This window comes from Arthrobacter sp. Soil763 (assembly GCF_001428365.1).
GTDB lineage: Bacteria > Actinomycetota > Actinomycetes > Actinomycetales > Micrococcaceae > Arthrobacter.
Window position 1 is genome coordinate 453,690 of record NZ_LMSH01000001.1, and the last position, 54,091, is coordinate 507,780.

Here is a 54,091-nt window from a genome sequence, read left to right on the forward strand (position 1 = left end):
GCCCACGGACAGGTAGTTCGCGGCCCGCCACCACCGGTCCACCAGGTCGAGCTCGGACGCGCCCGCAGGCTCCGCGGCACTCCGCGGTTCGGTGGCCGTGCCTGCCGTCCGGTCCGTACCCTGTTCCAACCCATCAGCCATGAAGGTGCTCCGCCCGGTCTGTGCCGCCGTCGGCAGCGTCAACCTCCATCGCAACATCTGCCGGGGTCCCGGGACAAGCCCGCCGCGCCTACAGGCGCCCCGGAGGCGGCCGGCGTCGGCGCGGTTTCTCGCCCGGAGCCCGCACTTGCCCTGCGTTTACAAGGCGGTAGTGTGGCATCCAGTATGTTCACGCTGACCATCAACCAAACCGACAGCCGGCGCGACGGCGACCGTGTGCCGCAGCTCCTCAAGGACCTGCGGCACATTCCTGCGCGCCTGGACTTCGACCGCTCGGTCGAAGACGAGGTCCAAGGCATCGTGGACTGCCCGCGCCAGGCGGTGGACGCGGCCCTGATCGCGCTGCGGAGCGGGGCCTGGTACGTCGGGATCGGCGTCGGCCCGGTGAACGAGCCGCTGCCCAACCAGATCAAGGACGCTTCCGGCCACGGCCTGGTGTATGCCCGGCGTGCCGTGGACCGGCTGCGCAACAGCAAGGAGCGGATCCCGGTGGCGGTGGAGGGCCCGTTCTCTGACCTGGCCGCGGAGGCGGAGGCCGTCCTGCGGCTGCTGGGTCACATCGTGCACGACCGAAGCGCGGCCGAGTGGCGTGTGCTGGACCTGCTCACCCCCGGGGTCCGCGGGCAGCAGAAAGCCGTGGCCGCGGAACTCGGCATCACCACCCAGGCGGTCAGCAAGGCCGTCGCCCGGGCCCAATGGAACGAGGAGCACGCGGCGCGGCCGGCCGCGGCAAGGCTGCTGGCCCTGATCCTCGAGGTCCGCTAGCGCAGGATGCTGCGCAGCACGTGCGCGGCGCCGTCGTCGAACACCGAGTGGGTGACCTCGTCGGCGGCGGCGATCACCTCGGCCGGCGCCTGTCCCATGGCGACGCCGCGGCGGGCCCAGGTGAGCATCTCGATGTCGTTGCGGCCGTCGCCGACCGCCACCGTGCGGTGCGCCTCGATGCTGAGCCGCCCGCGCAGCTGTTCGAGGGCGCTGGCCTTGGTGACGCCAGCGGCGGCGATGTCCAGCCAGGCTGTCCAGCCCACCGAATAGGTCACGCCGGCGAGGCCGACGTGCCGGATGGCGGCGTTGAACTCCTCCGGGGTGTTGTCCGAGCTGAAGACGACTACGCGCACGGCGGTGGCCTCCAGCATGGTCTGGAAGTCGACGCCGATCGCCTCGACGCCGAAGCTGGCATCCTGGAAGCGTTCGGTGGACAGGAAGTTGCCGTCCTCGTCCTCCAGCGCGTACTTCGCCGCGGGCAGGCGCTTGCGCAGGGCCCGCAGCGCGGGGCCGGGATCGAAGGTGGCCTTGTGCAGCACCTGGTAGCCGTCGGCGAGGCCGGAATCAATGCGCAGGGTCACGCCGCCGTTGGAGCACACGGCGTAGCCGTTTTCGATGCCGATGTGCTCGATGATGGGCAGCGTCGCGTTGAGCGAGCGGCCGGTCGCAATCATCACCTCGTGCCCGGCGGCCACGACCGCCTGGGCGGCCTCCCGCACGGGAACGGACATGTGCCCGTCGTGGTCGACGAGGGTACCGTCGACGTCCAGGGCGATCATCATTTTTTCGTTTGCACTTCGCTGGTCATCGTTGCCAGCGACTGAGGCTTCAGTCAATGTAGTCATCCCACAAGTAGAGCAGACACCGCCGACAGCTGCTAGGACGCGCGCCACAGCGCGGTATGAAGCTCCGGTGAACAGCTGCCGGCGGCGGGTGGTTAGAGAACGGGCAGGACGGTCATCCCGCCGAGGTACTTCTGCAGCGCCGCCGGGACGTTGACCGAACCGTCGGCGTTCTGGTGGTGCTCCAGGAGAGCCACGATCCAGCGGGTCGTGGCCAGGGTGCCGTTGAGCGTCGCAACTGCGCGGGTGCCCTTCGGTGCGCCGTCCTCGGCCACCACGCGTTCGCGGATGTTGAGCCGGCGGGCCTGGAAGGTGGTGCAGTTGGACGTGGAGGTCAGCTCACGGTAGGCGCCCTGGGTGGGAACCCAGGCCTCGCAGTCGAACTTCCGCGCCGCCGAGGTGCCAAGGTCCCCAGCAGCGGTGTCGATGACCCGGTAGGGAAGCTCGCACTTGGCCAGCATCTCCTCTTCCCAGGCCAGCAGGCGGGCGTGCTCGGCGGCAGCTTCCTCGACCGTGGTGTAGATGAACATCTCGACCTTGTTGAACTGGTGCACGCGGATGATCCCGCGGGTGTCCTTGCCGTGCGAGCCGGCCTCGCGGCGGTAGCAGGAGCTCTGGCCGGCGTAGCGGACCGGTCCGGCGCTCAGGTCCAGGATTTCGTCGGCGTGATAGCCGGCAAGTGCCACCTCGGAGGTGCCCACAAGGTACAGGTCATCTTCGGCCAGGCGGTAGATCTCGGCGTCGTGCTTGACGTCGAAACCGGTGCCCTGCATGGTTTCCGGGCGGACCAGCGTCGGCGTGATCATCGGGATGAAGCCGGCGTCGATGGCCTGGTCCATGGCCATCTGCAGCAGCGCCATCTCCAGCCGGGCGCCCACGCCGCGCAGGAAGTAGAAGCGCGAGCCGGAGACCTTGGCGCCGCGTTCCATGTCGATCGCGCCGATCAGCTCGCCGATCTCCAGGTGGTCCCTGGGCTCGAAGTCGGGGAACTCGCGGGGCGCCCCCACCGTCTTAAGCACGACGTAGTCGTCCTCGCCGCCCGCCGGCACGCCTTCTTCGACCAGGTTGGGGATGCCGCGCAGCAGTTCCTCCTGGGCCGCCTGGGCGACGTCGGCCTCGGCGGAGGCCTCCTTCACGGACGCGGCAAGGACCTTGACCTCGGCGAGCAGGGCCTGCTTTTCCTCGCCCTTGGCCTGCGCGACCTTCTTGCCGAAAGCGTTCTGCTCCGCGCGCAGGTTTTCGTAGCGGATCAGGGCCGCACGCCGGGACGCGTCCGCGGCGATGATCGCGTCCACCACGGATTCGTCGGCGCCGCGGGCGCGCTGGCTGGCACGGAACTTGTCCGGATTTTCGCTGAGGTCTTTTACGTCGATCACCTGATAAGGGTATCGAATCCGGGGGCCGCCCTCCGGCAGTCCTGCCGCGTCCCGCCTGCGGGATAGTGTTGGACCAACATGAGCGACTGGCTGCTGTACCTCGTCATCGCTGGAGTCCTGGTTTTTGCCCTCTCCAGCTGGTGGGGTGTGCGCCGGTTGAAGGCCCGCCACATGCGCAGCGCCGTCTGGGAAGAGACGCACAACCCCGGGCTGGCCAAGCAGCGGGTCGCGGTGGTGCTGAACCCGATCAAGTCACGGTCCGCCGAGGCGCGCGCGCTGGTCGAGAGCGCCTGCCTCGCGGCCGGCTGGGAGGCGCCGCGCTTTTTCGAGACGACGGCTGAGGACCCCGGTTTTTCCCAGGCCCGCGCGGCGGTGGAGTACGGCGCCGACGTCGTCCTGGTGGGCGGCGGCGACGGTACGGTGCGGGTGGTGGCCGACGTCCTGGCGCACACGGACACGGCCATGGGACTGCTTCCATTGGGCACGGGGAACCTGCTGGCCCGCAACGTCCACCTCGACATCGGGGACCTGCACGGCTGCGTGGAAATCGCACTGTTCGGTCACCAGCGCTTCATCGACACCGCCCGCATGACGGTGGAGAACACCCGCACCGGCCAGAGCGCGGAGCACGCCTTCCTGGTGATCGCCGGCATCGGCATGGACGCCGAGGTGGTCAGCGACACCAATGACGGGCTCAAGAAAGCCGTGGGCTGGCTGGCCTACACCGAAGCCGGCGTCCGGCACCTGCCCGGCCGGCGCAAACGGGTCTCCATCGCGCTGGACGACCAGCCGGAACAGACCCGGAAGATCCGCAGCGTCTTGTTCGCCAACTGCGGCCTGATCCCCGGCGGCATCGATTTTATCCCGCAGGCCATGATCGACGACGGCATGCTGGATGTGGTGGTGATGAGCCCGCGCAGCGCGATCGGCTGGCTGGCGATGTACTGGAAGATTGTGCTCAAACACAAGCGGAACCTGCCCGTGATGACGTATTACCGTTCCCGCAAGATCGTGATCAAGTGCGCCGAACCCATGCCGACCCAGATCGACGGTGACCCGTCGGGCGAAGCGACGACGGTCACCGTCCGGGTGGCCCCGCGGTCCCTCCTGGTCAGGGTGAAGGAAGACTCCGCACGCGTTGACGCTGCGCGGGCCGGCGGGGCCACCGGCGCCTAGCTGGCTTCCTTCTTGGCTTCTTCTGCCTTCTTGGCGTCCGCCGCGGCCTTGGCGGCGCGGGCTTCCGATTGCTCGCGGATCATCGCCTGCTCCTCCTCGAAGCGCAGGCGGTCCGCACGGTCGGCGTCGTCGCCGTCCCAGTCCTGGTTCTCAGCGGTCGGCTTGGGATTCACAATCATTCCCTGGCCGTCATTCTCCGTGCTGTCTGACATCGACCTGCTCCCTCCGGTAGAGGACTACCCCAATATGGATCAGGCAAGCATACGCCTGAATCCACGGGGCGGAAGTGCAGGATGTGGCGTGTGCCTACGCTGTGGGCGAAGCCTCGGGCTTGTAGTCCTGGACCACGGATGCCCCCGAGAGTATGTCCTGGACCCAGGCATGCGCGGCGCGGAATGCCTGGTCGGAGGTATGCGGGGCCACGGAGGTCCGCTGACCGTCGGCCCGGCCGTAGGAGCCGAGGAACCGGGTAGCGGGGCTGATCCGGTGCAGTCCGGCGAGGGCGTCGGCAACCCGGGCGTCCCCGACGTGCCCGTCGGCGTCGATGCTGAAGAAGTAGTGGCCCAGGTACTGCCCGGTGGGCCGGGATTCGATCCGGCTCAGGTTCACGCCGCGGGTGGCGAACTGGTCCAGGATTTCCATCAGTGCGCCGGGGCGGTCCTCCGGCAGCGGCACCACGACCGTGGTCTTGTCCGCGCCGGTCGGTTCCGGCAGTTCACCGGGTCGCCCGACGAGAACGAAGCGGGTCACGGCTCCCGGGTTGTCGCCGATGTTTTCAGCCAGCACGGCCAGGCCGTCCTGCTCGGTGGCGACGATCGGTGCGCAGATGGCGGCGTCGTAGTGCGGTTCCGGCTCCAGCAGGCCGAGTGCCGCAGCCGCGGTCGAGGAACCCGGGATATATTCCGCATTCGGAATATGCTGGTCCACCCAGAGGCGGCACTGCGCCCAGGCGTGGCCGTGGGTCGAGATCCGGCGGATGTCCTCAATCCGGACCCCGGGCCGGGCGACCAGCACGAAGCTGATGGGCACCAGGGCCTCGCGCAGGATCCGCAGCTCCGGACCGGTAGCGATCGCGTCGAGGGTCGCCGTCACCCCGCCCTCCACCGAATTCTCGATCGGGACCATGGCGGCATCGGCCGAGCCGTCGCGGACCTTCTCCAGGGCCGTGTTGACGTTCGAAGCGGGGACGCGCGTGGCGTCCCGGGCGCCGGGCACCTGCATCAGGGCGGCCTCGGTGAAGGTGCCTTCGGGGCCGAGGAAGGTGTAGGTGACAGGTGAGGCGGGCATCGGGTGTTCCTTCGGTTACAGAATGACGGGCTTGAGCCCGTTGTCGGACACGAGCGGCAGGCCGTTCTCGAGCCACTGGTCCATGCCGCCGGCGACATTGAGGGCGGAATAGCCGTTGCCGACCAGCCACTGCGCGGCGCGGAAGGACCGTCCGCCGGTGCGGCAGATGATGTAGAGGTCCTCGTCCGGGTCCAGTTCCCCCAGCCGGGCCGGGAGCTGGTCGAGGGGGATGTGCACGGCGTGCTCGGCGTGCCCGGCGGCCCACTCGTAGTCCTCGCGCACGTCCAGGAGGCGTGCCCCCTCGGGAATGTCGGAAACGGTCACGGTCTCGATGTCACTCATGGTCGTCCTCTCCGCAGAAACCAGCTCTGCCACCAGCGTATCCCCAGCCCCGCGAAGCGCAGCCCCGACGGGCGGCAGGTTACGCTTCTGCTGACCGCAAAGGAGACCCATGCCCGCTGCACGGCCAGCCCACCGAGCATGCCCGTTCCCCCGGGCCGGAGGATGGGCATAATGCTGACCTGCCCACTCCCCGCGCCGACCACTGGGCATGTCCGTCGCGGGAGGCTGCCCGGCGCGGCGCGGGACAGCGGGGGTTGCTGACCCGTGGCTGAAATCCACGACCTGTCCGCCGTCGCCCTGCGGGATGCCCTGCGCAGCGGCGAGCTCTCCGCCCGGCAGGCCGCCGAGCACTTCCTGGACCGCATCACCGGGCAGAATCCGCACCTTGGCGCGTTCATCACCATCACGGCCGACAAGGCCCTCAGCGACGCCGACGCCGCGGACAGCCGCTTCGCCAGCCGCCCGCGCTCCGGCCGGTGCGAGTCCCTGCCGCCGCTGCACGGCATGCCGGTCGCGTTCAAGGACCTGACCGACGTCGCCGGGGTCATCACGACGCACGGGAGCGCCGCTATCGAACACCGCCCGGCAGCGGCCGACGGTACGCTGGCCGCCACCCTCAAGGCTGCCGGCGTCGTCTCCCTGGGCAAGACGCAGGTTCCCGAGTTCGGGCTGACGGCCTACAGCGAGAACCGGATTGCGCCTCCGTCGCGGAATCCCTGGGCACTGAGCCGGAGTTCCGGCGGCTCCTCGGGCGGAAGCGCCGCCGCTGTGGCCGCAGGGCTGCTGCCCTTCGCTCCTGGCTCCGACGGCGGGGGCTTCATCCGTATTCCGGCCGCCGCCTGCGGGCTGGTGGGACTGAAGCCGGGCCGCGGACTCATCCCGTCCGGGGAAAGCACCGGCGATCCGGCCAGGCTGGTTGTCGCCGGGCCGCTGGCCCGCTCGGCGGCGGACGCGGCGCTGATGCTCGACGCGCTGGTCCCGCCCGGAACAGCCGCCGGACCACCCACTGGAACAGCCGCCGGGACGGCCACGCCGCGGCCGGAGAGCTACCTCCGGCTGGCCGCGCAGGAGCCGCCGCGGCTGCGGATCGGAATCAGCCTGGACAGCCCCTGGCAGGCAGTTTTTCCGTTCACGCCGGAGCCCGAGGCCCTCGACGCTCTCCGCGCCGGCGTCGCCCTGTTGGAGGCCGCCGGGCATGAGACCGGTGAGGCGCGGATCCGTTACGACAACCGCTACGCGGCCGCCTTCACCACCGCCTGGACCGCCGGCGTCGGCAGTGCCCGCATCCTGCCGCACCGCGAGGCGCTCCTGACCCCGCTGACCCGGACCTTCCGGCAGCGGGCGCGGCAGCGCGGACCGGCCAGGCTGGCGGAGGCCCTCGCCTTCCTCCGGCAGTTCGAACGGGACACGGTTGCCCAGTTCAGCGCGTGGGACCTGATCCTCACCCCGTCGCTGGCCCAGACCCCGCGCCCGGTGGGCTGGTTCACCGGCGGCGCGCACGGCGACGGCTACTGGCCCGCCGCTGAACGGACTACCGACGCCGACGAGGACTACCGCAAACAATGCGAGTTCGCCCCGTGGTCCTCGCCGGTCAACGTCTGCGGACTGCCGGCCATCAGCATCCCGGTCCACTGGACCGGAGGGGCGCCCGGGACCGGCCTGCCGATGGGGATCCAGCTTGTCGGGCCGTTGGGGTCGGAGGCGCTGCTGCTGCAGGTGGCCGGGCAACTTGGCTTCTAACAGCCGGTCAGCAGCGCCCGGCTTCCCGGCCGGCCCGCCAGCAGCCGGCGTAAATTTCCGCGGCCGGGCGCGCCTGCGGTTTACTAATGCCACATGCGGTCAACGACACGAGAGGGATCAATGAAGATCACCGGCGCAGTGCTTGAGGAAATCGGCAGGCCACGGCCGTTCGCGGAATCCAAACCGATCAGCATCACGGAACTGGAGCTCTCCGGCCCCGGGCCCACCGAGCTACTGGTCCGTCTCGAGGCCGCAGGCATCTGCCACTCGGACCTGAGCGTGGTCGATGGCAACCGGGTGCGGCCGGTGCCCATGCTGCTCGGCCACGAAGCCGCCGGACGCGTCGTCGAGGTCGGGTCGGAGGTCACGGACCTTGAGCCCGGACAGCGGGTGGTCATGTCCTTCCTGCCGCGTTGCGAGCAGTGCGCCAACTGCGCCGCCGACGGCCGGCTGCCCTGCACCGCCGGCTCCAAAAGCAACGGCGAGGGCACCCTGCTGCACGGCTCCATGCATCTGAGCCGCGGCGGCGAACAGGTCTACCACCACCTCGGCGTCTCCGGCTTCGCGAGCCACGCCGTCGTGGACCGAGCCTCGGCAGTCGCGGTCGACGACGACATCCCGCCGGAGGTCGCCGCCGTTCTGGGCTGCGCGGTCCTGACCGGCGGGGGCGCGGTGCTGAACGCCGCCCGGCCCCGGCCCGAAGACAGCATCATGATCGTCGGGCTCGGCGGCGTCGGCATGGCCGCGCTGATCACCGCCGTCGCGCAGGGGATCTCGCGGATCGTGGCGGTGGACACCCTCGCGGAGAAGCTGGACCACGCCCGCCGGCTCGGCGCGCACGAGGCGTACACCCCGCAGGAAGTGGCCGAGGAGGGCGTCAAGGCCCGGTTCGTGGTGGAGTGCGCCGGCAGCGCCCGGGCCTTTGAGACCGCCTTCGCCGCGACCGACGTCGGCGGCACCACCGTCACGGCCGGCCTGCCCTCACCGGACGCCCGCGCGCAGCTCTCCCCGCTGACCATCACCGCGGAGGCACGCACAATCATCGGCAGCTACCTCGGCTCGGCGGTGCCGTCCCGGGACATCCCCAAGTATGCCCAGCTCTGGCGGGAGGGCAAGCTGCCGGTGGAAGAGCTCATCTCCTCCCGGATCGCCCTGACGGACATCAACCAGGCCATGGACCAACTCGCGGACGGCAAGGCGGTCCGGCAGGTCATCATGTTCGACGGCGACTAGCTCCACGCGCCCGTTGCTCTCTCACTTATGGCTGTTAAACCGGGGGTATGGCAGCCATAAGTGATAGAGCAACTGGGGAGGAAGCGGGGCGCGAAACACCTCCGGATTGACTTGCCCCGGGGCGCCGCGGATGTGACAATCGCGCGCCCCGGTGTCAGCATTAAGTAAATGAGCACAACTCATTTAGCCGATCCCCCCGCTACAACGCCGGGCGATACCTCGTTCTTTGGCCACCCAAAGATGCTGGCCAGCCTCTTCTCCGTAGAGATGTGGGAGCGCTTCTCCTTCTACGGGATGCAGGGCATCCTCCTCTACTACATGTACTTCACGGCCGCTGAAGGCGGCCTTGAAATCGACAAGGCCCTTGCCGCCAGCCTGGTCGGCGCGTACGGCGGCGGCGTCTACCTGTCGACCATCCTCGGCGCCTGGCTCGCGGACCGGCTCTTCGGCTCGGAGCGGGTGCTCTTCGGCTCCGCCATCATGATCATGGCCGGTCACATCGCACTGGCCCTGGTCCCGGGAATCCCCGGCCTGATCGCGGGTCTGGTCCTGGTCGGCGTCGGCTCCGGCGGCCTGAAAGCCAACGCCACTGCCCTGGTCGGCACCCTGTACCGCGAAAAGGACGAACGCCGCGACGCCGGCTTCTCCATCTTCTACATGGGCATCAACGCCGGCGCCCTGATCGGGCCGCTGGTCACCGGCTGGTTGCAGGAGAGCCAGGGCTTCCACTGGGGCTTCGGCGCGGCCGCCGTCGGCATGGCCGTGGGACTGGTCATCTACGCCCTGGGACGCAACAAGCTCCCCGCGGACGCCCAGCGGGTACCCAACCCGCTGCCCGCCGCTGCCCGGACCCGCTACGGCCTGATCTTCGCCGCCATCGCCGCGGCCGTCGCCGTGCTGCTCGCCACCGGCGCCGTCAACGCCGAGAACCTCGCCATGTCCATGGCCTACGCCGCCATCGGCGCGTCCGTGCTGTACTTCGTCCTGATCTTCAGCAGCAAGAAGGTCACCGCCACGGAGCGGAGCCGGGTCACGGCGTTCATCCCGCTGTACATCGCCTCCGCCGCCTTCTGGGCGCTCTTCCAGCAGCAGTTCACCTTCATCGCCGTGTACTCGGAGGAGAAGCTGGACCGGAACCTGTTCGGCTGGGAGATGCCGGCCGCCTGGGTGCAGTCGATCAACCCGGTCTTCATCATCATCTTCGCCGGCATCATGGCCGCCCTCTGGACCCGGCTGGGCCGCCGGCAGCCGGGCTCGGCGCTGAAGTTCTCGATCGGACTGTTCGTGATGGGGCTGGCGTTCCTGGCCTTCATCCCGCTGGCCGGCGAGGGGAAGACTCCGTTGCTGGCACTGGTGGGCATCCTGCTGCTGTTCACGCTCGCGGAACTGTTCCTCTCCCCCATCGGCCTGTCCGTGACCACCAAGCTCGCGCCCAAGGCGTTCCACACCCAGATGGTTGCGTTGTTCTTCCTCTCGGTGTCGCTGGGCACCACGCTGGCCGGCATTCTCTCGGGCCTCTACCACCCCGACGACGAACTGCCGTACTTCATCGGCGTCGGCGGTACCGCCATGCTGCTGGCCGTCGGGCTGGCCGCGGCCTCGCCCGCCATCAAGAAGCTCATGGGCGGCGTACGCTGAGCTGAATGAGCACCCGATATCGCCCGCCGGTTGAGGCGCGCGTCTACGTCCCCGCCCCCGGCGAGGCGTCCGACGTCGAACTTCTGCCGGCGGGCGATGTCACTGAAGGTGTGGTGCGGGTTGGCGGGACCGTCCGCCGCCCGCACCAGCCGCAAAGCCTTGCCGTCGCGGAGTACCTCGACTGGCTCGAGGACGCTCGCTTTGACGGCTCACCGCGGTACCTCGGACGGGACGCGCAGGGCCGGGACGTGCTGACCTTCATGGCCGGCGGATGCGCCGGGCCGGTGCCCGAGCCCTGGGTGCAGTCCGAGGACCTGCTGGCCTCCGTGGCCCGGCTGGTCCGCCGGTTGCACGCCGCCTCGGCGGGCTACGTGCCGCGCGAGCATCCGTTCCCGGAGCGGGCTCCCCTGCCGCAGGCGGGGGCGCTGCCTGGCCCCGGGAAGCTGGTCTGCCATCTGGACGTCACGCCGCAGAACGTCGTCGTGCGGGACGGCGCCGCCGTCGGGCTGATCGATTTCGACCTCGCGGGCCCTGCCACGGCGCTCCGGGATTCCTACAACGCCGCCATGCACTGGGCGCCGCTGCGCGACCCGGCCGATGCGTGGCCCGGGTGGGAGGGCGTGGACCCCTGCCGGCGGTTGCGGATCTTCGCCGACGCCTACGGCTGGGACGACGAGGAACGACGCCGGATTCCGGGCTTCGGCATCGAGGCCGCGGGCGTGAGCTACGAACGGATGCGGCACAACGCCGAGGTCCTTGGTGGAGGCTGGGCGCGGATGTGGGCCGACGGCGTCGGCGGACTCATCCTGCGCCGGCGCGATTGGCTCGAAGCCAATGCGGGGCGGCTGGTCCGGGCTCTTACCGGCTGATGAACTCCGCGTTGGCGAACGCGACCCCGAGCACGACGATGACCAGCACGGTGATCGCCAACGCCGCGTAGCCCAGGACCAGCCCGGCAATGGCCAGGCCTCTCCCGCCCGGTTCCCGGGTCAGCGCGAGGTGCCCCAGGACCACGGCGGCCAACTGGGGGAGCAGGAAGAAACCGAAGCCCATGAAGGCAGCAATGCCGCAGCACAGGCTCGCGATGCTCAGCCCCTTCGGCGCCGCCGGCACTCCGTAGTAGTTCGGCTGGCCGTAGGCGTCGGCGTACGGCCCGGGGACCTGCGGCCCGGCATGGGGTCCGGCAGGCTGTCCGTAGCCGTACCCGCCGGGGGCCTGGCCGAACGGCTGCTGCCCGAGGTGCGGTGCGGAGGGCGGCAGCGGCGGCACGTGACCGTCAGCCCTGTAGCTCGGTCCGTAGCCTGATCCGTGGGTGGACCCGTACGGCGGATTCCACGACGGCTGGCTCCTGCGGCGCGCGTCGTCGTCCCCGGTCCCGGGCTGTTCGGTCATGGCTTATCCCCTCTGGCGTATGTTCCTCCAGATTACCGCCGCACCCCGGCCCGGACGGGTCGCGTCACGTCACAGCCGCCGGATTCGACCTAAAACATGTTGCCGGGCAGTGCCGTCTGGCATGCTGGAGCCATGGCTAGCCGCGCGGGCACAGTTGCCCAACCCCAAGACCTTGTTGACCTCACTGCGCTCCTGGACGCGTACTACGACGTCGCCCCGGACCTGGACGACCCGGGCCAGCGGGTGGCGTTCGGCACGTCCGGGCACCGGGGATCGAGCCTCAAGGCCTCGTTCAACGAACCCCACATCCTGGCGATCACGCAGGCCATCGTGGAGTACCGCGCGGGCCAGGGAATCACCGGTCCGCTGTACTTGGCCAAAGACACCCACGCCTTGAGCGAGCCGGCCCAGAATTCGGCGCTGGAGGTCCTCGCCGCAAACGGCGTGAACGTCCTGATTGACGCCCGCCACGGCTACACGCCCACTCCGGCCCTGAGCCACGCCATCCTGACCCACAACAACAACTCCCCTTCGGGCGCACCCCAGGCGGACGGCATCGTGGTGACCCCCAGCCACAACCCGCCAGGGGATGGCGGCTTCAAGTACAACCCGCCGCACGGCGGCCCGGCAGACACCGACGCCACCGGCTGGATCGCCAACCGGGCCAACGAACTGCTCGAAAACGGGCTGCGCGGGGTCAAGCGGATCCCGATCGCCGAGGCGATGGCGGCCGGCACCACCGGGAAGTTCGACTTCCTCTCCAGCTATGTCGACGACCTGCCCTCGGTCCTGGATCTGAACGCGATCCGCGAAGCCGGCGTCCGCATCGGCGCGGACCCGATGGGCGGCGCCTCGGTGGACTACTGGGGTGAAATCGCCGAACGCCACCACCTCAACCTCACGGTCGTGAACCCCACCGTGGACCCGCAGTGGGCGTTCATGACGCTGGACTGGGACGAGAAGATCAGGATGGATTGCTCCTCGCCGTCGGCGATGGCGTCCCTGATCAGCCGGATGAGCGCCGGCGCGGACGGCTCCGCACCGTTCGATGTCGCCACCGGCAACGACGCCGACGCCGACCGGCACGGGATCGTCACCCCTGTTGTTGATGGACACGGCGGGCTGATGAACCCGAACCACTACCTCGCCGTCGCCATCGACTACCTGTACCGGCACCGCAGCGGGTGGAACCCGCAGTCCGTGATCGGCAAGACTCTGGTCTCGTCCTCAATGATCGACCGCGTGGCCGAGAGCCTGGGCCGGAAACTGGTCGAGGTTCCGGTCGGCTTCAAGTGGTTCGTCCCCGGCCTGCTCTCCGGCGAGGGTGCCTTCGGCGGCGAGGAGTCCGCGGGTGCCTCGTTCAACAAGAAAGACGGCAGTGTCTGGACGACCGACAAGGACGGCATCCTGCTGGCACTGCTGGCCTCCGAGATCACCGCCGTGACGGGCAAGTCCCCCTCGCAGCTGTACAAGGGCCTGACCGACAAGTTCGGCGACCCCGCCTACGCGCGCATCGACGCCGCCGCGACGCGGGAGCAGAAGGCGGCCCTCGGAAAGCTCTCGCCGTCGGACGTCACCGCGACCGAACTGGCCGGCGAAGCGATCACCGCCAAGCTCACCGAGGCGCCGGGGAACGGTGCGGCGATCGGCGGACTCAAGGTTGTCACCGAGAACGCCTGGTTCGCGGCCCGTCCGTCCGGCACCGAGGACGTCTACAAGATCTACGCCGAATCCTTCAAGGGCGCAGAGCACCTCAAGCAGGTCCAGGCCGAGGCGAAGGCCCTGGTGGACGGCGTCATTTCCTAGCAGCGCAGGCCGGGCCCGGTGCGGGCCCGGCCGGCAACGCTGGCAGGATCGGGCCCGGCCCCGCCGGCCCGCGGCTCAGGCGGTCTGCTCTTCCTTGATACTGCCGGCAAACACGGCCCGGTCCCGGCCCTCCGTCTTCGCCCGGTAAAGGGCAGCGTCCGCCTCGGCAATAAGGGCTGTGAGGTCAGCGCGGCCGGGACCGGTCGAGGCGATGCCGTAGCTGACGGTGGGCAGCCGGGCTTCCACTGTCGGCTGGGCCGCCTGCAGCCGGCGGCTGATGGTTGCGGCCATCTCTCCGGCCCGTTCGGGACTGACGCCGGGAAGGAGCAGGATGAATTCCTCGCCGCCGTAGCGTCCGACCAGGTCGGTGGAGCGGACGGAGGTCGTGCAGGCGGCGGCGAACGCCTGGAGCGCCTCATCTCCGGCCGCGTGTCCGTACTGGTCGTTGACGGCCTTGAAGTGGTCCAGATCCGCCAGGACCAGCGCGGCGTTGGTCCGGGAACCGCCCAGCCGCCGTAATTCGTTGGCGGCCAGGTCCACGAAGGCCGTGCGGTTGAGGAGCCCGGTGAGTCCGTCCACCGTGGCGCGTGCCCGCAGGTCCCGGGTCAGCTGTTCGTAGCTGAGCTCGGCCATGGTGAAGGACGCGAGCACCAGGATCATCGCGGTGAGCAGCGTCGTCACCACGGAACCGAAGTAGGCCTCGAACACCGGGCCGTCGGGGCCGTCAAGGAGGAAGGCGACCAGGCGGCCGACGTAAAACAAGGTGAGCATGCCTGAGCCGTAGGCCAGGGGCCGGTGCACCCGTGAGTAGTCGACGTCGAGCACGAAGAGTTCCCGGGATGAGAGGCCGAGCATGAGGGCCATCATCCCCAGCAGGACCGGCCCGCCGGACCAGTTGTTGGTTGCCGGGTGGTCCAGCATCGAGACAACGCCCGTGACTACCGGGCCGGCCAGCAGGTATTGCAGCCTGGGGCTTGGCCGGCGCAGCGAGCGCGCCCCGGCCCACATGGCACCGGCACCGCCGACCAGCAGGATGTTGCCCAGTGGATTGGCCCAGACCTGGTGCTCGGTGCCGTCCAGCAGGTAGGACGCGGAGCCGGTCAGGAAAAGCAGCAGGGCCGAGCACCACCAGCCGCTGAACGGCGAACGGGTCCGGCGGTAGGTGATGAAGTAGAAGAGGCCCAGCAGCGTAAGCGTCACCACGGCGAGGGCAACTCGCAGGGTGGAAGTGTCAAGCATCATTCCGTGGTTCCCCCCGCACGCACCTCATGACCCCCAGGTTTCGGCGGTGTCCGCCTCAGTTTGACCCCAGTATGGCACCTCGGCGGTTAAATGAAGAGGTTCATTCACAATGTGGCGTCCCAGAGCCTGAGCACCCGGCGCGTCGCGTGCCCGCCGTCGGGCGCCATGTCCACCAAGGCGATGCGGTCCAGTGCCAGCTGCTCGCCCGCACGAAGCGCTTTGCCGGGCCGGTGGGAGACGTGGGGACGGTAGCCGGTTCCGGTGTAGCCGGGGGTGGAAATCCGGCCCGGCAGGGACCGTGCCGCTTCGACCAGCGCCTCGTGAAGGGCCTGCAGCGCCGGGCTGGGTTCGACCAGGCTGACCGGGATGGTGCCGCGCCGGCCAAAGCCCGCCTCGGCCCCGATCGTCACGGCGCTGCCCAGCGCCGCGCCGATCGGAGCGTCCATCAGACCGGCCACCCGGGCGGCCAGCGGGTCCCCGTCGCCGGGCGGCTGCTCGACGGCGTCGCCGGGCGGGCCGCCGTCGCCGAGTGGCTGGTCGACGACGTCGAACTTCACCAACGTAATGTGCAGCGGCCAGTCCTCGCGCGGGAATTCCATACCCGCGGTGACTGGCTCAAGGAAAGCGACCACGATCAGGTTCCGCATGGGCCCAGTCTGCCACTGGCCTCCGACACGGGGCCGCGTACCCGGCAGCTAGACGGTGCGGACCACGTCTTCGTACGCGAACTTCGGCTTCGGGTCGCCCCAGGCGTTCTCGGCGGGCTGGCCGATGTTGACCACCATGAAGCTCTTCTGGTCGCCGGCCGGGAAGAAGTCCGCGTCGATCTTCGCGAAGTCGGCACCTGTCATGGGGCCGGCGGCGAGTCCCAGCGACCGGACGGCGAGGATGAAGTAGCCGGCCTGCAGGTGGGCGTTGTTGTTGCCGGTGACGGCGGCGAGGTCCGGAGCGGCGTCGTACATGGCCTTCGGCGCGTTGTAGCCGGGCAGGAACGCGTCCCACTGCTCGTGCCAGGCGGTATCGGTGCTGAGGATGGCGACCAGCGGAGCGGAAGCTGTCTTGGCACGGTTCCCGGCGGACAGCGCGTCCACGAGCGTGGCGCGGGCCTCGTCAGAGCGGACGTAGGTGACGCGCAACGGCTGCGAGTTGAAAGCGGTGGGGCCGAACTTGGTCAGCTCGTAGATGGCGCGGGCCTGCTCCTCGGTGACTTCGCCGGTGAAGGCGTTGGCCGTGCGCGCCTGCGCAAAGATGGCGTCCACCGCGGCGGAGTCGATTACTGCTTCTTCATGGGCGATCGTCATTCGCGTCCCTTTCGCTGGGCTCGCCCCCTGCCGGGGCGCTGCTGCTGTCACCGGATTTAACCGGCGGACGGCGCGGCAGCTTCCCCCGCCCGGGGTGACGTCGGCCACGTTGCCCTGGGAACCTGGGAACCCTGGGAACGGGGCGGCCGCCTGCGGCTACAGGACTTTCGCCAGGAAAGCCTTGGTCCGGTCCCGCTGCGGATTGGCCAGCACTTCCGCGGGCGTGCCCGATTCGACAATGACACCGGCGTCGAAGAAGTGGACGGTGTTCGCCACTTCGCGTGCGAAGCCCATCTCATGGGTCACGACGACCATGGTCATGCCCGCCCGGGCCAGCGCCTTCATGGCCTCCAGGACCTCGTCGACCAGCTCGGGATCCAGCGCGGACGTGGGCTCGTCGAAGAGCATGATTTCCGGGTCCATGGCGAGCGCGCGGGCGATGGCGACGCGCTGCTGCTGCCCGCCGGACAGCTGATGCGGGCGCTTGTGGGCGTGTTCGGCCAGACCCACCTTCGCCAGTTCCTCCAGGGCCCGGGCACGCGCGGCGGACTTGGAGAGCCCCTTCACCTCGGTCAGGGCGCAGGCAACGTTCTCCTCGGCGTTGAGATGGCCGAAGAGGTTGAACCGCTGGAACACCATTCCGATCCGGGATCGGAACGCGGCGAACTGGCGGGTGTTCCATTCGTAGTAGCGGCCGTCGCGGTATTCGTAGCCGACGTGCTGCCCTTCCACCAGGAGGGTTCCGTCGTCGTACGTTTCCAGCGCGTTGAGGCACCGCAGGAAGGTGGACTTGCCGGATCCGGAGGGCCCGACAATGCAGCTGACCTCGCCGGCGGCGACGGTGAAGTCCACGCCGGCGAGGACCTGGTGCGAGCCGAAGGACTTCGTGACCCCGTGCGAGGCAACGTGGAGTTGGCGGGTTTCGGTGGTCATGAGAGGTCCTTTCCAGCTGCGGCGACGTCGTCTGCGGGGCGGCGGGGGTGTGCCGCGGCGCTGGGTGTTCCGGTGACTTTCCTGAGCAGGAAGCCGGGTTTGCGCACCAGCCGCACCGCATCGGCCCCGAATCGGGCTTCCAGTTTGGTCTGGAAGTACGTGGCGACCGCGGTCATCAGCATGTACCAGAGGGAGGCGACGATCAGCAGCTCCATGATCAGGTTGTTCTGCTTGTAAATCTGGCTGGCGTTCGTCATCAGGTCGTTGCCGGCCACAACGTAGACCAGGGAGGTGGTCTTCAGCATGGAGATGAACTCGTTGCCGGTGGGCGGGATGATGATGCGCAGGGCCTGCGGCAGCACGATTTTCCGCATCCGCTTGCCGGGAGTCATGCCGAGTGCGTAGGCGGCCTCGGTCTGTCCGGCGTCCACCGCCTGGATTCCGGCGCGCACCGTTTCGGCGAAGTAGGCGGCCAGGTTCAGCCCCAGGCCCAGCAGCGCGGCGTTGAAGCCGGTCATGACGTCGTTGGTGTTCCACATGTACCCGATGTTGGTGAAGGGGATCTGGATCACCAGCGAAGGAAAGAGGAATGCCAGGTTGTACCAGAAGATCAGTTGCACCAGGACCGGAGTGCCGCGGAAGAACCAGATGTACAGGGTGGACAGCCAGTTCAGGACCGGGTTGTGGGCCAGTTTCATGATGGCGAGGATGATGCCGAGGACCAGGCCCAGCAACGTGGCGAGCACGGAAATCATCAGCGTGACCCAGAGTCCGTCGAGGATCTTGGGGAAGAAGAGATACTCCGCCACCTTGTTCCAGCGGATGTTGGGATTGGTGGCCAGACTCATTCCCAGCCAGGCGAAGGCTAGGATCGCCAGCGCCCCGACGACCCACCGTCCGCGGTGGCGCAGCGGGACCACGGGGATTGCTGTTCCGTCGGGCCCGCTCAGTTGCGTCGGCTTGTTATGTCGTCGGGGCGCTTGGTTCATCGGGGGTCCTTATTTGCCGTCGTTGATGGTGGCCGTGTCGATGGCCATCTTCTCCACGTTCCATGCTTTCAGGATTTTGGCGTAGCTGCCGTCAGTCATCAGTTCCTGGAGGGCTTTCTGCATGGCGCTGATCAGTTCCTTATTGTCCTGCTTCATCGCAATGCCCCAGGGGCTCTCGTCGCCCTCGATGGCCACGGCTTCAAGCGTGCCTTCGGACGTCTGGGCGCGGTAGGCCGCCACGGGGTAGTCATTAATGCCTGCGTCGGCGCGGTTGTTGCGGACCTGCAGGATGGCGTCCTGATCGCCGGCGAACTTGAGGATCTTCAGCCCTTCCTTGCCGGCGGCCTTGCAGTCCTTGTCGAATCCCTCGGCGAGGGCCAGGGAGGATCCGTTGTCGACGACGGCGACCGTCTTGCCGCACGCGGTCATGGGATCGCCCAGTCCCGCCGGGTTGCCCTTCTTGACCACCCAGCCGTTGCCTGCCTTGACGTAGTCGACAAAGGTCACCGTCTGGCGCCGCTGTTCGTTGTCCGTCATCGAGGACATGATCATGTCGTAACGGCCGGTGGTGACGCCCGGGATCTGGGAGTTGAAGTCCTCGTTGTTGATGCTGATCGTCACTCCGAGCTTGTTGGCAATGGCCCGTCCGAGGGAGGGGTCCACGCCGATGAGGGTCTTGCCGTCTTTGGCGAAGAGCTCCATGGGCGGGTAACCCTCGGAGGTGGTCATCTTCAGGCCCTCGCTCCGCACGGATTCGGGCAGGGCAGCGGTCAGGTCGGCGTTGGCTTTGATGCCGTCAATGACCGACTTGGCCTGGTCCTCCTCCGGAGCCGGCGTGGCGGTAAAGGATGAATCCTTGGCTGCGCCGCTGCTGTTGTTGGCCGAGGAGAGCGACTGTCCGCCGCACGCCGTGGTCGCGAGCAGGGTCAGCGCCGCGGCAGAGGCCAGCGCACCGGAGCGGAAGGTACGGAGTTTTGAGGTGTTCATGCGTTCTCCCATTGTGTTTGGTGATGCGGTGATCGTTCGGAAGGTCAGTCGTCGCTGCGGTAGCGGATGGTGCCGCCGACCGCGGTGGCACGGACGGGTAGCCCGCGGAGTTCCTCCGGCCGGCAGGTGAAGGGGTCGGCGCCCAGGGCCGTGAAGTCGGCGAGCATGCCGGGCCGCAGCCGGCCCTTGATGCTTTCCTCGCCGGAAGCGTGCGCGGCCCCGGTGGTGAAGCCGGCAATGGCCTCGGCCACGCTGATCCGCTCCGCAGGCTGCCAGCCGCCGCCCGGTTCGTTGTCCCGGTTCTGCCGGGTGACCGCGGCGTGGATCCCATGCATCGGGTTCGGCAGTTCGACCGGGGCGTCGGAACCAAAGGCGGGGAGGGCGCCGGCGTCGAGCAGCGAACGCCACGCGTAGGACGCCAGGTCCCGGCCCGTGAGCAGGGTCGACGCCAGCGGGATGTCCGAGGTGCAGTGGGTGGGTTGCATGGAGGGCACGACGCCGAGCCGGGCCACTCGTTGCACGTCTTCCGGGCGGAGGTGCTGCGTGTGCTCGATGCGGTGCCGCAGCCGGGGCGTGACGGCGGCGCGGCCCAGGGCGGGCGCGGCATCGAGTGGATTCCGGACCAGGTCCTGATAGGCATCCAGCACGAGTTGATTGGCGCGGTCACCGATCGCGTGGGTGGCAACCGCGATGCCCGCTCCGGCGGCCCGGCGGACGAGGGCCAGGAGCTCAAGGTAAGGAATGACCTCTATTCCGTGATTCTTCGGCTCGCCGGGGAAGGGCTGGTTCATGTGGCAACTGTGGGACCCCAGGGCCCCGTCGGAGAACAGCTTGACGGGTCCGGTTCGCAACCAGGCATCGCCGTCACCGGTGGCCCGTCCTTCGTCGATAGCCATGTCCAGTGCTACGCGCGGGATCGCCTTGTGGACCCGGATCTGGAGATTGCCTTCCGAGCGCAGCGCGCGGTAGGCCTCCAGGCAGTCCTCGCCGTCGAAATCGTGGACGCCGGTCAACCCCACAGCCAGCAGCCGGCGCTGCGCTTCCGCCAACTGGGCGGTGAGGTCACCTGCCTCCGGGCTGTTCATGATCGCGCCGAGGACGTCGTTGGCGGCTTCGCGCAGAATGCCGGTGGGATAGCCGGCCGCGTCGCGGACTATTTCGCCGCCAACCGGGTCAGGCGTCCGCTCGTCGATGCCAACCGCTGCCAGCGCTGCGGAGTTTGCCCAGACGGTGTGGCCGTCGATGCTTGGCAGCGCGGCAGGCCGTCCTCCGGTCGCGGAATCCAGTGCCTGCCGGTCCGGCTGGACGGGAACGTCCCAGGCGTTGAAGTCCCAGCGGCCGCCGAAGACCCACGCGGTCGCCGGCAGGGTGGCGGCATAGTCGCGGATCCTGTCCAGCGCCTCCGCCAGGCTGGCCGTGCCGCGCAGGTCCAAGGCGGCGATCTCACGGGCGTAGTTGGCGGTGTGGATATGGGCGTCCGTCAGGCCGGGGATCACCGTCGCCCCGCCAAGGTCAACCGTGGCCGTGATTCCGGTGGCGTGCGCCCGCAGCTCGTCGACGGCCCCGACGGCGAGGATCCGCTCTCCCCTGGTCAGCAGCGCCGTCGCCCGCGGACGGTCAGCCCACTGGGTGTGGAACGAAGCGTTGACGTAGAGAACTTGCTCAAGCATTTCTAATCCTTTGCCCTTCGGAAGACACCGGGATTCCCGTCTGCCACCGTGGCCGCGGTGGAAAATGCCCGTGGGACTTACCCTAGAGGAAAGAATCCCGAAGGTGATCTCCGACACCTTGATGTTTCTACGCACTCACTGCAAGGATTTCTAATGCTCAACCTGACTCACCTCCACACACTCGTGGAAGTACTTCGGCTAGGTTCCTTCACCGCGGCGGGCAACAGGCTGGGCTACACGGCGTCGGCGGTGTCCCAGCAAATGTCCGCCCTGGAGAAGGACACGGGCATGCGCTTGTTTGTCCGAGGTGCCCGAAGTGCGCAGCCGACGCAGGCGGCGCACGCCATGGGCCAGCACGCGCTCAAGCTGTTGCGCGACGCCGAGGGATTGCTGGCGGCAGGGGCCGCCGCCAGTGAAGGCGCGGTACGGGAACTCCGCATCGGGGCCTTCCCCTCGGCTGCCACCTTCATCCTTGCGCCCGTCCTGGAGTCTGAAGCGTGGCAGGAACTCGGCGCACGCCTAAAGATCTCCATCGGCGAGCCGAGTGCCGTGGTGCCGGGGCTGCGTGCCGGCGGTGAACTGGATGCGGCGCTGGTGTATCAGGTCGGCGAGACCGGTTTGGTCTTGCCCCAGGGCGTCTCCCGGCACTGGCTTGGCGAGGACCCGTTCCGCGTGGTCGTCCCGGCGTCCGCCGGATACCGGGAAAACCAAGCGATGGATGTCGAGTCCCTGGGCAGGCTGCCGTGGATCGTCCACCTGCGCGGCTCCAGCGACGCCAACGTGGCAGACGCCGTGTTGGCCAACGCCGGACTGCACCCCCGGATCGCGGCCTCCAGCGACGATTTCAATGCCACGCTCCGGCTCGTCGCAGCGGGTCACGGGGCCGCCCTGGTCCCGCAGTTGGCCCTGACCGCCCGGCCAGCCGGCATCACGGTGGTGCAGGTCTCTGAGCTGCAACTTTCCCGCAAGCTTCTGCTGTTGTCGGCTGAGGACGGGCCCGCCAACCTCACTGAGCGCCTGATTCTGGCCTGCAAGGCCCTGCTGCCCGCGGTTTAGGGGCGCCTGTAGCGCTCTTTTTCATGACCGGATGTTTTCGTGGCGCCGGGCCCTGTTGCCACCAGCCGAGGAGGAGTAGCTTGCTCAGATGGAGGATACCTATCAGGTCATTGTGGTCGGTGCCGGCTTCGCCGGCCTGTCGGCAGCCAGGGAACTCGGCCGAAAGGGCGTGCGGGTCCTGCTGATCGACTCGAACAACTACCACCAGTTCCAGCCGCTCCTTTACCAGGTCGCCACCTCGCAGATCGGCGTCTCGGCCGTCACCCGACCGATCCGTTCCGTCTTCCGGCGGCTCAAAAGCGTGCGGGTCATGACCGCGAAGGTGGCCGCCGTCGACGTCGCGAACCACACCGTCACCACCGCCGACGGCGACACGCTCCGGGCCCAGATTCTGGTGCTCGCCGTGGGCGCCGTGCCGAACTTTTTCAACACGCCAGGCGCGGAGGAACACGCCCTGCCCCTGTATTCGATCACCGACGCGACCATGCTCGGCACCAGCCTGACGCGTCTGCTCGACGAGGCCGACCGGGAGCCCGACGTGCCGGTGGAGGTCGTGGTCGTCGGCGGGGGCCCGACGGGCGTGGAAACCGCCGGGGCGATGGCAGAAAACATCAAGTTCGTGGTGACCAAATACTTCTCGCCCGAGCTCGCCGCGCGGTGCCGGGTGCACCTGGTGGACATGGTCCCGAGTGTGCTGAACATGTTTTCGTCGAAGTCCCAGGAGTACACCAGGCGGCGGCTGCTGGCGATCGGCGTGCAGCTCCACATGGGCGTCGGCGTCACCGATGTACGGGCCGACGGCGTGACCCTGGCGGACGGCACCGACATCCCCAGCCGCATGGTCGTCTGGGCCGGCGGCCTCAAGGGCGGGGACCTGCTGGCCGGTTCCGGCCTCACCCAGGGCAAAGGCGGGCGTATCGATGTGCGCCCCGACCTGACGGATCCGGGTGCGGACGGGGTTTACGTTCTCGGCGACGCCGCCAACATCACGGACGCGACGGGCGCCAAGCTGCCGCAGCTCGGTTCCGTCGCCCAGCAGGCCGGAAAGTGGGCCGCACGCAACATCTACGCGGACCTCACCGGCGGTACCCGGCAGCCCTTCAAGTACGTGGACAAGGGGTACATGGCGATGATCGGCCGGGGGGCCGCCGTCGCGGAAATCGGACGCAGGCGCCTCCAACTCCAGGGGCCGCTGGCGTTCATCTCGTGGCTCGCGGTCCACCTGGCGCTCCTGTCCGGAACCCAGCAGAAGGTCCGCGCCTTGTTTTCGTGGCTCAACGGTTACGTCCTCCACAGCCCGGCCCAGGTGGTGGTAGGCGGGACCGAGCGGCGCGCCATCGGTCAGTAGCTGCTTTGACCTGCACCTTGGGAAGACCCAAGCGCGGCTGTAAAATTTGACCTTGAGCCGGAACTCAGTCCGGCGTGGAGGCAGGGAGGCACGATGACCGACAAGCTGTATCTCACCCCGGACGAAAACTTTCCGGAAGACCTCACCGGCATGGCAGACCAGGAACTTCAGGTCCTCGACAGCCAGATCCAGCGCCAGCTCGACTACGAGGTGGCCTCCGACGGCGAATCGAACCGCGAAACCGAGTTCCGGCACTACGAAATCGACGGGGAGTTCCAGACCCGGGACGATCGCTAGCGGCAGCGCTGGACCGGTGCGCTGAAGAAACACCGCCCGGCGCCGTAGGCTCAGGCGATGACGATCCCCGGGAAGCTCTCCGACATCGGCTCCGCGTATGACACCGTTGCCGAGTCCTATGCGTCGGCCCTGCCGGACACCAGCTTCGAGGCGGCCGAGGACATGGCCATGATCGAGGAGTTCACAGCCCGGGTCCGGTCCACCCCGGGCCGGCGGGTCATCGACGCCGGCTGCGGCACCGGACGCATGAGCGCCCACCTCACCGCAGCCGGTCTGGACGTCACCGGCGTCGACCTCTCCCCCGGGATGGTCCGCGCCGCCCGGCGCATGCATCCCCGGCTGAGCTTCACGGTGGGCGAGCTGGCCAGCCTCCCGGCCTCCGACGGCAGCGCGGACGGCATCCTGGCCTGGTATTCCATCATCCACTCCTCCCCCGCAGAGCTGCCCGGCATCTCCCGGGAGTTCCGGCGCGCCCTCCATCCGGGCGGCCTGGCACTGATTGCCTTCCAGGCCGGCAGCGGCTCCCGCACCATGCAACGTCCCTACGGTCACGACGTCGAGCTCCGGGCAGAGCTGCATGCTCCCGAGGACGTGGCCCGCGGCTTCACGGACCTCGGATTCTCGCTGGAGGCGCAGCTGGTGCGTGCCGCACGGGACGGTGAGCGGTACCCGCAGGCGGCGCTGCTGCTGCGCAAACCCCCGGCCGACGGACCAAACGGGCGCTGACCACCGCCAACTCGTGACACGCTAGGAGGATGGACCTGGAGGTGTCACCCGCACTGACGATTCCCGCCGTCGAACTCCGCTGGAGGTTCTCCCGCTCATCGGGGCCCGGCGGCCAACATGTCAACACCTCAGACAGCCGCGCCGAACTCTCCTGGGACGTGGCCAATTCCGCCGTGCTCTCGGAAAGCCAGCGGCTCACGCTCCTCAGCCGGCTCGAACGGCAGCTGGTGGCCGGGGTCGTCACTGTCCGCGCCGCGGAGCGGCGGTCCCAGCTGCGCAACCGGGAGATCGCCCTGGCCAAACTGGCCCATCTGGTCGCGGCCGGGCTGGCCCCCGAGGCCGCCAGCCGGCGCGCCACCCGTCCTTCGCGGGGGTCAGTCCGGCGCCGGCTTGCCGCCAAGCAACAGCGTGCCGTGACGAAGCAGCAGCGGCGGCGGCCGACCGCCGACTAGGCCGATCGGCCGGTCCGCCAGCGGGCCGCGGCCCCCCGGGGCGGTAAAGTGGCACCCGGAAGATTCCTTCCCGGTCCCGCCACACATCTTTGAAAGGCTCACTGCAATGAGCATGCTCGGCACCAAATGGAAGATCCACGGAAACGGCAAATCCATCCGCCCCGGCGAGGTCGTCCGGCCGGATGAGCGCCTCGCGTGGCCGCTGACCATCGGCGTCGGCATGCAGCACGTCGTCGCCATGTTCGGCGCCACCTTCCTGGTACCGATCATCACCGGCATGCCGCCGGCCACCACGCTGTTCTTCTCCGGCATCGGCACCCTGCTGTTCCTGGTCATCACGCGGGGCCGGGTTCCCAGCTACCTCGGCTCCTCCTTCGCCTTCATCGCCCCGATCATGGCCTCGCAGCAGCAGTTCGGGATTCCCGGAGCGCTCGGCGGCGTCGTGCTGGCCGGTGCCGCCCTGGCCGTCATCGGCGCCATCGTGCAGAAGTTCGGCGCCGGCTGGATCAACCGGCTGATGCCGCCGATCGTCACCGGTGCCATCGTCGGCCTGATCGGCCTGAACCTCGCCCCTGCGGCGAAGAACAACTTCGACGCCGCCCCCATCACGGCCTTGGTCACCCTTGCGGTGATCATCGTCGTCAGCGTCTTCTTCCGCGGCATCCTGGGCCGCCTGAGCATCCTGGTCGGCGTCGTGGTCGGGTACCTCGTCGCCATGCTCCGCGGCGAGGTGAACTTCGCCAAGATGGATGCCGCCGCCTGGGTGGGACTTCCGCACTTCCAGACCCCCGAATTCCACCTCGGCGTCGTCGGCCTCTTCGTTCCGGTGGTGCTCGTGCTGGTGGCCGAGAACATCGGCCACGTGAAGTCCGTGTCCGCGATGACGGGCCAGAACCTCGACGGCGTGTCCGGCCGGGCGCTGATGGCCGACGGCGCCGCGACCGTCCTCGCCGGCCTCGGCGGCGGTTCGGGCACCACCACCTACGCCGAAAACATCGGCGTCATGGCGGCCACGAAGGTCTACTCCACCGCCGCCTACTGGGTGGCCGGCAGCTTCGCGGTGCTGCTGAGCTTCTCCCCCAAGTTCGGTGAACTGATCGCCACCGTCCCCGCCGGCGTGCTCGGCGGCGCCGCGACCATGCTCTACGGCATGATCGGCGTGCTGGGTGTCAAAATCTGGGTCCAGAACAAGGTCAACTTCTCCAACCCGATCAACCTCACGACCGCCGCCGTGGCCCTGATCGTCGGCATTGCCGACTACACCTGGACCATCGGGGACCTGAAGTTCACCGGCATTGCGCTGGGATCCGCCGCCGCCCTGGTGATCTACCACGGCATGAAAGCCATCGCGCGGGTCCGCGGCACCGTGGCCGAGCCGGAAACCGAGGACGCGGCTCCGGCCGCAGCCGTTCAGGCCGCCGTCAACGCCGCCGCGAAGCGCGCCCCCAAGAAACGCCGCTGACCGTCCGCCGCGGCGCCGCAGGGGTTCACCCGGCAAGCGCCGGCTGGTCCCGGGCACAACAAGGGCCGGCGTCCTGCCACCGATTCGGTGGCAGGACGCCGGCCCTCGTGCGTGGCGCCTATCCGGCGTCGAAGGATTCCTTGTCCTCGCTGTCACGGTCCTTGGGCGACCGCTCCTCCGGCAGGTCCGTTCCGCTGCCGTCCGGGATGCCGGCGGCGTCCTGGCCCGATTCCGAGGAGAACGGCCGGCCCGGTTCCGGCTCTTCGGTGTTGGCCGCGTCCATTTCGGCCTCCGACGACGGCACGGCGCCCCCGCCCTCGGCTGCCGCTTCGTTGCCCGGCTCGAAACCGGTCTCGCTGCTCTCGTTTTCCGCGTTCATCTGCTCCTCCGTTCCTCCGAAGCGTCCCGCTCCGGGTTCTCCTGCACTGTCCTGGTCTTCGGCGCCGAACTGGCTAAGGTCGGGCGCGCCCGCGGGGTAGGTCTCGCCGTCGGGGCTGTCCTGGTTGAGTCCGGCCGCGTCGAACGCCTCCTCATCGCGGGGCTGGGCGAACGTCTTGGCGTCCCCGCCCGGAAGTTCCTGTTCGGCGGTGGGGGTTCCGTAACCGCCCGCTTCCTCCTCCACGGGAGTGCCCTGCTGGTTTTCCTGAGTCATGTCGTTCCTCCTGCTTTCTGGCATGGGGCCGGTCGAATCTGGATGGTGCGGTCTGAGGGCTGCAGCGGGATCAAAGTCCCTTGCCGCCGGTCACCGGCAGCACGGCGCCGGAGATGTAGGAGCCGTGGTCCGACGCCAGCAGCACATAGGCCGGCGCCAGTTCTGCGGGCTGGCCGGCGCGCTGGAGCGGGGTGTCCTGGCCGAAGCTGGGCAGCTTGTCCGGCCATTCGGTCGCCGGGATCAACGGCGTCCAGATCGGGCCGGGCGCCACGGCGTTGACCCGGATGCCCTGGGGGCCAAGTTCCTGGGCCAGCGCCTTGGTGAAGGCGACCTGCGCCGCCTTGGTCATGGCGTAATCGATCAACTCCGGCGACGGGTTGAACGCCTGGATGGACGCCGTCGTGATGATGGACGCCCCCGGTTTCAGGTGCGGGACCGCGGCGCGCGCCGTCCAGATCAAGGAGTAGAGGTTCGTCTTGAAGACGCGATCGAACTCCTCGGTGGGCAGGGATTCGAAGCTGTCCCGGTTCTTCTGGTACGCGGCATTCAAGACCAGGACATCGAGCCGGCCGAACTCCATGAGCGCGTCAGCGACGATCTGGGCCGCAAACTCCTCGGTGCGCCCGTCACCCGGCAGCAGCAGTGCCCTGCGACCTGCCTTGCGGATCCACTCGGCAGTATCGCGGGCGTCGTCCTCTTCCTCCGGCAGGTAGGAGATCGCGACGTCGGCCCCCTCCCGGGCGAAAGCGATGGCGACCGCCTTGCCGATGCCGGAGTCTCCGCCGGTAATCAGGGCCGCCTTGCCCTCGAGCGCGCCGCTGCCCTGGTAGCTTTCCTCGCCGTGGTCGGGCTGCGGCTCCATCGGCGCCGTCAGCCCTGGTTGCTGCTGGACCTGTTCGGGAAACGGTCCGGCGTGGTACGTGCCGCGCGGGTCCCGCGGCTGGTCCTGCTGCTTAGAATCGCTCATGAGTCCACCTACCCCGCATGTGTCGGTTCGTCTGTTTCTCCACCGTACCCGAAAATCGTCAGTAAGCTTAGTACCAAGTTTTGGATAGTGAGGAGCACCGATGTCTGATGCTGTAACCCGCCGCGACGGCCGGGACGAAACCTACGACGAGAAAATGGACCGCAACTGGGCGGAGCTGCTGCAGGAGCTCCGGGTACTCCAGACGGGCGTCCAGATCCTGGCGGGCTTCCTCCTCACCCTGCCCTTCCAGTCCCGGTTCGAGACGCTGGACGACTTCCAGATCGCGCTGTACCTCGGAAACGTCGTGCTTGCAGCCCTCACCACCGCCCTCATCCTGCTTCCGGTCAGTGCGCACCGCAGGCTCTTCCGGAAAGGCCTGAAGGACACCCTGGTCGCCAGCGCCGACCGGATCGCGAAAGTCGCGCTGGCCGGCGTCGCCCTCTTGAGCGTCGGGACCTCCGCCCTGGTCTTCGACGTCACCGCCGGGCGTTCGGCCGGGGTTACCGTCGGGGCGGCCCTGCTCGCCGTACTGTTGGTTCTGCTCGTGCTGATTCCGAACCGGCTGCGCCACAAAGCCGCCCGGGACTGAGCCGTGAGCGACCGTCAGACCGAGCACCCGCAGTCAGGAGCAAAGATGCGCACATGGGCCAAGGAACACGGGCTGTTGCTGGCGAACATCGGTCTCTTCGTCGTCTTTTTCGGCGGCATGGTCGTCAGCGGCGCCGCGGACTACAGCGAGGACCAGCTCGCCCACGGCCAGTCGGCCGTCGGCATCCTGGAATACCTCGGAACCGGAGCGTTCCTGGAGGCGACCTTTGAGAACTGGGAGTCGGAGTTCCTCCAGATGGGCATGTACGTCATCCTGACGGTGTTCCTGTTCCAGAAGGGCTCCTCAGAGTCCAAGCCGATGGGCAAGAAAGCCCCGCAGGACGAGGACCCGAGGACCGCCACGATCAAGGACTCGACGCCGTGGCCGGTGCGCCGCGGCGGCTGGGTGCTCAAGCTCTATGAACACTCCCTGTCGATCCTGTTCCTGCTGCTGTTCCTGTCCTCCGTCGCACTGCACGCCGTCGGCGGCAGCGAGGAGTACAGCGAGGAGCAGCAGGCGCACGGGCAGCCGCCGGTGACCGTCCTGGGCTACCTCGCCACGAGCCGTTTCTGGTTCGAATCATTCCAGAACTGGCAGAGCGAATTCCTGGCCGTGGCCGTGCTGGTCGGAGCCTCGGTCTACCTGCGCGAGAAGGGCTCGCCGGAGTCCAAGCCGGTGGCCGAACCGCACTACGAAACCGGCGCCTAGGCCCGGGCCGGGTCAGGCTCCCTCGAGCACCTGGCTGGTGGCCCAGGCAAGGTACTTGGCGGCCTTTGCGACCGCCTCGGCCGGGCTCGGCGCGACGTCGAGCAGCTGGGCGGCCGCGACCACGCCGTGCCGTGCAAGGTCTTCCGGGGTGACCAGGATCCGGCCGGCGACCATGATGACCGGGATGCCCAGGGCGCGCGCCGCGTCGGCGAGGGCCACCGGCGCCTTGCCGGTCAGCGACTGCGAGTCCAGCGAGCCCTCGCCGGTGATCACCAGATCGGCGCCGACGAGTTTTTCGCGCAGTCCCGTCAGGCCGGCGACGAGGTCGAAGCCGCGCTCCAGCGCCGCGCCGCTGAACGCCAGGAACGACGCCGGGAACCCGCCGGCCGCCCCTGCCCCGGGCACGTTGACGTCCCGGCCGGTCGCCTGCCGCAGCACCGAGGCCCAGTTGCGCAGCCCGGCGTCGAGGACCTCCGCCGCCTCCGCGTCCGCGCCCTTCTGCGGCCCGAAGACGTGGGCGGCGCCGTCGGGTCCGTAGAGCGGGTTCTGCACGTCGACGGCGATCCGGAACTTCACGGCCCCCAGCCGCGGATCCAGGCCGCTCACGTCCACGGCAGCCACCTCGGCGAGCGAACCGCCGCCCAGGGGCACGACGTTGCCGGCGGCGTCGAGGGGCTTGAGGCCGAGCGCGCGCAGGGCGCCGCTGCCGCCGTCGGTCATCGCCGAGCCACCCACGCCCAGCACGATCTCGGTTGCCCCGGCGTCCAGCGCGGCGGCAATCAGCTGCCCGCAGCCGTAGCTGTGGGCGCGCAGGGCATTCGCGGGGGTCGGCTCCATATGCGCCAGCCCGGATGCCTGCGCCATCTCGATCACGGCGGTCGCGCCGCCGGAGCTGTCCTTGCGGAACGCCCAGGCCGCGCCCACCGGGGCAAGCACCGGCCCGACGACGGCGTTCAGCCGCTCCTCGTAGCCTGCCGCGACGGCGGCCTCCAGCGTGCCCTCGCCGCCGTCGGCGACGGGGAACTGGACGGCCTCGGCGTCAGGGTAGACGCGCAGGGCGCCCTCGGCGATGGCGGCGGCGGCCTCCGCCGCGGTCAGGGAGCCCTTGAACTTGTCCGGGGCGATCAGGATTCGCATGGAACCATCCTGCCAGCCGGCACGGACTTTTCCCGCCCCGGTTCCCGCTCCCCTCTCCCGGCCAGCAGCCCCGGCGCGGGTACCCGCCGCGACAAGGCCGGGGCGCGGGAGTAACGTAGGCCCTTTCGGGCCGCCCGGGCACGCTGCGGACGGCCGCCGCTGTTTTGGCCCGCCCTGCGGGTCCATCGTGCAGGAGGTAAAGGGTGAGCACTATCGGACACGGCAGCCTGCCGGGCATCACGGGACTCGTCCTGGTCCGGCACGGCGAAAGCGAAGGCAACATCGCCGCCACCCTCGCCCGCGAGGCGGGGGCGCACGTCATCAATGTCCCGGCGCGGGACGCCGACGTCGGCCTGTCGGAGACCGGCCGCGAACAGGCCCTGGCCCTGGGCCGGTTGCTGGCCGGTGTGCCGGAAGCCGGCCGGAGCGCCGTCTGGTCCTCCCCCTACGCCCGGGCCCGCCAGACCGCCGAACTCGCGGTGCAGACGGGCGGATGGCGCGGACAGATCCGGTTGGATGAGCGGCTCCGGGACCGTGAACTCGGGATCCTGGACATGCTGACGTCCGCCGGGGTGGAAGCACGGCTGCCGGAGGAGGCCAGGCGCAGAAGCTGGCTGGGGAAGTTCTACTACCGGCCGCCGGGCGGCGAGTCGTGGGCCGATGTCGTACTGCGGCTGCGGTCCCTGCTCGCCGACCTGGACCGGGAGCACCCGGGCGAGGAGGTCCTGGTGGTCTGCCACGATGCCCTGATCGTGCTGTTCCGGTACATCCTGCAGGGCCTAACGGAGGCGGAGCTGCTGGATATCGCCGCCACAACCAGCGTCCTGAACGCCTCCGTGAGCCGCTTCGTGCGGCCCGGCGGCGCGGGGCCCTGGGAGCTGGAGAGTTTCAACCTGGCCGACCATTTGGCGGAGCAGGGAGTCGCCGTCACCGAACATTCAGGGGATGCCAATGTCCACCCGCGCTAAGCACACGGCTCCCGTCCCGGTGACGCCCACCCTGCTGCGCGACTGGCCCCTGCCCGGCGGAGGATCCGGCAAGGACGACCGGGGCTCGGTGCTGGTGGTGGGCGGCGCCCGCAAAACGCCGGGAGCGGCCCTGCTGGCCGGCGTCGCCGCCCTGCGCGCCGGCGCGGGACGGCTCACCCTGGCGGTGGCGGAGTCGACGGCGGTGCAGGTCGCGGTGGCGTTCCCGGAATCCGGCGTGGTGGGGCTGCCGGAGACGTCCCGGGGCTCGGTCAAGGGCTCTGCGGCTGCGCTGCTGGCGGACGAGGCGGACGGCATGGATGCCATCCTGGTCGGCCCCGGGCTGGACGATGCGGAGGAAACCCTGGCGCTGCTGCGCGGGCTGCTGCTGCCGGGGCGGTCGAACCCGAAGGCCGGCCCTGCGATCATCCTCGACGCGTACGCCCTGGGCTGCCTCCCGGAACTGGCCGGCGAGCTGGAACCCTGGGCGGACCGGCTGGTCCTGACGCCGAACGTCGCCGAGGGCGGGATTCTGCTGGGCCGCGACCTCGAGGACCTGGCACGGGACGTGCCGAAGATCGCCGACAAGTACCGGGCCGTGGTGAGCTGCCAGGGCGTAGTCGCGGAGCCCGGCGGAAGGGCCTGGCAGATCACCACCGGACACAGCGGGCTGGGCACCTCAGGGAGCGGCGATGTCCTGGCCGGTGCGATCGCCGGACTGCGGGCGCGCGGCACCACGGATACGCAGGCAGCCTGCTGGGGCTCGCACCTGCACGCCGCCGCCGGGGACCGGCTCGCCAGCAGACTGGGCGGCCTCGGCTACCTCGCCCGTGAACTGTGCGACGAGCTGCCGGCCCTGATGGTCGAACTGTCCAACTAAGAGGTCCGGCCGCAGGCCACGGCTCTGGACTAATCCTAAGCATGCTGATAATTCTGGAGTGGCAGGGCCGGTCGGTCCGGCCGCAGCAGTTGCAGGAGTGAGGAGTAAGCGATGGGCATCTCAGACAGCATCAAGAAGGGCGCTGAGGACGCGCTGGAGGACCTCGCCGGAATGGCTGACAAGTCCGACGACGGGCACACGCCCGATCCCGGCAATCCCAACGACGAAATCCAGGTTCATTCCTCGATCAGCGAGGGCTCGAACGCCTTGGAGGCCGAGAAGGACGAACAGCGCACCGGGCAAAGTGCCGGATCGGCCGCGGCCGATCCGACAGACACCCCGCCGGGCGGCCCCGCGGACCCCACCCAGCCTCCGGGCGGCCCGCTCGGCAACCCGGCCGAGGACCCGGACAACGCACCCCCCCTGGGCGATCCCGGCCCCGGCCCGGACGGCTCCCCCGACCCGTCTCCGGGCAGCGTGCCGGGACCCGGCGGCCTGCCGGCGACCGAGCCGGGCCGTTTCCGGGCCGACCCGTCTGAGGGCGACGGCGACCCGACCGTGAGCATGGGCCGCGGCTAGGACCAGCGCAGCGCCCCTGGGCCGGGGGCCTTCCCAGGTCCTTGGCATGCCTAGGCAGGCCACTGGCCGCGCTCCTGCAGGACGGCTTTGAGCAGATCGGCCCGGTCGGTCACGATCCCGTCGACGCCGAGGTCCAGCAGCCGGTGCATCTCGGCAGCCTCGTTGATCGTCCAGACGTGGACGTGCAGGCCGTGGCGGTGGGCGCGGCGGACGAACCCGGCCGTCACGACCGGGACGGCGCCGTAGCGGACGGGGACCTGCAGGGCGTGGATGTCGCGGAGCGCCCGGCCGGTCACGCGGCGCAGCAGTGCCGCCGGCAGCAGCGGTCCCAGCAGGACGAACAGTGCGTTGGAGGCCATGCCCGCCGAACTCGCGGCCGGCCGGCTCAGGCGCCGCAGCACCGCTCGCCGCCGCCGGTCGGAGAAGCTGGCGACCAGGACGCGGTCGTGCAGGCCGTGCTCCTCGATTGCCGCGGCCAGGGTCTCAACCGAATTCCAGTCCTTGACGTCCAGGTTGAGCCGGATGTCCGGGAACTCCGCAACCAGCTCGGCCAGCAGCGGAATCGGCTCGGTGCCGGCGATCCGGGCCCGCGCCACCGTCTCGGCCGGCAGCTCCGCGATGCGGCCGCTGCCGTCCGTGACCCGGTCCAGCGTCTCGTCATGGAAGACCAGCAGGACGCCGTCGGCAGTCGTGTGTACGTCGGCTTCCAGGTAGCGGTAGCCCAGGTCGACGGCGGCGCGGAACGCCGCCATGGAGTTCTCGGCGCCCTCCGTCGAGAAGCCGCGGTGGGCCATCGCCACCGGCACGCCCGGGGTTGCGCCGTGCGCCAAGAAGGGGTGCGGGACCGTCACCCCTGAAGCGTACCGGCTCAGGGGTGCTGCGGCAGGATCTCCACCCCGTCGCTGCAGTGCAGCAGGGTCCGGCCGCCGCCGTCGAGGTCCACCCACACCGTGGTGCGGTCCGTCGTGAGATCGTCCACGAGGCCGCCGGTTTCGTAGCCGGGTGCGAGCCGGACCCGTACCCGGTCGCCCTGGCGCAGGCTCATCCAGTGCGCGTCCGGGTCCACCCGCCGCACCGGCTGGTCGTCAATGTGTCGGTTGCCGTACCTGGCCATGAGTGCCCCACCATCAGTCAGAAGATCCGTTCGGTTTTGCCAGCGTAGGCGGCGAAAGTGAACGCAAGTTGGCCGTCGGCTGGGAATCCCGTGATCGCGCCGTGTCCCGGGCGCGCGGAGGACGGACCCTTACGGAAGCCGGACGCCGAGTTCGGCGAGCTTGGCCTCCAGGACCTGGGCCACGCCGTCGTCGTCGAAGTGCGGTGCCTGCCGGCCGGCGGCGCGGATGGCCTCCGGGTGGCCGCTGGCCATGGCGTAGCCGTGGCCGGCCCAGCGCAGCATCTCGATGTCGTTGGGCATATCGCCGAAGGCCACCACGTCCTCCGCCGCCACCCCCAGCGACGCCGCATAGTCGGCCAGGGTCACGGCCTTGTTGACCCCGGGCAGGGACAGTTCCAGCAGGGCCAGGTTCGGGGCGGAGTGCGTCGCCGCGGCGAGGTGGGCGACGGCGGGCGAAACTTCGGCGAGGAACTCATCCGCGGTTCCCTCCCTGACCACCGCAAGGAACTTCACCACGGCGTCGTCCGGGCGCAGGGTGTCCTGCAACGGGGCCGGGGTGAACTCGGCAAGCAGGCCGCTGGAGCCGGTTCCGAGGAAGCCGGGCTCCAGGTGGAAGCCGGTCAGGGTTTCCGCGGCGAACAGCGCGGACGGGCGCAGCCGCTGGATGATCCGGCGGGCTTCGAAGACGGCGTCGAGCTCCAGGGCGCGCGCAGAGACCATCCGGTCGGCCTCGAGGTCCCAGACCACCGCGCCGTTGGAGCAGATGACGGTTCCGGTGTGGCCCAGCCGGTCCTGCAGCGGGTGCAGCCAGCGCGGCGGCCGGCCGGTGACGAAGACCAACTCCACCCCGGCCTCCCGGCAGGCGTGGAAGGCGCGCACGGTCCGGTCGCTGATCTGGCCGTCGTGGCCCAGGATCGTTCCGTCAATATCACTCGCTACCAGCCGCATACTGCCAGTCTACGTGGGGCCGCGCGGGCCGGTGCGACGCCGGAACGGGCGCCGTTCGGGCCGGGTCAGTGCCGTTCGTAGATCCCGGTCAGGCTGGCCCGGGCCAGGATGTGCGGGCCGAGCTTAGCCTCCAGCTTGGCCGGTGAGGCGCCGGCGTCGAGGCCGCACGTCTCCACGTTCAGGGCATAGACGGTGAACACGTAGCGGTGCGGTCCGTGGCCCTTCGGCGGCGCGGCGCCCAGGTAGCCGGCGGAGCCGCCGTCGTTCCGCAGCTGGAACGCTCCCAGCGGCAGACCGCCGCCGTGCCTGGCTCCGGCCCCGGCCGGGAGGGAGGTGGCGCTTGCGGGCAGGTCCAGCACCGCCCAGTGCCAGAAGCCGTGGCCGGGGGCGTCCGGGTCGAAGGCCGTGACGGCGTAGCTGCGGGTGCCCGCCGGCGCCCCGCTCCAGGCCAGCGGTGGGGACTCGTCCTTGCCGCCCGGCCCGGTGGCGGCGCCCCGCTGGGCTGCCGGCAGGATCTGGCCGTCTTCGAAGGTGTCGCTGCGTACGCTGAAGCTTGCCATGGCTTCCCTTTCAGTTGCTGGCCGGGCCCGCACTTTCACGGTCCCGGTCCGCGGACGCCCGGTCCGCGGAGTCGCGTTCCATCCGGGTGAGTTCAGCCCGGGTGGGTGGGTTGGCGCCTGCACGGGAGACCGTGACCGCGGCGGCCGCGGCCGCGTGGGCGAGGAGCCCGCGGAGGCTTTCGGCCGAGAGTTCCCGGAGCGCCTTGCGGTTCTGCGCCCCGACGAGCCCCCGGTCCGCGATTCCGGACAGCAGCGCGGCCATGAAGGAATCCCCTGCCCCTACGGTGTCCGCGACCTTCACCGAAGGCGCCGGGACCTGCGCTTCGCCGTCGGCATTGACGGCCCACGGCCCGTCCGCGCCGCGGGTGACCACCACCATGGCCGGCCCCTCCGGCCCGCCGAGGGAGAGCCAGCGCCGGGCCGAGTCCAGCGGGTCCACGCCGGGGTAGAGCCACTGCAGATCCTCGTCGGAGGCCTTGACCACGTCCGCGAGGAGGACAAATTTTTCGGCCTGGTGGCGGGCGTAGTCCGCGTCCGTGATGATGCTGGGGCGGCAGTTCGGATCGAAGCTGACCGTGCTGGACGGGTGGGCATGCTCGACGGCGGCGAGCACGGCCGCGGCGCCGGGGGCGAGCATCGTGGCGATTGATCCGGTGTGCAGCAGGGTGCTCCCCTGCAGCATGAACGGCAGCCGGTCGGTCAGGCCGGGCAGTTCCCAGGCCAGGTCGAAGGTGTAGCTCGCGGCGCCGCCGTCGTCGATCAGGGCGGTGGCCACCGAGGTGGGCAGCTCGTCCGGGCCCATGGGCAGCAGCACGGAACTCGATTTCAGGTGCGCGGCGACCGACTCCCCGTAGGCGTCCTTGCCGTAGCGGCCGACGAACTGCACCGGGTGGTCAAGCCGGGCCAGGCCGACCGCAACGTTCAGGGGGCTGCCGCCGACGTGGGCCTGGATGCCGGTGGAGCGTTGGACCACATCAACCAGGGCCTCGCCAATGACTGTGAGCATGGTCATACTCTGCCAGAGAACCGGCCCGGCCGCGCCTGTGTTGCGCCGGGCGGCGCTGGCCGCCGGGTGGAGAACCACCGGGCGGGCAGCGGCACCCTAGGCGCGGGAGGCGTCCGGGTCCGTCGGCACGGCGGCGCCTTCGGCGTCGTCGAAGGCTGCGTCGATCTGGACGACGTCCCGGCCGGCGCGCTGCAGGAGGCTGGAGGCCACGCCCGCGCGGTAACCGGAAGCGCAGTGGACCCACAGCTTCCCGGCGGGGACCTCGTCCATCCGCTTCAGCAGTTCGTGCAGCGGTATGTTCACCGCCCCGGCCACCCGTGACTGCGCGAATTCGTCCGTCCGGCGCACGTCGAGCACGGTATCGCCGTCGGCCCGGCCGGAAACCAGGCCGTCCCAGCCCACCCTCGGGTAGGAGGCGAGCTCGGCGTCGGGCGCGAGCGCGTGCGGCTCGGTCCCGACGGCGGCGTCCGGCGAGTCGATGCCGATCCGGGACAGGTCGCGGATGGCGTTTTCGACGTCCTCCCGGGAACCGACCAGGGTGAGCTTCTCGTCCCATGGCAGGACCCAGCCGAGGAAGGTCGTGAAGCTGGAGCCGTCGCCGTACTCGAAGCTGACGCTGCCCTTAAGGTGGCTGGACGCGAACGCCACCCGGTTGCGCACGTCCACGACCCATTCGCCGACGTGAAGGCGCCTATTCAGCTCGACGGGATCCAGCGACTCCGGGACGGACAGGTCGGGGGCTCCGGGTCCCTGGGTATTGGCCGGGCCCATGTGCGCGTAGTAGGAGGGATAGGCGGTGAGGTTGGCGATCAGCTCCTGGACGAAGTGGTCCTCGTCGGGATCCGTAAGGGCATGGTTGTCGGTGAGCTGCTCGCCGATGGTGGATTCGTCCGCTCCGGTCGCGGGCCCGGACGAGCAGAAGGAGCCGAAGCCGTGGGTCGGGAACAGCGCGGCATCCTTCTGGGCTTCCTCGACCAGGCGCCGCACCGACGCGTACTGGTCCCGGGTCAGGCCCTCCGTGTCCGAGGCAGCGACCAGGTCGGTGCGCCCGACGGACCCGTAGAGCAGGCTTCCGCCGGAGAACACGGCCTGCTTGTCGCCGTCGTCCGCGATGAACGACAGGTGGGTGTGGGTGTGGCCGGGGGTCGCCACCGCCCGGAGGGAGAACCCGCCGATCCGGACCGTTTCGCCGTCGGAAATCGGCGTCCGATCAAACTTCACCGGGTCTGCGGCGTTGACGAGGTAGGTGGCCCCGTGCGCCCTGGCCAGTTCCAGGCCGCCGGTCACGTAGTCGTTGTGGATATGGGTTTCGGCCACGTGCGTGATGGTGACGCCGGCCTCCCGCGCGGCCTGCTCCACCCGGTCCGTGTCGCGTTGCGGGTCGATCACCAGTGCGACGGCGCCGTCGTGGACCAGGTAGCTGCGGTCCCCCAGCTGCGGGGTATCAATGACGATGACATCCATGGTTGCTCCTTCCAGGTCCGGCGGCGAAGGCCGCCGGGTACGGGTCAGTCCGGCCGTGATGAACAGGGTCACCGTGTCCATCATGAAACCCCCCAGGGTATGACCGCAAGGAAACCGCGGCAGCGGGCCTCCCGCGCCACCTTGCGGCAATACCCCCGGGGGTATATTATTGAGGCATGGCAACCATCGACATTTCGGAAAAGACCTTCGAAGAAACCATCACCGGAAACGACATTGTGCTCGTTGATTTCTGGGCGGCGTGGTGCGGCCCGTGCCGCCAGTTCGCCCCCACCTTCAGCAAAGCCTCGGAGTCGCACCCCGACGTCGTCTTCGCGAAGGTGGACACTGAAGCCGAACCCGGCCTCTCGGCGGCCGCGCGGATCACCTCCATCCCCACCCTGATGGCCTTCCGCGAAGGCATCCTGGTCTTCTCCCAGCCCGGCGCCATGAACGCCTCCGGCCTGGACCAGCTGTTGACCGCGGTCAAGGGCCTGGACATGGAAGAAGTCCGCGCCAAGATCGCCGCAGCCCCGGCCTCGTGATTCCGGAGCGCCCCGTCGACCACGACCTCCGCTCCGTCCGCCGTTCCGGCGGGCGGAGCGCTGCCGTGTTGGGGCTGCGGCAGAATTTTCCGCAGTTCCTGCTCCTGGTGGCGGTGAACGCCCTGGTCGGCGGCACCCTCGGCCAGGAACGCACCGTCCTGCCGTTGCTCGCCGGCGAGGTGTTCCACCTTGACCAGTACACGAGCGCCCTGACCTACATCCTGGCGTTCGGCGTGGCGAAGGCGGCCACCAACTACTTCGCCGGGACCCTCTCGGACCGGTACGGCCGGAAGCCGGTGCTGGTGGCCGGCTGGCTGGTCGCCCTGCCGGTGCCGGCCATGCTGATCCTCGGGCCGACCTGGTCCTGGATTGTCGCCGCCAACGTGATCCTTGGCGTGAGCCAGGGCCTGACCTGGTCCACCACGGTGGTCATGAAGATGGACCTGGTCGGGCCCGAGCGGCGCGGGCTGGCGATGGGGTTCAACGAGGCCGCGGGCTACCTCGGCGTCGCCGGCACGGCCCTGTTTACCGGTTACCTCGCCGCTTCCTACGGGCTGCGCCCGACGCCGTTCCTGCTCGGCGCGGCGTATATCGCCCTCGGCCTGGGCCTGTCCGTGTTCGCCGTGAAGGAGACCCACCGGCACGCCAAGACGGAGGCCGCGAACCACGTCGACGCGCACGCGGGCGCCGGTGCGGAGCTGAGCACCCGCGAGGTCTTCACCCTCACCAGCTTCCGGGACCGGTCACTCTCCTCGGTGAGCCAGGCCGGGCTGGTGAACAACCTCAACGACGGGCTGGCCTGGGGCCTGTTTCCCGTGCTGTTCGCCGCTGCCGGCCTGTCCATTGCGCAGATCGGCATCCTCGCCGCGGTGTACCCGGCGGTCTGGGGTGCGGTGCAGCTGGTCACCGGCGCCGCGTCGGACCGGCTGGGTCGCAAGTGGCTGATCGCGGGCGGCATGTTCGTCCAGGCTGTCGGGCTGGCTGCCGTGGCCGCGGGCAACGGTTTCGGCATCTGGCTGACTGCGGCCGTCCTGCTCGGGATCGGCACCGCCATGGTGTATCCCACGCTGCTGGCGGCCATCGGCGACGTGGCCCACCCGCAGTGGCGCGCCCGGTCGGTCGGGATTTACCGACTCTGGCGCGACGGCGGTTTCGCTGTGGGCGCGCTGCTGTCCGGGCTGCTGGCGGATGCCTACGGCATTCCGACGGCGATCGCCGTCGTCGCCGCCCTGACCGCGGCGTCCGGGCTGGTCGTCGCGGTGCGGATGCGCGGCGGTGACCACCTCCGGTAGCCGCGGCTAGCGGTGCCACGGCCCCCACCAGCGGCCGTGGCGCCGCTTAGCGCTCCGCGCGGCCGTCCTGGTAGACGTCCGGGATCCCGTCGTGGTCCGAGTCGCGTTTCTCCTCCTCCTCGGCAAGGCGGTACTGCCGGTTGCGGGTCTTGAGCACCCCCGTCGCCAGCAGCGCCGCCAGCAGCGAGGCCGTGAGGATGCCGACCTTGGCGTGGTCGTCCTGGATGGTGCCGTGGCCAAAACTGAGTTCGGCCACGAGCAGCGAGACGGTGAATCCGATGCCGGCCAGGATGGAGACACCGAAGACGTCGATCCACTTGAACGACGCGTCGAGCCGGGCCTTCGTCAGCCTGGTGAGCAGCCAGGTGGTGCCCAGGATGCCGGCGGGTTTCCCCACCACGAGCGCCAGGATAATGCCGACGGCGACCGGGTCCGTTAGGGCCGAACCGAGCCCGTCCCAGCCGCCCACGGCCACGCCGGCGGAGAAGAAGGCGAAGACGGGAACGGCCACCCCGGCGGAGATCGGCCGGAACCGGTGTTCGAAGATTTCCGAGAGGCCGGGGCCGGCCTCGGGGCCGCCGCTGGCCTTCGAGCGCAGCACCGGGATGGCAAGGCCCAGAAGCACTCCGGCCACCGTCGCGTGGATGCCGGACGCATGGACCAGGGCCCAGGTGGCCAGGCCAAGCGGCAGCAGGATAAACCAGGCCGCGGGGGCCTTCAGCCCGAAAAAGCGCCGGTATCGGTGCGCCAGGTAGGTGTACAGCGCCAGGGGCACCAGGGCCAGCAGCAGGGGCGCGGGCTGGATATCGCTGGAGTAGAACAGCGCGATGATGGTGATCGCGATAAGGTCATCCACCACGGCGAGGGTGAGCAGGAAGATCCGCAGCGCGCTCGGCAGGTGCGAACCGATGATCGCCAGCACCGCCACGGCGAACGCGATGTCGGTGGCGGTGGGGATCGCCCAGCCCCGCAGGGTCTCCGGGCTGCCGAGATTGACGACGACGTAGATCACCGCCGGGACGAGCACGCCGCCGGCGGCCGCGGCAACGGGCACGACCGACTTGCTCAGCTCGCGCAGGTCCCCGGCGATGAACTCGCGTTTGAGCTCAAGGCCCACCAGGAAGAAGAAGATCGCCAGCAGGCCGTCGGCCGCCCAGGCGCCCAGGCTCAGCTTCAGGTGCCAGGGCTCGTAGCCGATCGTGAAGTCACGCAGCGCGAAGTAGCTCTCGGACGCCGGCGAGTTGGCCCAGAGGATTGCGGCCGCGGCCGCGGCCACGAGCAGGGCGCCGCCGACTGTTTCCTTGCGGAGGATCTCGCCGATGCGGAGGGATTCGGCGTAGCTGCCCCGGCCGAAGATGGTCAGGCGCGGTGTCCCGGGACGTGGTGCGGAAGGAGGGGTGTGGCTCATGCGGAAGTCCTCAAAATGGGGTCGACTGAATCATGCCGACCAGACTTCCCGGCGCACCTGTCCCCCAGTCTACCGGCCTGCGGCCGGGCTCAGCCCAGCAGTTGCTGGACTAGCTCCCGGCATTTGCGGTAGGCGGGCGCCTTCGGATCGATCAGGGCGAAGTGGTCCCCCGGAACCTTCAGGAGCTGGACCGGCGCGCCGCCTGCCTTGGCTGCGGCCGCGTACGCCTCCGACAGGCTCAGTGGCACGGTGTCGTCGTCACAGGCGTGCACGGCGTACACCGGGACCCGGAGCGGGGCCGCAGTGATGGGATCGGCGTACTTATGCCGTTTCGGGTATCTTTCCGAGGAGCCGCCCATGAGGTTGCTGACCGCCCCGTTGCTCAGGTTCAGCCGCTCCGCCGCGGCAAGGTCCAGGACCCCGGACTGGCTGACGACCCCGGTGAGCTGCACCGCGCCGTCGCCGTCGTTGCGCTGCAACTGGCGGTCCGCGTCGGCGGCGCCGATCTTATCCAGCCGGCTGCGCCCGGCGGCCCAGACGGCGAGGTGCCCGCCGGCCGAGTGGCCGAGGGCGACGACGCGGTCCAGACCGAAGCCGTGTTCCTCGGAAAGTTCCTGCAGCTTGTCGATCCCCGCGAGCACGTCCGCAAAGGTGTGCGGCCAGCCGCCGCCGTTGCCGGCCCGCCGGTACTCCAGGTTCCAGGCGGCCATCCCGTGTGCGGCGAGGTCCTTGGCCAGGGGCTCGCCGAGTTCGGCACCGTACTGCGACCGCCAGTAGCCGCCGTGGATTACCACCACCACACCCCTGGGCGTGGCCGTGTCCGGGAGGAACAGTTCCCCCCACTGGCTGGGATCGTCGCCATACTGGTACTTCTGCCGCTTCACTGCGTCCTCCTTGGGGCCAGGTGAGCACGCGGCGACCGCCCCCGGAGTCGCCGCCGCTGCGGTCGCAGGCAAAGCCCGACGCCGCACATCAGCCATGTGCAGAGCCTACCGTGGGCCCCGCGCGGCGCCGGGAAGGTTGCGGGGCAGCCCGTTTCGGCCCTTCACCGCGGGCGGCGCACGGCGTCGGCCTGCGGCCATCCTGTCGGGGCTTCGCCGTAAGCTAGGGCGCATGGCTAGCAACTGGGACCGCCTGGACCCCGCACTGCGCACCTCCGTTCAGGAGAATGTGGAACTCTACGAGCGGGTTCGTCCTGCCCTGAAGCTGGTGACCCGCGAGGTGCTGCTGACGCTGCGGGCCATGCTCAAGGGCACCGAGGTGACGCCGTTGTTCGTCACCGGCCGGACCAAGACGGTGGAGTCGTTCCGCGAGAAGATCTCCCGCACGGAAGAGCCGCTGGAACCGGGCGGGCCGCCGGTCCTGAAGTTCCCCGACCCCTTCCGCACGCTCAATGACATGGTCGGCATCCGCGTGATCACCAAGCTTCCGGCCGAAAATGCCGTCGTCGCCAACCTGATCAAGCGCCAGCGCCAGCTGTTCGACTGCCGTGGCGACCGGGAGAAGGACATCGGCTCGATCGAGTCCGGAACCTACGGCTATTCCAGCCGCCACCTGATCCTGCGGACCATCCAAAATGAGGCGGTCAAGGAGTACCAGCAGGTCTTCAACCCGGAAATCCAGCCCAACGGCAGCTACTTCTTCGAGTGCCAGATCCGCACGGTCTTTGCGCATGCCTGGAGCGAGATCGAACACGACATCCGCTTCAAAGCCGAGGACCCGCGCGCCTGGACCCCGCAGTTCGACCGGCAGTTCACCGCGACGGCGGCCATGCTGGAAACCGTGGAGAGCGCCTTCGCCGACCTGCACGAACGCTACGAGGAGGTCCGCGGCTACTGGGACATGGACGGCGAGGGCGCGGCGCAGCTGACGCCGAACCGGATCCGGGACGTCTGGCGGACCCTGCTGCCGCACGTGGACCGCAAAGTCGACGACGACTGGGGCTGGGCCGCGGAGCTGATGGCGGCCCACGGACTGAACCAGACCGTGCAGCTCGCGGGTCTGCTCAGCGCCAACCGGATCACCGAGGTCCGCAAGGCCCTCGACCACCGGTACTCCCCCGGGCCGGACCGGTTGCTCGACGACCTGCTGCTCTGGGAGTACGGCACCGCCCACATCGACCTCACCGCGGAGCCGGCCGACGCCGTGCCGCATCCGCGGCGGGACAGCCTGCTGCGCCGGCTCAAGCAGATCGAGCGCTACCGGCTGACCCAGGCCTAGGGACGCCTCAGGACTCCGGTCCGCGGAAGCGCGTGACATAGCGCCGCTGCCACGGGGTTTCGACGGCGCTGCGGCGGTAGTTGCGCCGGACGAAGGCGACGGCGCCGGCGGGCGGGACGCCGTCGAGCACGGCGATGCAGGCCAAAGCGGTGCCGGTCCTGCCCCGGCCGGCCCAGCAGGCGACCTCCACCCGTTCGTTTTCCGCCCGGCGCCAGGCCTCGCGGAAGGCGTCCAGGGCATCGGCGTCGTCGGCGGGCAGGTGCAGGTCCCGCCAGTGCACCCAGCGGGACTCCCACTCCGTCTTCCGCGGCGGGCTGCCCAGCAAATACAGCCCGAAGTCCGGCTTCGGCCCGACCGGGAAGGGCGCCAGCAGGCCCCGGCCGCGGATGAGGCGTCCGGATGGAAGGCTGAGCACCCCGGGGGCCCCCGGCTGCCACGTCTGCGCCATGGGATCGAGCCTAGTCCGCTTTTTAGGGGCCGGAAGGGTCTGGCCGGAACCGGGCCGGCGTGCCTAGAGTGGCCGGAAATCCAGCACCGTTGAACTCCTGCCCTCGAAAGGACACACGGATGTCGTTCCAGGCATACCTCGACACGATCGAGGACAAGACAGGCCTCACACCGCGCCAGCTACTCGACCTCGCCCGGGAGAAGGGGTTCGACGGCGAGTCCGCGAAGGCCGGGGAGGTCCTGGACTGGCTGAAGGCCGACTACGGGCTGGGCCGCGGCCACGGCATGGCCCTGGTCCACGTGATCCGGCACGGGCCGGCGATCAGCAGCAAGCACGTCGGGGCGACCGGCGCGCACGCTGACGCGTCGGACCGGCTGTGGCTGGACGGCAAGGCAACGAACCCCGCCTCGTAGGCTGCGGAGTTTTCGGATCCCCGGCGCCGGCCGTTAGTGGCCGGCGCCGAGCTTCCCGCCCAGGCGTTCGCGCATCAGGACACTGGCGTCGTTCAGGCCGACAACCTTCACGTCCTTGCCGTGGTGCCGGTACTTCTCCGTGATGGCGTCCAGGGCGGCGATCGTGGACGCGTCCCACAGGTGGCTGGCGTGCATGTCAATGACCACGTGCTCGGGGTCCAGGGCGTAGTCGAACTGGGTGTAAAGGTCGTTGGAGGAGGCGAAGAACAGCTCCCCGTCGACGGCGTACGTGGCCGTTTCACGGCCGTCGACGGTGGTGACGGTGCGTTTGACGGTGACGAAGTGGGCGACGCGGCGGGCGAACAGCACCATGGCGACCATGACGCCGACCCCGACGCCGACGGCCAGGTTGTGAGTGGTCACGGTGCCGATGACGGTGGCCACCATGACGGCGGTCTCGCTCTTGGGCATCATCTTCAGCGTCCGCGGCCGGATGCTGTGCCAGTCGAAGGTGGCGACCGAGACGAAGATCATCACGGCGACCAGCGCGGCCATCGGAATCAGAGCGACGACGTCGCCCAGGACCACGACGAGAAGGAGCAGGAAGACACCGGCCAGGAAGGTGGAGATCCGGGTCCGGGCGCCTGAGGCCTTGACGTTAATCATGGTCTGGCCGATCATCGCACAGCCGCCCATCCCGCCGAAGAAGCCGGTGACGATGTTCGCCGCGCCCTGGCCCCACGCTTCGCGGCTCTTGGGTGAGCGGGTGTCCGTGATGTCGTCGACCAGCTTGGCCGTCATCAGCGATTCGAGCAGCCCCACGAACGCCATGGCGAGGGCGTAGGGGAAGATGACCTGCAGGGTCTCGAGGGTCAGCGGCACGTTGGGGATGAAGAACGTCGGCAGCGAGTCGGGGAGGTCACCCTTGCCGCCCACGGTGGGAACGGCGACGGCGGCGAAGACGGTGATCAGCGTGAGGACAGCGATGGCCACCAGCGGGGCGGGGACGGCCCTGGTCAATTTTGGCAGCCCGAAGACAATGGCCAGCCCCAGTGCCGTGAGCGGGTAGACCAGCCACGGGACGCCGAGCAGTTCGGGGACCTGGGATATGAAGATCAGGATGGCCAGGGCGTTGACGAAGCCCACCATCACCGAGCGCGGGATGAACCGCATCAGCTTCGCCACACCGGACAGGCCCAGGATGACCTGGAAGACGCCGGCAAGGATCACGGCGGCGACCAGGTAGTCGAGCCCGTGCGACTTCACCAGCGGGGCGATGACCAGCGCGACGGCGCCGGTGGCGGCGGAGATCATCGCGGGCCGGCCGCCGACGATGGAGATGGTGACGGCCATGGTGAAGGAGGCGAAGAGGCCGATCCGGGGATCCACGCCGGCGATGATGGAGAACGCGATCGCTTCCGGAATGAGGGCCAGGGCGACGACAAGCCCACCGAGGACCTCGGTCTTCAGCCGCCGCGGCGACCGGAGGGTCCCCGGCACGGACTGTAGCTGTTCGGGGGTGAGGGCCGGGGCATTTCCGGCGGTTCTGGCGGCCATTGCTGGCTCCGTTCGTGGGTCATGAAGGCGCACGGAAGCACCCTCGGTGGTCATGGACGTGGCCCAAAGACCTCGATGAAAGATGTGGGGGCGCAGCACCGCGCCGGGAGGCGGGGGAAATGGCTCTGAAGCTCTACCCGCACCTCAACTCTACCCTAACGTGATGGTAGAGTTGAACTTCAAGCGGACGGAGATCTTCATGACGGCGAAAGCCACCAGCACCATGCACATCGGCGAGCTGGCCGAGCGCACCGGCCTGTCACTGCGCACCATCCGGCATTACGACGACGTCGGACTGCTGCCCGCGACGGCCCGCACCGATGGCGGCTTCCGGGTCTACTCCGAAGCCGACGCCGAGCGCCTGATGGTGATCAAGCAGATGAAGCCGCTGGGTTTTTCGCTCGAGGAGATGGCTGAGATCCTCGGCCTGATCGGCGCGGGCAGCCCGGACGGCGCCGGTCCGGCGGTGCGGGGCGATGCCCGGCTAACCGAGTTCCGGGAGCGTGCCGAGCAGCAGCGGGCCAAAATGGCCCGCAACCTGGCCCAGGCCGACGACTTCATCGCGATGCTGGGCAGCCGGACCGGCTGAACGCTGCCCGCCGGCGCTTCGGCGTGCGCCTGCACCTGCACCTGCACCTGCACCCGCCGTCAGAATAAATCTGACATAGTCGGGCTCCGCCCGGTCACAAAGTGGCCGCCGCGCCGGCCCCGGTGGCACCATGCTTGGATGCTTGAGGCAACCAAATCACCCGAGTCCGCCCCGGAGTCCCGCGCCGACGCGGATGCCCCGGTCAATCCGGCTCTCGCCGCCGAGGCCAGGATCGCCCGCATCGCGGTCACCGTCTTCCCGCTCCTGGTCGTCGTAGCCGGCGTCGCCGGATTCCTGCTGCCGGGCGCTTTCAAACCGCTCGCACCGAGCGTCCCCTACCTGCTCGGCATCATCATGTTCTGCATGGGCCTGACGCTGACCCCGCCGGACTTCGCCTCCGTGGCCAAGCGCCCGTGGGCCGTGGTGCTGGGCATCGTGGCGCACTACGTCATCATGCCCGGCGCCGGGTGGCTGATCGCGCAGGCGCTGCACCTTGAGCCGGAACTCGCCGTCGGCCTGATCCTCGTCGGCTGCGCCCCGTCGGGCACCGCCTCGAACGTGATGGCGTTCCTGGCCAAGGGCGACGTGGCCCTGTCCGTGGCCGTCGCCTCTGTCTCCACCCTGATCGCCCCGGTCGTGACCCCGCTGCTGGTGCTGTTCCTGGCCGGGTCCTACCTGCAGATCGACGCCGCGGGCATGGTGCTGGACATCGTCAAGACCGTGCTGCTGCCGGTGGTCGCCGGCCTGCTGGCGCGATTGTTCCTGAAGAAGCTCGTCGCGAAGGTGCTTCCGGGCCTGCCCTGGGCCTCGGCCGTAGTGATCTCGCTGATTGTGGCGATCGTGGTGGCCGGCAGCGCGAACAAGATCGTGGCCGCGGGCGGCATCGTCTTCCTCGCCGTCGTGCTGCACAACGGCTTCGGCCTGGGCCTCGGGTACCTGGCCGGCAAGCTCGGCCGACTGGACGACAAGGCCCGCCGGGCCCTGGCCTTCGAGGTGGGCATGCAGAACTCCGGCCTCGCCGCGACGCTGGCCACGGCGCACTTCAGCCCGCTGGCGGCCCTGCCGTCGGCCGTCTTCTCGCTCTGGCACAACATCTCCGGCGCGATCGTGGCCGCCTGGCTGGCCCGCCGCCCGCTGAGCGACGCCTAAACCGCCCGCCGCGGGGACGGATTCCCGCCCGGATGCAGCGATTGCTCCGTATCAGCCGTTGTGAGCTTCTCAGCGGCAGGTACGGAGCAATCGCTTTCAGGACCAGATTTCCCGACATCGGTCTGGGCACCGGCGCCGGGGTTGCCTAGGCTAGTCGTTGCAGGTGCAGCGCTGCTCCTGGGGGACATCGGCCAGAACCGAGTCGACATGCTCGCCGCAGCCGGCCCAGGTGATTTTTCCGCAACGATTACAACGAACTGCAGCGCACATAGGAACTCCATTCTTGATGGCACTGCGGTCGCAGCACCCTGATACCCAATAATACCCCATGGGGTATATTGAAGTCATCCCCGGGAGGGGACCCGCCCCCGGACGCACCGAAGGACGCCCATGCAGATCGAGGAACCACCGGCCGGTACTTCGCCGTTAACCCCGGCGGCGCCCGGCACGGTACTGGCGCCGCGGGACACCGCCGGGATGCAACGGCGCGTGATCTCCATACTCGTCGGCGGCCAGATCCTCGGCGGAATCGGCATGGGAGCGACGCTTTCCCTGGGCTCCCTTCTGGCTGCCCAGCTTTCCGGGTCCAACGCCTGGTCCGGGATGGCAGCCACCATGAGCACCCTCGGCGCCGCCCTGGCCGCGGTGCCCCTGGCCCGCCTCGCCCAGGCCCGTGGACGCCGGATCTCACTCTCCACCGGGGCCCTGGTAGCCGGCACCGGGGCCGTCATTGCCATCACTTCGGCAGCCGTCGGGGTGTTTGCCATGTTGCTGCTGGGGCTCATGCTCCTGGGCGCCGGATCCGCCGTGAACCTGCAGTCCCGGTTTGCAGCGACCGACCTGTCCCGCCCCGACTCCCGTGGCCGGGACCTGTCGATTGTCGTGTGGTCCACCACCGTGGGCGCGGTCCTCGGCCCCAACCTTTTCGACCCCGGCGAGGCCCTGGGCGCGGTCCTGGGACTTCCTCCGCTGACGGGCGCGTTCGCTTTCTCCGTCACCGCGCAGCTGGCAGCCGCGGCGGTGTACGCCACGGGCCTCCGTCCGGATCCGCTGCTGACTGCCATGGCATCCCGCACGCCCGATCCCGCAGCGCCCCGGCCGCAGGGCGGCCTGCTGGTGCTGCGGGGCAATGCCCGCGCGCGGTACGCCGTCGCCGTCGTCGCCCTGAGCCACGCCACCATGGTGGCGCTCATGTCCATGACCCCGGTGCACCTGCGCGAGCATGGGGCCAGCCTGACCGTGGTAGGCCTGACGATCAGCCTGCACATCGCAGGTATGTACGCCATGTCGCCCGTGTTCGGCTGGATGGCCGACCGGCTCGGACGCCTGCGCACCATCCTGCTGGGCCAGGGCATGCTGGTGGTGGCCCTGATCCTGGCCGGGGTGGCCGCGGACTCCCGCAGCGGCGTCACCATCAGCCTGATCCTGCTGGGGCTGGGATGGTCCGCCTCCGTGGTCGCCGGATCCGCCCTGGTCGCCGAGTCGGCACAGCTCCAGGACCGGCCGGCCCTGCAGGGCGTTTCCGACCTGGGCATGAACGCCGCCGGCGCCAGCGCAGGCGCCCTGGCCGGCCCGGTGCTGGCTGCCGCAGGCTACTCGGGCCTCGGGTTCATCTCGCTGGCCCTGGTCGCCGTCGTCGTGGTCTGGACCGTCCTGCAGCCGCGTCGCCCCGCCAACGCCGGGAGGCTGTGATGAGTCTGGACAACGCGCCCGGTTCCAGCCGCACCGGAGCTTCGTCGCAACAGCACGCCGGCGGGCGGCTGCGCCAGGTGCTACTGGTTCCGGCCCGCTGGACCCGCCGGCGGGTAGCCGTCGCCATCCTTACCGCCTTCGGGACCGCCGGCTTCCTACTGGCAGCCACCGGCCTGGCGGCCGAAGGCACCGACGGGGTCGGCTGGGCGGTGGTTGCTGCGGCGTCCGCCCTGGCAGGCGCCCTGGCCGGCAGCTACGTGGGGGCTCCGATCGGCGCGGCAGCCACGCTGTGCGATCTCCGTTGGCCGATCCTGGGCCTGTTTGGCGTGATCTGGGCGGTGTCGCCACGGGAAGCGCCTCCGCTGACACAGGCCGCCGTCGACCTGCTCGCCCTCGCCGTCATGGGATGGACCCTGTCCGCCCGGCTGGAGTCGGAACGCAAGGCGACGCTGGCCGGGACTGCCCCGGACGACGCCGAGGCGTGCACGGACTGCCGCCCGCTCTTCCCCGCCAGGCCGCGACGGCAGGACTGACACCCCCCCGGGCCAGCCAGAGCGGGCTGCCCGACCCCCGGTGTGGCCGGCGGCAACGGGTTCTTCGACAGCCGGTAGAATACGAGAGGAATCTGGAGGAGAAATGACGGCACCTGCACTGCGCTTGGCACGTGGCTGGAGCGGCGCCCTCGCCGCTACCGCCGTCGCCGCCACGTCGCATGTCCTGGCCGGCGGGACCCTTCCGGAAGTTCCCCTGCTCGTGCTCACCCTGGCGCTGTCCGGCCTGGCGTTCACTGCCCTCAGCGGCCGCGGCCTGTCGCTGTGGCGGCTGTCGGCGGGGGTAATCCTCAGCCAGGGTGTTTTCCACTGGCTGTTCAGCGGTGCCGGCGCCCCGCACGCCGCCGCGCAATCCGCCGTCGGCCACCAAGCGCACCTCGCTGCACTGGAACCGGCCGCCGCGGCGGCCGTTCCCGCCATGGATCATGCTGCACCGCTGATGTGGGTTGGGCACGCCGTTGCGGCCGCCCTGACCATTGCCGTCCTGCGCCGCGGTGAAGTCACTGCCGTCCGGCTGGTGGAGGCGCTCCGCCTTCGAGTGACGGCCTTCCTCCCCCTGTTCCAGCCGTTGCCGCCGGCACCTGCCGCCGTCGAACCGCCCGCCGGGCGGCCCGTGCAACCGCTGCCGAACCTGGGCGTGCCCCTCCTGGTGATGCGCCACCGCGGACCACCCGCCGGCGCCAGCGCAGCCTAGGCGCAGGAACCCCTCAGCGGCCTGTGCCGCACGCACGCCCCCCGGGACTCCCGGGCCGGCGGGTGCGCCCGCATCCCTGCTCCTCCGCGCCCCGGTTCGGGGCCGTCCTTCGCGCTGTGCTTTCTTGCCCCCGATCCGCCGCCACGGTGCGCCATGCACCGCGCCCGCGGCCCGGGCAGCGCCCGGCGCACCGCGTCAGCCCGGCCGGAGCCCGGTCCCGGCACCCTTGTGCCCCGCTGCGACCGCAGCCGGGCGAAAAACGACCTTCTCCGGCGAGCCCAGAAGCCGCCGCACACTCTTGAGGAACACCACCCATGAACATGAACTTCACATACCCCGCCCTCACCGTTCTCGCCGCCGCGGCGCTGGCGCTCAGCGGATGCGCGCCCTCGGCGCCGGCATCGGCGCCGTCCGCAACCGATGCTGCCGCCAGCCCGGCCGCAGCGGCTGACGGCCTGGCCGTCAGCCAGCCGTGGGTCAAGGCCGCGGCCTCCGGGATGACCGGCGCGTTCGGCGTCATCAAGAACACCACCGGCGCGGACATCACGGTGACCGGCGCTTCAACCCCGGCTGCACGCATGGCGGAGCTGCATGAAACCGTCGCCGGAACCAGCGGCGGGATGCAGATGCGGGCCAAGGAGGGCGGCTTCGTCATTCCGGCCGGCGGCGAGTTGAAACTGGAGCCCGGCGCCAATCACGTCATGCTGATGGGCCTGACCGGACCGGTCAAGGCGGGCGACGAGATCACCCTCACGCTGGAACTGGCGGGCGGCGGAACATTCTCGTTCACCGCGTTGGCCAAGGATTTCCGGGGCGCCAACGAGAACTACGTGGAGGGCGGCGCAGGCATGACAGGCCACCAGCCCTCGTCCGGAAGCACCGCCAGCCCGTCCCCCTCGGCGAACAAATGACGGGCCGGACAACCCGCTCCGCGGAACCGCCGCAGAGCGGGGCGGCGGGGAAGGCATCGCGGCAACTGCCGCGGCGCGGTCTGCTGTTCGGCGGTGCCGCGGCCGGGCTCGGTGCGCTGGCTGCAGCGGGGACCCAGCTCGCCGCGGCCGGCCAGACGACGGCGCCCGCGGCCGGCACGGCGGAGGCCGTCCACGGCGGAGGCCTGGTGGCCTTCCATGGCGAGCGGCAGGCGGGCATCGACACTCCGGCCCAGGCGCACGCGGCCTTTGTTGCCCTTGACCTGCGGCCGGGCACGTCGCGGGAGGGGGTGAAGGCGCTGCTGCGGCTGCTCAGCGACGACGCTGCGAACCTGTGTGCCGGCCGCCCGGCACTGGCCGACACCGAGGGTGAGCTGGCCCTGGTGCCGGCGCGGTTGACCGTCACGTTCGGCTTCGGGCCGGGCCTGGTGGCCGCAGTCGATCCTGCCAGGGCTCCGGAGTGGCTGAAGCCGCTGCCGGCGTTCAAGATCGACCGGCTGACGCCCGACTTCAGCGACGGCGACCTGCTGCTCCAGATCTGCGCCGATGACCCGGTCACCGTGGCCCATGCCCAGCGCATGCTGCTCAAGGACAGCCGCAGCTTTGCCACCGTCCGCTGGGTGCAGGGAGGCTTCCGGCGGTCCTACGGCAGTGAAAAGCCCGGGACCACCATGCGGAACCTCTTCGGGCAGGTGGACGGGACCTCAAACCCCGCGCCGGGCAGCACCGACGTCGAGCGCGTGGTCTGGGGACGTGGCGGCCACCCGGCATGGGTGGACAACGGAACGTCCGTGGTGATCCGCCGGATCGCGATGAACCTGGACAAGTGGGATGAAGTGGACCGCGCCGGCCGGGAGGAGTCCGTCGGCCGCCGGTTGTCCAACGGCGCACCGCTGACCGGGTCGCACGAACACGACGATCCCGACTTCGCGGCGCTGTCTCCGCACGGGTTTCCGGTCATCTCGGACGTGTCGCACTTGCGCCGGTCGCGCCCTGACGACCCCTCGCAGCGGATCTTCCGCCGGGCGTACAACTACGACGCCGCGCCGGGAGCCGGCGGGGTGTCGGATTCGGGTCTGATCTTCGTGTCCTTCCAGGCCGACGTCGCCCGGCAGTTCACCCCCATCCAACAGCGGCTCGCCGAGGCGGACATGCTCAACCTTTGGACGACGCCTGTCGGCTCGGCCGTGTTCGCCGTCCCGCCCGGTTGCCGGGAGGGCGGCTTCATCGGGGAGCAGCTGTTCGCCTAGGAAACAGCCGCCGGTGGGCGGTCCTCCCTGCTGTCCGCGGGAGGACCGGCACCGGCGGCCTCAACCGATGCTGGCGGCCTCGTCGAGGGTGCGGGCTTCGAAGTGTTCCAGCATCGGCTGCATGGCCTCGACACCGTTCTTGAACGTCGCCGAGGCCCGCCACTGCTCCACCTGCTCGAGGGACTCCCAGGGGCCGGTGCTGATGAAGCGGTTCCGGACGTCGTGGTCATGCATCAGCACGGCCTTCGCGCCCGGATAGTCCTCCTCGGTCTTCCGCGCCAGGTCCCGCCACGCCTGCACGAAATCGTTCTCCCGGCCGGGGTGGACCAGCCAAATTCCCAAGGTGTAAACCGACACGTCGATCGCCTCCAAAAGCTGTGCGGGGTAGATAGGCCCGATTATGTTCCTCGCCCGGCGACCGCGGTAGGGCCGGACCGCCCCGCCCGTGCTGGGGTTTCCGGTCCGCGCGCCCCGCCGCCGATGGACATGTCCGTTCCAAGCCGCGGGCAACGGGCATAACAGGATGTGCCCACCGGCCACGCCAAAGAATGGGCATGTCCATTCCAGGGCCACCCCCACCAATAGGCATGTCCGGTTCAAAGGTCCCGCCACCGATGGACATGTCCGGTCTGAGGCGCGGGCAAGGGGCATAGCAGGATGTGCCCACCGGCCGCGCCGAACAATGAGCATGTCCAGTCCAGGGCCACGCCACCGATGGGCATGTCCAGCCCCGCCGCAGCTACCCGATCAGCGCCAGCACTGCCCCGGCCGTAACGACGACGCCCGAGTCGGCGCGGACATCCGTCAGGGTGCCGTCCCGGTGCGCAGCGACCTGGGTTTCCATCTTCATCGCTTCCAGCACGACGACGGCGTCCCCGGCGGACACTTCGGCTCCGGGTTCCACCAGCCACTTCACGACGGTCCCGGCCATCCCGGCCCGCAGTTCGCCCGGCTCGGCGGCCGCGCCGGTGTTGCCGTCGGAGCCGGCCTCCGCCATGCCCTCCGGTGAGTCCTTGGCGGCCACGGCGCCGCCGGGTACGGGCGCCCCGGACCGTATCCACCCGTCCAGCAGCGCCGCCGGCAAACCGACGGCGAGGCGCCGGCCGTCGACGTCGACCGTCAGGGTGCGGCGTTCGCCGTCGGGCGCCGTGGTGCTGTAGCCGGGGTCCGCGGGGATCCGGTCCGCGAAGTCGGTCTCGATCCAGCGGGTGTGGACGCCCAGCCGGTCCTCCGCGGTGAAATCCGGGGATTCCAGCACGGCACGGTGGAACGGCAGCACCGTGGCCACCCCCGTGATGTTCAGCTCGGCGAGGGCGCGCCGGGCGCGGCGCAGGGCCTGCTGCCGGTCCGCGCCGGTGACGATGAGTTTGGCCAGCAGCGAGTCGAACTGCGGCGGGACGAACGACCCGGAGCGGACTCCGGAATCAAGCCGGATCCCCGGACCGGTGGGGCCGGAGAACTCCGCGATGGTGCCCGGCGACGGCAGGAACCCGCGGCCCACATCCTCGGCATTGAGCCGGAATTCGAAGGAGTGGCCGTGCGGCGCCGGGTCCTGGGTGAGGCGCAGCG

58 protein-coding genes (2 of these 58 only partly in view) are annotated in these 54,091 nt (G+C 69.6%); 29 read left to right on the top strand and 29 right to left on the bottom strand.

Annotation, left to right across the window (positions count from 1 at the left end):
* Window positions 1-141 carry the 5' portion of a phosphoketolase gene (locus ASG71_RS02100; RefSeq protein WP_082574827.1) on the bottom strand. 2,316 nt of this gene lie to the left of the window's left edge, so the window shows 141 of its 2,457 coding nt (coding positions 1-141); its start codon is at window positions 139-141; its stop codon lies beyond the left edge, outside the window.
* A gap of 183 nt (window positions 142-324) precedes the next feature.
* Here ASG71_RS02100 and ASG71_RS02105 point away from each other — a divergent pair, with 183 nt between their 5' ends.
* Entirely contained in the window at window positions 325-924 is a 600-nt protein-coding gene (locus ASG71_RS02105; protein ID WP_056736600.1) for a MarR family transcriptional regulator, read from the top strand.
* On the opposite strand, the gene ASG71_RS02110 is transcribed toward ASG71_RS02105, so the two are convergent.
* Window positions 921-1,769, bottom strand: coding sequence for an HAD family hydrolase (locus tag ASG71_RS02110; protein ID WP_056736602.1), 849 nt, complete (start codon window positions 1,767-1,769; stop codon window positions 921-923). The genes ASG71_RS02105 and ASG71_RS02110 overlap by 4 nt on opposite strands.
* Before the next feature lie 92 nt (window positions 1,770-1,861).
* On the bottom strand, window positions 1,862-3,142 hold the full coding sequence (gene serS, locus ASG71_RS02115) for a serine--tRNA ligase (protein ID WP_056736604.1): 1,281 nt from the start codon (window positions 3,140-3,142) through the stop codon (window positions 1,862-1,864).
* A 78-nt stretch (window positions 3,143-3,220) separates the two neighbouring features.
* Here serS and ASG71_RS02120 point away from each other — a divergent pair, with 78 nt between their 5' ends.
* A complete protein-coding gene (locus ASG71_RS02120) occupies window positions 3,221-4,318 on the top strand; it encodes a diacylglycerol/lipid kinase family protein (protein ID WP_056736606.1) in 1,098 nt (365 codons plus the stop codon).
* On the opposite strand, the gene ASG71_RS02125 is transcribed toward ASG71_RS02120, so the two are convergent.
* From ASG71_RS02125 to ASG71_RS02135, 3 genes are all read right to left on the bottom strand, one after another.
* A complete protein-coding gene (locus ASG71_RS02125) occupies window positions 4,315-4,530 on the bottom strand; it encodes a hypothetical protein (protein ID WP_056736607.1) in 216 nt (71 codons plus the stop codon). The genes ASG71_RS02120 and ASG71_RS02125 overlap by 4 nt on opposite strands.
* Before the next feature lie 94 nt (window positions 4,531-4,624).
* Complete coding sequence (pheA, locus tag ASG71_RS02130) at window positions 4,625-5,605, bottom strand: prephenate dehydratase (protein WP_056736610.1); 981 nt, start codon at window positions 5,603-5,605, stop codon at window positions 4,625-4,627.
* Window positions 5,606-5,620: 15 nt separating this feature from the next.
* Window positions 5,621-5,947 carry a rhodanese-like domain-containing protein gene (locus tag ASG71_RS02135; protein WP_056736611.1) on the bottom strand — a complete coding sequence of 109 codons (327 nt, stop codon included), beginning with the start codon at window positions 5,945-5,947 and terminating at the stop codon, window positions 5,621-5,623.
* A gap of 264 nt (window positions 5,948-6,211) precedes the next feature.
* Between ASG71_RS02135 and ASG71_RS02140 the strand changes: the two genes are divergently transcribed.
* The 4 genes from ASG71_RS02140 to ASG71_RS02155 all read left to right on the top strand — a co-directional run bounded on the left by ASG71_RS02140 (window position 6,212) and on the right by ASG71_RS02155 (window position 11,427).
* Window positions 6,212-7,687 (top strand): amidase, encoded by a 1,476-nt coding sequence (locus ASG71_RS02140; RefSeq protein WP_056736613.1) that lies wholly within the window; start codon window positions 6,212-6,214, stop codon window positions 7,685-7,687.
* A gap of 120 nt (window positions 7,688-7,807) precedes the next feature.
* On the top strand, window positions 7,808-8,920 hold the full coding sequence (locus ASG71_RS02145; RefSeq protein ID WP_056736615.1) for an alcohol dehydrogenase catalytic domain-containing protein: 1,113 nt from the start codon (window positions 7,808-7,810) through the stop codon (window positions 8,918-8,920).
* A 168-nt stretch (window positions 8,921-9,088) separates the two neighbouring features.
* On the top strand, window positions 9,089-10,558 hold the full coding sequence (locus ASG71_RS02150) for a peptide MFS transporter (protein ID WP_056736616.1): 1,470 nt from the start codon (window positions 9,089-9,091) through the stop codon (window positions 10,556-10,558).
* 5 nt (window positions 10,559-10,563) lie between these two features.
* Window positions 10,564-11,427, top strand: coding sequence for a phosphotransferase (locus ASG71_RS02155; protein ID WP_082574753.1), 864 nt, complete (start codon window positions 10,564-10,566; stop codon window positions 11,425-11,427).
* On the opposite strand, the gene ASG71_RS02160 is transcribed toward ASG71_RS02155, so the two are convergent.
* Entirely contained in the window at window positions 11,417-11,950 is a 534-nt protein-coding gene (locus ASG71_RS02160; RefSeq protein ID WP_056736618.1) for a DUF4190 domain-containing protein, read from the bottom strand. The two genes, ASG71_RS02155 and ASG71_RS02160, sit on opposite strands and share 11 nt — an antisense overlap.
* A gap of 132 nt (window positions 11,951-12,082) precedes the next feature.
* Here ASG71_RS02160 and pgm point away from each other — a divergent pair, with 132 nt between their 5' ends.
* The gene (gene pgm / locus ASG71_RS02165; protein WP_056736620.1) at window positions 12,083-13,756 is read left to right on the top strand and encodes a phosphoglucomutase (alpha-D-glucose-1,6-bisphosphate-dependent); all 1,674 of its coding nucleotides are present in this window, start codon (window positions 12,083-12,085) and stop codon (window positions 13,754-13,756) included.
* Between the two features lie 75 nt (window positions 13,757-13,831).
* Here pgm and ASG71_RS02170 read toward each other — a convergent pair whose 3' ends face one another.
* The 7 genes from ASG71_RS02170 to ASG71_RS02200 all read right to left on the bottom strand — a co-directional run bounded on the left by ASG71_RS02170 (window position 13,832) and on the right by ASG71_RS02200 (window position 20,878).
* Window positions 13,832-14,998 carry a GGDEF domain-containing protein gene (locus tag ASG71_RS02170; RefSeq protein ID WP_056736623.1) on the bottom strand — a complete coding sequence of 389 codons (1,167 nt, stop codon included), beginning with the start codon at window positions 14,996-14,998 and terminating at the stop codon, window positions 13,832-13,834.
* 104 nt (window positions 14,999-15,102) lie between these two features.
* On the bottom strand, window positions 15,103-15,645 hold the full coding sequence (locus tag ASG71_RS02175; protein ID WP_056736625.1) for a 2'-5' RNA ligase family protein: 543 nt from the start codon (window positions 15,643-15,645) through the stop codon (window positions 15,103-15,105).
* Between the two features lie 48 nt (window positions 15,646-15,693).
* Entirely contained in the window at window positions 15,694-16,299 is a 606-nt protein-coding gene (locus ASG71_RS02180) for a malonic semialdehyde reductase (protein WP_056736627.1), read from the bottom strand.
* Window positions 16,300-16,455: 156 nt separating this feature from the next.
* The gene (locus ASG71_RS02185) at window positions 16,456-17,232 is read right to left on the bottom strand and encodes an amino acid ABC transporter ATP-binding protein (RefSeq protein WP_056736629.1); all 777 of its coding nucleotides are present in this window, start codon (window positions 17,230-17,232) and stop codon (window positions 16,456-16,458) included.
* Window positions 17,229-18,221, bottom strand: coding sequence for an amino acid ABC transporter permease (locus tag ASG71_RS02190; RefSeq protein WP_082574755.1), 993 nt, complete (start codon window positions 18,219-18,221; stop codon window positions 17,229-17,231). The genes ASG71_RS02185 and ASG71_RS02190 overlap by 4 nt, the downstream gene beginning before the upstream one ends.
* A gap of 9 nt (window positions 18,222-18,230) precedes the next feature.
* Window positions 18,231-19,208, bottom strand: coding sequence for an ABC transporter substrate-binding protein (locus ASG71_RS02195; protein ID WP_056736631.1), 978 nt, complete (start codon window positions 19,206-19,208; stop codon window positions 18,231-18,233).
* A gap of 44 nt (window positions 19,209-19,252) precedes the next feature.
* Complete coding sequence (locus tag ASG71_RS02200) at window positions 19,253-20,878, bottom strand: amidohydrolase (protein WP_056736633.1); 1,626 nt, start codon at window positions 20,876-20,878, stop codon at window positions 19,253-19,255.
* A 153-nt stretch (window positions 20,879-21,031) separates the two neighbouring features.
* Here ASG71_RS02200 and ASG71_RS02205 point away from each other — a divergent pair, with 153 nt between their 5' ends.
* The 6 genes from ASG71_RS02205 (at window position 21,032) to ASG71_RS02230 (ending at window position 26,219) form a co-directional block, all read left to right on the top strand.
* A complete protein-coding gene (locus tag ASG71_RS02205; protein WP_056736635.1) occupies window positions 21,032-21,934 on the top strand; it encodes a LysR family transcriptional regulator in 903 nt (300 codons plus the stop codon).
* A gap of 88 nt (window positions 21,935-22,022) precedes the next feature.
* Complete coding sequence (locus tag ASG71_RS02210) at window positions 22,023-23,282, top strand: NAD(P)/FAD-dependent oxidoreductase (protein ID WP_056736637.1); 1,260 nt, start codon at window positions 22,023-22,025, stop codon at window positions 23,280-23,282.
* Window positions 23,283-23,375: 93 nt separating this feature from the next.
* Entirely contained in the window at window positions 23,376-23,579 is a 204-nt protein-coding gene (locus ASG71_RS02215; RefSeq protein WP_056736639.1) for a hypothetical protein, read from the top strand.
* Between the two features lie 57 nt (window positions 23,580-23,636).
* On the top strand, window positions 23,637-24,305 hold the full coding sequence (locus ASG71_RS02220) for a class I SAM-dependent DNA methyltransferase (RefSeq protein ID WP_056736643.1): 669 nt from the start codon (window positions 23,637-23,639) through the stop codon (window positions 24,303-24,305).
* Between the two features lie 29 nt (window positions 24,306-24,334).
* A complete protein-coding gene (gene arfB / locus ASG71_RS02225; protein ID WP_056736645.1) occupies window positions 24,335-24,757 on the top strand; it encodes an alternative ribosome rescue aminoacyl-tRNA hydrolase ArfB in 423 nt (140 codons plus the stop codon).
* Window positions 24,758-24,863: 106 nt separating this feature from the next.
* A complete protein-coding gene (locus ASG71_RS02230; protein WP_056736647.1) occupies window positions 24,864-26,219 on the top strand; it encodes a uracil-xanthine permease family protein in 1,356 nt (451 codons plus the stop codon).
* Between the two features lie 118 nt (window positions 26,220-26,337).
* Here ASG71_RS02230 and ASG71_RS02235 read toward each other — a convergent pair whose 3' ends face one another.
* Both ASG71_RS02235 and ASG71_RS02240 read right to left on the bottom strand, forming a co-directional pair.
* Window positions 26,338-26,871, bottom strand: coding sequence for a hypothetical protein (locus ASG71_RS02235; RefSeq protein WP_056736650.1), 534 nt, complete (start codon window positions 26,869-26,871; stop codon window positions 26,338-26,340).
* Window positions 26,872-26,941: 70 nt separating this feature from the next.
* Window positions 26,942-27,838, bottom strand: coding sequence for an SDR family oxidoreductase (locus ASG71_RS02240; protein WP_056736651.1), 897 nt, complete (start codon window positions 27,836-27,838; stop codon window positions 26,942-26,944).
* Window positions 27,839-27,938: 100 nt separating this feature from the next.
* On the opposite strand from ASG71_RS02240, the gene ASG71_RS02245 reads away from it, so the two are divergent.
* Both ASG71_RS02245 and ASG71_RS02250 read left to right on the top strand, forming a co-directional pair.
* Window positions 27,939-28,427 carry a DUF6328 family protein gene (locus ASG71_RS02245; RefSeq protein ID WP_056736653.1) on the top strand — a complete coding sequence of 163 codons (489 nt, stop codon included), beginning with the start codon at window positions 27,939-27,941 and terminating at the stop codon, window positions 28,425-28,427.
* A 45-nt stretch (window positions 28,428-28,472) separates the two neighbouring features.
* Window positions 28,473-29,135 (top strand): DUF6766 family protein, encoded by a 663-nt coding sequence (locus ASG71_RS02250; protein ID WP_056736655.1) that lies wholly within the window; start codon window positions 28,473-28,475, stop codon window positions 29,133-29,135.
* Window positions 29,136-29,147: 12 nt separating this feature from the next.
* Here ASG71_RS02250 and ASG71_RS02255 read toward each other — a convergent pair whose 3' ends face one another.
* Window positions 29,148-30,272, bottom strand: coding sequence for a glycerate kinase (locus ASG71_RS02255; protein ID WP_056736657.1), 1,125 nt, complete (start codon window positions 30,270-30,272; stop codon window positions 29,148-29,150).
* Window positions 30,273-30,475: 203 nt separating this feature from the next.
* Between ASG71_RS02255 and ASG71_RS02260 the strand changes: the two genes are divergently transcribed.
* The 3 genes from ASG71_RS02260 to ASG71_RS02270 all read left to right on the top strand — a co-directional run bounded on the left by ASG71_RS02260 (window position 30,476) and on the right by ASG71_RS02270 (window position 32,696).
* Complete coding sequence (locus tag ASG71_RS02260; RefSeq protein ID WP_056736659.1) at window positions 30,476-31,240, top strand: histidine phosphatase family protein; 765 nt, start codon at window positions 30,476-30,478, stop codon at window positions 31,238-31,240.
* Window positions 31,224-32,117 (top strand): NAD(P)H-hydrate dehydratase, encoded by an 894-nt coding sequence (locus ASG71_RS02265; protein ID WP_200947918.1) that lies wholly within the window; start codon window positions 31,224-31,226, stop codon window positions 32,115-32,117. Before ASG71_RS02260 ends, ASG71_RS02265 begins: the two co-directional genes overlap by 17 nt.
* A 111-nt stretch (window positions 32,118-32,228) precedes the next feature.
* On the top strand, window positions 32,229-32,696 hold the full coding sequence (locus tag ASG71_RS02270; RefSeq protein WP_056736661.1) for a hypothetical protein: 468 nt from the start codon (window positions 32,229-32,231) through the stop codon (window positions 32,694-32,696).
* 50 nt (window positions 32,697-32,746) lie between these two features.
* Here ASG71_RS02270 and ASG71_RS02275 read toward each other — a convergent pair whose 3' ends face one another.
* From ASG71_RS02275 to ASG71_RS02300, 6 genes are all read right to left on the bottom strand, one after another.
* Complete coding sequence (locus ASG71_RS02275) at window positions 32,747-33,547, bottom strand: glycerophosphodiester phosphodiesterase (RefSeq protein WP_082574757.1); 801 nt, start codon at window positions 33,545-33,547, stop codon at window positions 32,747-32,749.
* A gap of 17 nt (window positions 33,548-33,564) precedes the next feature.
* The gene (locus ASG71_RS02280) at window positions 33,565-33,810 is read right to left on the bottom strand and encodes a hypothetical protein (protein ID WP_056736664.1); all 246 of its coding nucleotides are present in this window, start codon (window positions 33,808-33,810) and stop codon (window positions 33,565-33,567) included.
* A gap of 129 nt (window positions 33,811-33,939) precedes the next feature.
* On the bottom strand, window positions 33,940-34,758 hold the full coding sequence (locus ASG71_RS02285) for a Cof-type HAD-IIB family hydrolase (protein ID WP_056736667.1): 819 nt from the start codon (window positions 34,756-34,758) through the stop codon (window positions 33,940-33,942).
* A gap of 65 nt (window positions 34,759-34,823) precedes the next feature.
* Window positions 34,824-35,318, bottom strand: a complete 495-nt coding sequence (locus ASG71_RS02290; protein WP_056736670.1) for a YbhB/YbcL family Raf kinase inhibitor-like protein — start codon at window positions 35,316-35,318, stop codon at window positions 34,824-34,826.
* A gap of 10 nt (window positions 35,319-35,328) precedes the next feature.
* Window positions 35,329-36,324 (bottom strand): PfkB family carbohydrate kinase, encoded by a 996-nt coding sequence (locus tag ASG71_RS02295; protein ID WP_056737215.1) that lies wholly within the window; start codon window positions 36,322-36,324, stop codon window positions 35,329-35,331.
* Between the two features lie 96 nt (window positions 36,325-36,420).
* Entirely contained in the window at window positions 36,421-37,788 is a 1,368-nt protein-coding gene (locus ASG71_RS02300; protein WP_056737218.1) for an MBL fold metallo-hydrolase, read from the bottom strand.
* A gap of 176 nt (window positions 37,789-37,964) precedes the next feature.
* Between ASG71_RS02300 and trxA the strand changes: the two genes are divergently transcribed.
* Both trxA and ASG71_RS02310 read left to right on the top strand, forming a co-directional pair.
* The gene (gene trxA, locus ASG71_RS02305; protein WP_056736672.1) at window positions 37,965-38,330 is read left to right on the top strand and encodes a thioredoxin; all 366 of its coding nucleotides are present in this window, start codon (window positions 37,965-37,967) and stop codon (window positions 38,328-38,330) included.
* A complete protein-coding gene (locus ASG71_RS02310; protein WP_082574829.1) occupies window positions 38,330-39,622 on the top strand; it encodes an MFS transporter in 1,293 nt (430 codons plus the stop codon). Before trxA ends, ASG71_RS02310 begins: the two co-directional genes overlap by 1 nt.
* 46 nt (window positions 39,623-39,668) lie before the next feature.
* On the opposite strand, the gene nhaA is transcribed toward ASG71_RS02310, so the two are convergent.
* On the bottom strand, window positions 39,669-41,030 hold the full coding sequence (gene nhaA, locus ASG71_RS02315) for a Na+/H+ antiporter NhaA (protein WP_056736673.1): 1,362 nt from the start codon (window positions 41,028-41,030) through the stop codon (window positions 39,669-39,671).
* An 89-nt stretch (window positions 41,031-41,119) separates the two neighbouring features.
* Window positions 41,120-41,914, bottom strand: coding sequence for an alpha/beta hydrolase (locus tag ASG71_RS02320; protein ID WP_056736675.1), 795 nt, complete (start codon window positions 41,912-41,914; stop codon window positions 41,120-41,122).
* Window positions 41,915-42,143: 229 nt separating this feature from the next.
* Between ASG71_RS02320 and ASG71_RS02325 the strand changes: the two genes are divergently transcribed.
* Window positions 42,144-43,250, top strand: coding sequence for a GTP pyrophosphokinase family protein (locus tag ASG71_RS02325; RefSeq protein WP_056736677.1), 1,107 nt, complete (start codon window positions 42,144-42,146; stop codon window positions 43,248-43,250).
* Between the two features lie 7 nt (window positions 43,251-43,257).
* Here the strand turns inward: ASG71_RS02325 and ASG71_RS02330 are convergent, their stop codons facing one another.
* The gene (locus ASG71_RS02330; protein WP_056736679.1) at window positions 43,258-43,698 is read right to left on the bottom strand and encodes a protein-tyrosine phosphatase family protein; all 441 of its coding nucleotides are present in this window, start codon (window positions 43,696-43,698) and stop codon (window positions 43,258-43,260) included.
* A gap of 119 nt (window positions 43,699-43,817) precedes the next feature.
* Between ASG71_RS02330 and ASG71_RS02335 the strand changes: the two genes are divergently transcribed.
* Complete coding sequence (locus tag ASG71_RS02335; RefSeq protein WP_056736681.1) at window positions 43,818-44,111, top strand: DUF4287 domain-containing protein; 294 nt, start codon at window positions 43,818-43,820, stop codon at window positions 44,109-44,111.
* Window positions 44,112-44,144: 33 nt separating this feature from the next.
* Here ASG71_RS02335 and ASG71_RS02340 read toward each other — a convergent pair whose 3' ends face one another.
* Complete coding sequence (locus tag ASG71_RS02340) at window positions 44,145-45,668, bottom strand: SulP family inorganic anion transporter (RefSeq protein ID WP_056736683.1); 1,524 nt, start codon at window positions 45,666-45,668, stop codon at window positions 44,145-44,147.
* 163 nt (window positions 45,669-45,831) lie between these two features.
* Here ASG71_RS02340 and ASG71_RS02345 point away from each other — a divergent pair, with 163 nt between their 5' ends.
* The 7 genes from ASG71_RS02345 (at window position 45,832) to ASG71_RS02375 (ending at window position 52,522) form a co-directional block, all read left to right on the top strand.
* Window positions 45,832-46,257, top strand: a complete 426-nt coding sequence (locus ASG71_RS02345) for a MerR family transcriptional regulator (RefSeq protein ID WP_235563903.1) — start codon at window positions 45,832-45,834, stop codon at window positions 46,255-46,257.
* A 138-nt stretch (window positions 46,258-46,395) separates the two neighbouring features.
* Window positions 46,396-47,406: a bile acid:sodium symporter family protein gene (locus ASG71_RS02350; protein WP_056736685.1), complete on the top strand. Its 1,011-nt coding sequence runs from the start codon at window positions 46,396-46,398 to the stop codon at window positions 47,404-47,406.
* Window positions 47,407-47,883: 477 nt separating this feature from the next.
* A complete protein-coding gene (locus tag ASG71_RS02355) occupies window positions 47,884-49,098 on the top strand; it encodes an MFS transporter (protein WP_056737224.1) in 1,215 nt (404 codons plus the stop codon).
* A complete protein-coding gene (locus ASG71_RS02360; protein ID WP_056736687.1) occupies window positions 49,098-49,631 on the top strand; it encodes a hypothetical protein in 534 nt (177 codons plus the stop codon). The genes ASG71_RS02355 and ASG71_RS02360 overlap by 1 nt, the downstream gene beginning before the upstream one ends.
* 103 nt (window positions 49,632-49,734) lie before the next feature.
* Window positions 49,735-50,343 carry a hypothetical protein gene (locus ASG71_RS02365; protein ID WP_056736689.1) on the top strand — a complete coding sequence of 203 codons (609 nt, stop codon included), beginning with the start codon at window positions 49,735-49,737 and terminating at the stop codon, window positions 50,341-50,343.
* Window positions 50,344-50,657: 314 nt separating this feature from the next.
* Window positions 50,658-51,254, top strand: coding sequence for a copper chaperone PCu(A)C (locus tag ASG71_RS02370; protein ID WP_082574760.1), 597 nt, complete (start codon window positions 50,658-50,660; stop codon window positions 51,252-51,254).
* Window positions 51,251-52,522, top strand: a complete 1,272-nt coding sequence (locus ASG71_RS02375; RefSeq protein WP_056736691.1) for a Dyp-type peroxidase — start codon at window positions 51,251-51,253, stop codon at window positions 52,520-52,522. The genes ASG71_RS02370 and ASG71_RS02375 overlap by 4 nt, the downstream gene beginning before the upstream one ends.
* A gap of 60 nt (window positions 52,523-52,582) precedes the next feature.
* On the opposite strand, the gene ASG71_RS02380 is transcribed toward ASG71_RS02375, so the two are convergent.
* Window positions 52,583-52,879, bottom strand: coding sequence for an antibiotic biosynthesis monooxygenase family protein (locus ASG71_RS02380; RefSeq protein ID WP_056737226.1), 297 nt, complete (start codon window positions 52,877-52,879; stop codon window positions 52,583-52,585).
* A 382-nt stretch (window positions 52,880-53,261) separates the two neighbouring features.
* Window positions 53,262-54,091: the final stretch of a biotin carboxylase N-terminal domain-containing protein gene (locus ASG71_RS02385; protein ID WP_056736693.1), read on the bottom strand. The gene runs 955 nt beyond the window's last position; 830 of the gene's 1,785 nt are visible here — the last part of the coding sequence; its start codon lies beyond the right edge, outside the window; its stop codon occupies window positions 53,262-53,264.

What these genes read in the sequence shown, in the direction of transcription:
- ASG71_RS02145 (WP_056736615.1), top strand. Translation starts at nt 7,808, where the DNA reads ATGAAGATCACCGGCGCAGTGCTTGAGGAAATCGGCAGGCCACGGCCG.
- ASG71_RS02215 (WP_056736639.1), top strand. Translation starts at nt 23,376, where the DNA reads ATGACCGACAAGCTGTATCTCACCCCGGACGAAAACTTTCCGGAAGAC.
- ASG71_RS02125 (WP_056736607.1), bottom strand. Translation starts at nt 4,530, where the DNA reads ATGTCAGACAGCACGGAGAATGACGGCCAGGGAATGATTGTGAATCCC.
- ASG71_RS02280 (WP_056736664.1), bottom strand. Translation starts at nt 33,810, where the DNA reads ATGGCCAGGTACGGCAACCGACACATTGACGACCAGCCGGTGCGGCGG.
- ASG71_RS02155 (WP_082574753.1), top strand. Translation starts at nt 10,564, where the DNA reads ATGAGCACCCGATATCGCCCGCCGGTTGAGGCGCGCGTCTACGTCCCC.
- ASG71_RS02330 (WP_056736679.1), bottom strand. Translation starts at nt 43,698, where the DNA reads ATGGCGCAGACGTGGCAGCCGGGGGCCCCCGGGGTGCTCAGCCTTCCA.
- ASG71_RS02235 (WP_056736650.1), bottom strand. Translation starts at nt 26,871, where the DNA reads ATGACTCAGGAAAACCAGCAGGGCACTCCCGTGGAGGAGGAAGCGGGC.
- ASG71_RS02240 (WP_056736651.1), bottom strand. Translation starts at nt 27,838, where the DNA reads ATGAGCGATTCTAAGCAGCAGGACCAGCCGCGGGACCCGCGCGGCACG.
- ASG71_RS02185 (WP_056736629.1), bottom strand. Translation starts at nt 17,232, where the DNA reads ATGACCACCGAAACCCGCCAACTCCACGTTGCCTCGCACGGGGTCACG.
- ASG71_RS02230 (WP_056736647.1), top strand. Translation starts at nt 24,864, where the DNA reads ATGAGCATGCTCGGCACCAAATGGAAGATCCACGGAAACGGCAAATCC.
- ASG71_RS02190 (WP_082574755.1), bottom strand. Translation starts at nt 18,221, where the DNA reads ATGAACCAAGCGCCCCGACGACATAACAAGCCGACGCAACTGAGCGGG.
- ASG71_RS02170 (WP_056736623.1), bottom strand. Translation starts at nt 14,998, where the DNA reads ATGATGCTTGACACTTCCACCCTGCGAGTTGCCCTCGCCGTGGTGACG.
- ASG71_RS02375 (WP_056736691.1), top strand. Translation starts at nt 51,251, where the DNA reads ATGACGGGCCGGACAACCCGCTCCGCGGAACCGCCGCAGAGCGGGGCG.
- ASG71_RS02335 (WP_056736681.1), top strand. Translation starts at nt 43,818, where the DNA reads ATGTCGTTCCAGGCATACCTCGACACGATCGAGGACAAGACAGGCCTC.
- ASG71_RS02195 (WP_056736631.1), bottom strand. Translation starts at nt 19,208, where the DNA reads ATGAACACCTCAAAACTCCGTACCTTCCGCTCCGGTGCGCTGGCCTCT.
- nhaA (WP_056736673.1), bottom strand. Translation starts at nt 41,030, where the DNA reads ATGAGCCACACCCCTCCTTCCGCACCACGTCCCGGGACACCGCGCCTG.
- ASG71_RS02355 (WP_056737224.1), top strand. Translation starts at nt 47,884, where the DNA reads ATGCAACGGCGCGTGATCTCCATACTCGTCGGCGGCCAGATCCTCGGC.
- ASG71_RS02285 (WP_056736667.1), bottom strand. Translation starts at nt 34,758, where the DNA reads ATGCGGCTGGTAGCGAGTGATATTGACGGAACGATCCTGGGCCACGAC.
- ASG71_RS02365 (WP_056736689.1), top strand. Translation starts at nt 49,735, where the DNA reads ATGACGGCACCTGCACTGCGCTTGGCACGTGGCTGGAGCGGCGCCCTC.
- ASG71_RS02265 (WP_200947918.1), top strand. Translation starts at nt 31,224, where the DNA reads ATGTCCACCCGCGCTAAGCACACGGCTCCCGTCCCGGTGACGCCCACC.
- ASG71_RS02150 (WP_056736616.1), top strand. Translation starts at nt 9,089, where the DNA reads ATGAGCACAACTCATTTAGCCGATCCCCCCGCTACAACGCCGGGCGAT.
- ASG71_RS02270 (WP_056736661.1), top strand. Translation starts at nt 32,229, where the DNA reads ATGGGCATCTCAGACAGCATCAAGAAGGGCGCTGAGGACGCGCTGGAG.
- ASG71_RS02220 (WP_056736643.1), top strand. Translation starts at nt 23,637, where the DNA reads ATGACGATCCCCGGGAAGCTCTCCGACATCGGCTCCGCGTATGACACC.
- ASG71_RS02200 (WP_056736633.1), bottom strand. Translation starts at nt 20,878, where the DNA reads ATGCTTGAGCAAGTTCTCTACGTCAACGCTTCGTTCCACACCCAGTGG.
- ASG71_RS02205 (WP_056736635.1), top strand. Translation starts at nt 21,032, where the DNA reads ATGCTCAACCTGACTCACCTCCACACACTCGTGGAAGTACTTCGGCTA.
- ASG71_RS02105 (WP_056736600.1), top strand. Translation starts at nt 325, where the DNA reads ATGTTCACGCTGACCATCAACCAAACCGACAGCCGGCGCGACGGCGAC.
- pheA (WP_056736610.1), bottom strand. Translation starts at nt 5,605, where the DNA reads ATGCCCGCCTCACCTGTCACCTACACCTTCCTCGGCCCCGAAGGCACC.
- ASG71_RS02250 (WP_056736655.1), top strand. Translation starts at nt 28,473, where the DNA reads ATGCGCACATGGGCCAAGGAACACGGGCTGTTGCTGGCGAACATCGGT.
- ASG71_RS02160 (WP_056736618.1), bottom strand. Translation starts at nt 11,950, where the DNA reads ATGACCGAACAGCCCGGGACCGGGGACGACGACGCGCGCCGCAGGAGC.
- ASG71_RS02120 (WP_056736606.1), top strand. Translation starts at nt 3,221, where the DNA reads ATGAGCGACTGGCTGCTGTACCTCGTCATCGCTGGAGTCCTGGTTTTT.
- ASG71_RS02350 (WP_056736685.1), top strand. Translation starts at nt 46,396, where the DNA reads ATGCTTGAGGCAACCAAATCACCCGAGTCCGCCCCGGAGTCCCGCGCC.
- ASG71_RS02255 (WP_056736657.1), bottom strand. Translation starts at nt 30,272, where the DNA reads ATGCGAATCCTGATCGCCCCGGACAAGTTCAAGGGCTCCCTGACCGCG.
- ASG71_RS02245 (WP_056736653.1), top strand. Translation starts at nt 27,939, where the DNA reads ATGTCTGATGCTGTAACCCGCCGCGACGGCCGGGACGAAACCTACGAC.
- ASG71_RS02210 (WP_056736637.1), top strand. Translation starts at nt 22,023, where the DNA reads ATGGAGGATACCTATCAGGTCATTGTGGTCGGTGCCGGCTTCGCCGGC.
- ASG71_RS02180 (WP_056736627.1), bottom strand. Translation starts at nt 16,299, where the DNA reads ATGACGATCGCCCATGAAGAAGCAGTAATCGACTCCGCCGCGGTGGAC.
- ASG71_RS02340 (WP_056736683.1), bottom strand. Translation starts at nt 45,668, where the DNA reads ATGGCCGCCAGAACCGCCGGAAATGCCCCGGCCCTCACCCCCGAACAG.
- ASG71_RS02370 (WP_082574760.1), top strand. Translation starts at nt 50,658, where the DNA reads ATGAACATGAACTTCACATACCCCGCCCTCACCGTTCTCGCCGCCGCG.
- ASG71_RS02175 (WP_056736625.1), bottom strand. Translation starts at nt 15,645, where the DNA reads ATGCGGAACCTGATCGTGGTCGCTTTCCTTGAGCCAGTCACCGCGGGT.
- ASG71_RS02325 (WP_056736677.1), top strand. Translation starts at nt 42,144, where the DNA reads ATGGCTAGCAACTGGGACCGCCTGGACCCCGCACTGCGCACCTCCGTT.
- arfB (WP_056736645.1), top strand. Translation starts at nt 24,335, where the DNA reads ATGGACCTGGAGGTGTCACCCGCACTGACGATTCCCGCCGTCGAACTC.
- ASG71_RS02360 (WP_056736687.1), top strand. Translation starts at nt 49,098, where the DNA reads ATGAGTCTGGACAACGCGCCCGGTTCCAGCCGCACCGGAGCTTCGTCG.
- ASG71_RS02345 (WP_235563903.1), top strand. Translation starts at nt 45,832, where the DNA reads ATGGTAGAGTTGAACTTCAAGCGGACGGAGATCTTCATGACGGCGAAA.
- ASG71_RS02135 (WP_056736611.1), bottom strand. Translation starts at nt 5,947, where the DNA reads ATGAGTGACATCGAGACCGTGACCGTTTCCGACATTCCCGAGGGGGCA.
- ASG71_RS02295 (WP_056737215.1), bottom strand. Translation starts at nt 36,324, where the DNA reads ATGCTCACAGTCATTGGCGAGGCCCTGGTTGATGTGGTCCAACGCTCC.
- ASG71_RS02300 (WP_056737218.1), bottom strand. Translation starts at nt 37,788, where the DNA reads ATGGATGTCATCGTCATTGATACCCCGCAGCTGGGGGACCGCAGCTAC.
- trxA (WP_056736672.1), top strand. Translation starts at nt 37,965, where the DNA reads ATGGCAACCATCGACATTTCGGAAAAGACCTTCGAAGAAACCATCACC.
- ASG71_RS02290 (WP_056736670.1), bottom strand. Translation starts at nt 35,318, where the DNA reads ATGGCAAGCTTCAGCGTACGCAGCGACACCTTCGAAGACGGCCAGATC.
- pgm (WP_056736620.1), top strand. Translation starts at nt 12,083, where the DNA reads ATGGCTAGCCGCGCGGGCACAGTTGCCCAACCCCAAGACCTTGTTGAC.
- ASG71_RS02110 (WP_056736602.1), bottom strand. Translation starts at nt 1,769, where the DNA reads ATGACTACATTGACTGAAGCCTCAGTCGCTGGCAACGATGACCAGCGA.